At 70.3% G+C, this 55,879-nt stretch carries 51 protein-coding genes (1 of these 51 cut by a window edge); 24 read left to right on the top strand and 27 right to left on the bottom strand.

Translation table 11 applies throughout. The annotated features are described in order from the left end of the window. The 4 genes in view from H7F53_RS11865 to H7F53_RS11850 are tightly spaced (at most 15 nt apart) and all read left to right on the top strand, a layout consistent with a single transcriptional unit that may run on beyond the window. A protein-coding gene (locus tag H7F53_RS11865) for a VOC family protein (protein WP_185679705.1) crosses the window boundary here: on the top strand, positions 1–715 show its 3' portion. It extends 176 nt beyond the left edge of the window; the window shows 715 of its 891 coding nt (coding positions 177–891); its start codon lies beyond the left edge, outside the window; the stop codon is at positions 713–715. Position 716: 1 nt separating this feature from the next. Continuing rightward, positions 717–1,559 (top strand): alpha/beta fold hydrolase, encoded by an 843-nt coding sequence (locus H7F53_RS11860; protein WP_185679704.1) that lies wholly within the window; start codon positions 717–719, stop codon positions 1,557–1,559. 3 nt (positions 1,560–1,562) lie between these two features. Next, a complete protein-coding gene (locus tag H7F53_RS11855) occupies positions 1,563–2,228 on the top strand; it encodes a hypothetical protein (protein ID WP_185679703.1) in 666 nt (221 codons plus the stop codon). A gap of 15 nt (positions 2,229–2,243) precedes the next feature. Then, positions 2,244–2,972, top strand: a complete 729-nt coding sequence (locus H7F53_RS11850; protein ID WP_185679702.1) for a DUF3108 domain-containing protein — start codon at positions 2,244–2,246, stop codon at positions 2,970–2,972. A 71-nt stretch (positions 2,973–3,043) separates the two neighbouring features. Here the strand turns inward: H7F53_RS11850 and H7F53_RS11845 are convergent, their stop codons facing one another. Next, a complete protein-coding gene (locus tag H7F53_RS11845) occupies positions 3,044–4,405 on the bottom strand; it encodes an MFS transporter (protein ID WP_185679701.1) in 1,362 nt (453 codons plus the stop codon). Next, a complete protein-coding gene (locus H7F53_RS11840) occupies positions 4,402–4,680 on the bottom strand; it encodes a hypothetical protein (protein WP_185679700.1) in 279 nt (92 codons plus the stop codon). The genes H7F53_RS11845 and H7F53_RS11840 overlap by 4 nt, the downstream gene beginning before the upstream one ends. 103 nt (positions 4,681–4,783) lie before the next feature. On the opposite strand from H7F53_RS11840, the gene H7F53_RS11835 reads away from it, so the two are divergent. Together H7F53_RS11835 and H7F53_RS11830 are read left to right on the top strand one after the other, a co-directional pair. Then, complete coding sequence (locus H7F53_RS11835) at positions 4,784–6,124, top strand: MFS transporter (protein ID WP_185679699.1); 1,341 nt, start codon at positions 4,784–4,786, stop codon at positions 6,122–6,124. 20 nt (positions 6,125–6,144) lie between these two features. Then, on the top strand, positions 6,145–6,933 hold the full coding sequence (locus H7F53_RS11830) for a GntR family transcriptional regulator (RefSeq protein ID WP_246438862.1): 789 nt from the start codon (positions 6,145–6,147) through the stop codon (positions 6,931–6,933). Positions 6,934–6,963: 30 nt separating this feature from the next. On the opposite strand, the gene H7F53_RS11825 is transcribed toward H7F53_RS11830, so the two are convergent. The 5 genes from H7F53_RS11825 to H7F53_RS11805 all read right to left on the bottom strand — a co-directional run bounded on the left by H7F53_RS11825 (position 6,964) and on the right by H7F53_RS11805 (position 12,352). Beyond that, entirely contained in the window at positions 6,964–7,737 is a 774-nt protein-coding gene (locus tag H7F53_RS11825; protein WP_185679698.1) for an SDR family oxidoreductase, read from the bottom strand. Between the two features lie 82 nt (positions 7,738–7,819). Beyond that, positions 7,820–8,692, bottom strand: a complete 873-nt coding sequence (mmsB, locus tag H7F53_RS11820; RefSeq protein WP_185679697.1) for a 3-hydroxyisobutyrate dehydrogenase — start codon at positions 8,690–8,692, stop codon at positions 7,820–7,822. 25 nt (positions 8,693–8,717) lie between these two features. Continuing rightward, positions 8,718–9,860 (bottom strand): acyl-CoA dehydrogenase family protein, encoded by a 1,143-nt coding sequence (locus tag H7F53_RS11815; protein WP_185679696.1) that lies wholly within the window; start codon positions 9,858–9,860, stop codon positions 8,718–8,720. Positions 9,861–9,876: 16 nt separating this feature from the next. Further along, complete coding sequence (locus H7F53_RS11810; RefSeq protein WP_185679695.1) at positions 9,877–10,758, bottom strand: 3-hydroxyacyl-CoA dehydrogenase family protein; 882 nt, start codon at positions 10,756–10,758, stop codon at positions 9,877–9,879. A gap of 97 nt (positions 10,759–10,855) precedes the next feature. After that, complete coding sequence (locus H7F53_RS11805; protein WP_185679694.1) at positions 10,856–12,352, bottom strand: CoA-acylating methylmalonate-semialdehyde dehydrogenase; 1,497 nt, start codon at positions 12,350–12,352, stop codon at positions 10,856–10,858. A gap of 133 nt (positions 12,353–12,485) precedes the next feature. Between H7F53_RS11805 and H7F53_RS11800 the strand changes: the two genes are divergently transcribed. Together H7F53_RS11800 and H7F53_RS11795 are read left to right on the top strand one after the other, a co-directional pair. Then, positions 12,486–13,403, top strand: coding sequence for a LysR family transcriptional regulator (locus tag H7F53_RS11800; RefSeq protein ID WP_379542755.1), 918 nt, complete (start codon positions 12,486–12,488; stop codon positions 13,401–13,403). Positions 13,404–13,470: 67 nt separating this feature from the next. After that, positions 13,471–14,373 carry a homocysteine S-methyltransferase family protein gene (locus H7F53_RS11795; protein ID WP_185679692.1) on the top strand — a complete coding sequence of 301 codons (903 nt, stop codon included), beginning with the start codon at positions 13,471–13,473 and terminating at the stop codon, positions 14,371–14,373. Here H7F53_RS11795 and H7F53_RS11790 read toward each other — a convergent pair. The 3 genes from H7F53_RS11790 to H7F53_RS11780 form a co-directional block, all read right to left on the bottom strand. Beyond that, positions 14,356–15,735: a cation:proton antiporter gene (locus tag H7F53_RS11790; RefSeq protein ID WP_185679691.1), complete on the bottom strand. Its 1,380-nt coding sequence runs from the start codon at positions 15,733–15,735 to the stop codon at positions 14,356–14,358. The two genes, H7F53_RS11795 and H7F53_RS11790, sit on opposite strands and share 18 nt — an antisense overlap. A 175-nt stretch (positions 15,736–15,910) precedes the next feature. Next, positions 15,911–18,631 (bottom strand): TonB-dependent receptor domain-containing protein, encoded by a 2,721-nt coding sequence (locus tag H7F53_RS11785; RefSeq protein WP_221773711.1) that lies wholly within the window; start codon positions 18,629–18,631, stop codon positions 15,911–15,913. A 305-nt stretch (positions 18,632–18,936) separates the two neighbouring features. Further along, the gene (locus H7F53_RS11780) at positions 18,937–20,058 is read right to left on the bottom strand and encodes a CapA family protein (RefSeq protein ID WP_185679689.1); all 1,122 of its coding nucleotides are present in this window, start codon (positions 20,056–20,058) and stop codon (positions 18,937–18,939) included. Positions 20,059–20,270: 212 nt separating this feature from the next. Between H7F53_RS11780 and H7F53_RS11775 the strand changes: the two genes are divergently transcribed. Next, positions 20,271–21,239 (top strand): poly(ethylene terephthalate) hydrolase family protein, encoded by a 969-nt coding sequence (locus tag H7F53_RS11775; protein WP_185679688.1) that lies wholly within the window; start codon positions 20,271–20,273, stop codon positions 21,237–21,239. Positions 21,240–21,344: 105 nt separating this feature from the next. On the opposite strand, the gene H7F53_RS11770 is transcribed toward H7F53_RS11775, so the two are convergent. Genes H7F53_RS11770 through H7F53_RS11755 form a run of 4 tightly spaced genes read right to left on the bottom strand, consistent with a single transcriptional unit; the run spans position 21,345 to position 26,114 of the window. Beyond that, positions 21,345–22,115: a hypothetical protein gene (locus tag H7F53_RS11770; protein ID WP_185679687.1), complete on the bottom strand. Its 771-nt coding sequence runs from the start codon at positions 22,113–22,115 to the stop codon at positions 21,345–21,347. Continuing rightward, complete coding sequence (locus tag H7F53_RS11765) at positions 22,112–23,620, bottom strand: hypothetical protein (RefSeq protein WP_185679686.1); 1,509 nt, start codon at positions 23,618–23,620, stop codon at positions 22,112–22,114. The genes H7F53_RS11770 and H7F53_RS11765 overlap by 4 nt, the downstream gene beginning before the upstream one ends. Further along, positions 23,617–24,810, bottom strand: a complete 1,194-nt coding sequence (locus tag H7F53_RS11760) for a Bcr/CflA family efflux MFS transporter (RefSeq protein ID WP_185679685.1) — start codon at positions 24,808–24,810, stop codon at positions 23,617–23,619. The genes H7F53_RS11765 and H7F53_RS11760 overlap by 4 nt, the downstream gene beginning before the upstream one ends. Next, entirely contained in the window at positions 24,807–26,114 is a 1,308-nt protein-coding gene (locus H7F53_RS11755; RefSeq protein WP_185679684.1) for an MFS transporter, read from the bottom strand. Before H7F53_RS11755 ends, H7F53_RS11760 begins: the two co-directional genes overlap by 4 nt. A 208-nt stretch (positions 26,115–26,322) precedes the next feature. Here H7F53_RS11755 and H7F53_RS11750 point away from each other — a divergent pair, with 208 nt between their 5' ends. Then, on the top strand, positions 26,323–27,504 hold the full coding sequence (locus tag H7F53_RS11750; protein ID WP_185679683.1) for a cytochrome P450: 1,182 nt from the start codon (positions 26,323–26,325) through the stop codon (positions 27,502–27,504). A 20-nt stretch (positions 27,505–27,524) separates the two neighbouring features. Continuing rightward, positions 27,525–28,526 carry a LacI family DNA-binding transcriptional regulator gene (locus tag H7F53_RS11745; RefSeq protein WP_185679682.1) on the top strand — a complete coding sequence of 334 codons (1,002 nt, stop codon included), beginning with the start codon at positions 27,525–27,527 and terminating at the stop codon, positions 28,524–28,526. A 51-nt stretch (positions 28,527–28,577) separates the two neighbouring features. On the opposite strand, the gene H7F53_RS11740 is transcribed toward H7F53_RS11745, so the two are convergent. Together H7F53_RS11740 and H7F53_RS11735 are read right to left on the bottom strand one after the other, a co-directional pair. Continuing rightward, entirely contained in the window at positions 28,578–29,540 is a 963-nt protein-coding gene (locus H7F53_RS11740; RefSeq protein WP_185679681.1) for an alpha/beta hydrolase, read from the bottom strand. 95 nt (positions 29,541–29,635) lie between these two features. Beyond that, positions 29,636–30,256: a TetR/AcrR family transcriptional regulator gene (locus H7F53_RS11735; protein ID WP_185679680.1), complete on the bottom strand. Its 621-nt coding sequence runs from the start codon at positions 30,254–30,256 to the stop codon at positions 29,636–29,638. Positions 30,257–30,423: 167 nt separating this feature from the next. Here H7F53_RS11735 and H7F53_RS11730 point away from each other — a divergent pair, with 167 nt between their 5' ends. The 4 genes from H7F53_RS11730 to H7F53_RS11715 all read left to right on the top strand — a co-directional run bounded on the left by H7F53_RS11730 (position 30,424) and on the right by H7F53_RS11715 (position 34,160). Beyond that, the gene (locus H7F53_RS11730; RefSeq protein WP_185679679.1) at positions 30,424–31,326 is read left to right on the top strand and encodes a TIM barrel protein; all 903 of its coding nucleotides are present in this window, start codon (positions 30,424–30,426) and stop codon (positions 31,324–31,326) included. Beyond that, positions 31,319–31,723 (top strand): C-glycoside deglycosidase beta subunit domain-containing protein, encoded by a 405-nt coding sequence (locus H7F53_RS11725; protein WP_185679678.1) that lies wholly within the window; start codon positions 31,319–31,321, stop codon positions 31,721–31,723. Before H7F53_RS11730 ends, H7F53_RS11725 begins: the two co-directional genes overlap by 8 nt. 26 nt (positions 31,724–31,749) lie before the next feature. Next, on the top strand, positions 31,750–32,760 hold the full coding sequence (locus H7F53_RS11720) for a TonB-dependent receptor plug domain-containing protein (RefSeq protein ID WP_221773710.1): 1,011 nt from the start codon (positions 31,750–31,752) through the stop codon (positions 32,758–32,760). Positions 32,761–32,846: 86 nt separating this feature from the next. Next, on the top strand, positions 32,847–34,160 hold the full coding sequence (locus H7F53_RS11715; RefSeq protein ID WP_185679676.1) for a family 1 glycosylhydrolase: 1,314 nt from the start codon (positions 32,847–32,849) through the stop codon (positions 34,158–34,160). Between the two features lie 70 nt (positions 34,161–34,230). Here H7F53_RS11715 and H7F53_RS11710 read toward each other — a convergent pair whose 3' ends face one another. The 4 genes from H7F53_RS11710 to H7F53_RS11695 are packed head-to-tail and all read right to left on the bottom strand — an operon-like array spanning position 34,231 to position 37,401. Beyond that, complete coding sequence (locus H7F53_RS11710; RefSeq protein ID WP_246438861.1) at positions 34,231–36,171, bottom strand: outer membrane protein assembly factor BamB family protein; 1,941 nt, start codon at positions 36,169–36,171, stop codon at positions 34,231–34,233. A 15-nt stretch (positions 36,172–36,186) separates the two neighbouring features. Then, complete coding sequence (locus H7F53_RS11705) at positions 36,187–36,483, bottom strand: putative quinol monooxygenase (RefSeq protein WP_185679675.1); 297 nt, start codon at positions 36,481–36,483, stop codon at positions 36,187–36,189. A 23-nt stretch (positions 36,484–36,506) separates the two neighbouring features. Beyond that, the gene (locus H7F53_RS11700) at positions 36,507–36,809 is read right to left on the bottom strand and encodes a putative quinol monooxygenase (protein ID WP_185679674.1); all 303 of its coding nucleotides are present in this window, start codon (positions 36,807–36,809) and stop codon (positions 36,507–36,509) included. Positions 36,810–36,828: 19 nt separating this feature from the next. Continuing rightward, positions 36,829–37,401: a nuclear transport factor 2 family protein gene (locus H7F53_RS11695; RefSeq protein WP_185679673.1), complete on the bottom strand. Its 573-nt coding sequence runs from the start codon at positions 37,399–37,401 to the stop codon at positions 36,829–36,831. Between the two features lie 250 nt (positions 37,402–37,651). Between H7F53_RS11695 and H7F53_RS11690 the strand changes: the two genes are divergently transcribed. Both H7F53_RS11690 and H7F53_RS11685 read left to right on the top strand, forming a co-directional pair. Continuing rightward, on the top strand, positions 37,652–40,147 hold the full coding sequence (locus H7F53_RS11690) for a TonB-dependent receptor (protein WP_246438860.1): 2,496 nt from the start codon (positions 37,652–37,654) through the stop codon (positions 40,145–40,147). A gap of 77 nt (positions 40,148–40,224) precedes the next feature. Then, positions 40,225–41,574: an aromatic ring-hydroxylating oxygenase subunit alpha gene (locus H7F53_RS11685; protein WP_185679671.1), complete on the top strand. Its 1,350-nt coding sequence runs from the start codon at positions 40,225–40,227 to the stop codon at positions 41,572–41,574. Between the two features lie 118 nt (positions 41,575–41,692). Here H7F53_RS11685 and H7F53_RS11680 read toward each other — a convergent pair whose 3' ends face one another. Further along, positions 41,693–42,463: an SDR family oxidoreductase gene (locus tag H7F53_RS11680; protein ID WP_221773709.1), complete on the bottom strand. Its 771-nt coding sequence runs from the start codon at positions 42,461–42,463 to the stop codon at positions 41,693–41,695. A gap of 32 nt (positions 42,464–42,495) precedes the next feature. Further along, positions 42,496–43,401, bottom strand: a complete 906-nt coding sequence (locus H7F53_RS11675; protein WP_185679670.1) for an SDR family oxidoreductase — start codon at positions 43,399–43,401, stop codon at positions 42,496–42,498. 152 nt (positions 43,402–43,553) lie between these two features. Here H7F53_RS11675 and H7F53_RS11670 point away from each other — a divergent pair, with 152 nt between their 5' ends. Continuing rightward, on the top strand, positions 43,554–44,282 hold the full coding sequence (locus H7F53_RS11670; protein WP_185679669.1) for a ThuA domain-containing protein: 729 nt from the start codon (positions 43,554–43,556) through the stop codon (positions 44,280–44,282). Here H7F53_RS11670 and H7F53_RS11665 read toward each other — a convergent pair. Further along, positions 44,234–44,944, bottom strand: a complete 711-nt coding sequence (locus tag H7F53_RS11665) for a TetR/AcrR family transcriptional regulator (RefSeq protein ID WP_185679668.1) — start codon at positions 44,942–44,944, stop codon at positions 44,234–44,236. The two genes, H7F53_RS11670 and H7F53_RS11665, sit on opposite strands and share 49 nt — an antisense overlap. 247 nt (positions 44,945–45,191) lie before the next feature. On the opposite strand from H7F53_RS11665, the gene H7F53_RS11660 reads away from it, so the two are divergent. Beyond that, the gene (locus H7F53_RS11660) at positions 45,192–46,829 is read left to right on the top strand and encodes a class I adenylate-forming enzyme family protein (protein ID WP_185679667.1); all 1,638 of its coding nucleotides are present in this window, start codon (positions 45,192–45,194) and stop codon (positions 46,827–46,829) included. Positions 46,830–47,343: 514 nt separating this feature from the next. Here H7F53_RS11660 and H7F53_RS11655 read toward each other — a convergent pair. From H7F53_RS11655 to H7F53_RS11640, 4 genes are read right to left on the bottom strand one after another with little or no spacing between them, the layout of a single operon-like run. Beyond that, the gene (locus H7F53_RS11655; protein WP_185679666.1) at positions 47,344–48,495 is read right to left on the bottom strand and encodes a thiolase; all 1,152 of its coding nucleotides are present in this window, start codon (positions 48,493–48,495) and stop codon (positions 47,344–47,346) included. Continuing rightward, complete coding sequence (locus tag H7F53_RS11650; RefSeq protein ID WP_185679665.1) at positions 48,495–48,857, bottom strand: Zn-ribbon domain-containing OB-fold protein; 363 nt, start codon at positions 48,855–48,857, stop codon at positions 48,495–48,497. The genes H7F53_RS11655 and H7F53_RS11650 overlap by 1 nt, the downstream gene beginning before the upstream one ends. Then, the gene (locus H7F53_RS11645; protein WP_185679664.1) at positions 48,854–50,056 is read right to left on the bottom strand and encodes a CaiB/BaiF CoA transferase family protein; all 1,203 of its coding nucleotides are present in this window, start codon (positions 50,054–50,056) and stop codon (positions 48,854–48,856) included. The genes H7F53_RS11650 and H7F53_RS11645 overlap by 4 nt, the downstream gene beginning before the upstream one ends. Then, entirely contained in the window at positions 50,053–50,724 is a 672-nt protein-coding gene (locus H7F53_RS11640; RefSeq protein ID WP_185679663.1) for a TetR/AcrR family transcriptional regulator, read from the bottom strand. Before H7F53_RS11640 ends, H7F53_RS11645 begins: the two co-directional genes overlap by 4 nt. 264 nt (positions 50,725–50,988) lie before the next feature. Between H7F53_RS11640 and H7F53_RS11635 the strand changes: the two genes are divergently transcribed. The 5 genes from H7F53_RS11635 to H7F53_RS11615 all read left to right on the top strand — a co-directional run. After that, the gene (locus tag H7F53_RS11635; protein ID WP_185679662.1) at positions 50,989–51,750 is read left to right on the top strand and encodes an SDR family NAD(P)-dependent oxidoreductase; all 762 of its coding nucleotides are present in this window, start codon (positions 50,989–50,991) and stop codon (positions 51,748–51,750) included. Next, positions 51,750–53,099 carry an aromatic ring-hydroxylating oxygenase subunit alpha gene (locus H7F53_RS11630; protein ID WP_246438859.1) on the top strand — a complete coding sequence of 450 codons (1,350 nt, stop codon included), beginning with the start codon at positions 51,750–51,752 and terminating at the stop codon, positions 53,097–53,099. The genes H7F53_RS11635 and H7F53_RS11630 overlap by 1 nt, the downstream gene beginning before the upstream one ends. A gap of 14 nt (positions 53,100–53,113) precedes the next feature. After that, positions 53,114–54,088 (top strand): thiamine pyrophosphate-dependent dehydrogenase E1 component subunit alpha, encoded by a 975-nt coding sequence (locus H7F53_RS11625; RefSeq protein WP_185679757.1) that lies wholly within the window; start codon positions 53,114–53,116, stop codon positions 54,086–54,088. 13 nt (positions 54,089–54,101) lie between these two features. Further along, a complete protein-coding gene (locus tag H7F53_RS11620; protein WP_185679661.1) occupies positions 54,102–55,112 on the top strand; it encodes an alpha-ketoacid dehydrogenase subunit beta in 1,011 nt (336 codons plus the stop codon). 17 nt (positions 55,113–55,129) lie between these two features. Further along, positions 55,130–55,879: E3 binding domain-containing protein (locus H7F53_RS11615; RefSeq protein WP_185679660.1), on the top strand; the 750-nt coding region annotated here is incomplete at its 3' end.

The following is a 55,879-nucleotide window of genomic DNA, read 5'->3' as shown; positions in this document are numbered from 1 at the left end:
CTCGGGCGAGCCGGTCTACCTGCGCTTCGTCGCCGGCGATCCGGTGCCCAACTATCGGCCGATCCGCACCTGGGGCTGGGCCGCGATCGAACTGTGCGTCAGCGATGTCCACGCCGTGCACGAACGGATGCTGGCCAGCCCGTTCGAGGTGATCGGGCCGCCGAAGGTGCTCGACGGTTTCGCCACGGTCACGCCGATGCAGGTGCGCGGCGCCGATCTGGAGACGGTCTACCTCACCCAGATCAACCAGCCCGGCCCGGACACCGGCCTGCCGCAACCGCGCTCGCTGATCGACCGGCCGTTCATCATGGTGCTGGCCTGCCCCGACCTGCCGGCGGCGATGGCCTGGTGGCGCGCGTTGTTCGGGCTCGAGATGATCGATCCGGTGGCGATCAACTATTCGATGATCTCGCTCGCCTTCGGCCTGCCCGAGGGGGAGAAGGTCGCCCTGACCACGGTCCGCGGCGCCGATCAGGTGTTCATCGAGCTGGACCAGTATCCCGCCGCGGCCACGGCCCGTCCGGCGCATCCCGGGGCGCTGCCGCCGGGCGTGGCGATCACGACGATGCTCTATCCCGATTTCGCCCGGCTGGACCCGCACTGGGCCAGCCCGCCGGTCGTGCGCGAGGGTCCGCTCTATGGCGGGCGGCGCACCGGCGTGCTGCGCACCCCGGAAGGGGCGCTGCTCGAGGTGATCGAGGGGGGCACGCTCTGACATGACCGCCGCACCGATCCGCCGCGGCTTCGTCGACCTGTCCCACGGCCAGACCCACTACCGCATGGCCGGGACCACCGGCGATCCGCTGGTGATCGTCCACGCCTCGCCGGGATCGTCGCGCCAGCAGGTCCGCCTGATCGAGGATTTCGCCGGCGAGGCGCGGGTCTTCGCCCCGGATACGCCCGGCAATGGCGACAGCGAGCCGATCGCGCTGGCCGAACCGGAGATGCCGCGGCTGGCCGCGGCGGTGCTGGAGTTCCTTGACGCGCTGGGGCTCGAGCGGGTCCGGCTCTACGGTTCGCACACCGGCGCCTCGCTCGCCGCCGAGCTCGCGATCCTCGCCCCCGAGCGGGTCAGCCACCTGGTGCTCGACGGGCTTTCGGCGATGGGCGCCGCGGAGCTCGACGATGTCCTGACCCACTATGCCCACCCGTTCGTGCCCGATCTCGACGGCGCCTACCTGATCCGGCTGTTCCAGTTCTGCCGCGACCAGTACCTGTTCTTTCCCTGGTACAAGCGCACCCGCGCCGGGCGCCGCGACGGCGGGCTGGGCAGTGCCGAGGACCTGCATGCCTGGGTCACCGAGGTGATGAAGGGGGCGCAGACCTACCACTTCAACTATCGCGCCGCGTTCAAGTGGCAGCCCGCGCCGCGCCTGCCGCTGGTGCGCTGCCCGACCCTGGTGATGGCGGCGAGCAACGATCCGCTGTTCGATCACTCGCGCGATGCCGCGCCGTTCCTCGCGAACGGGCGCTTCCTCGCGCTGCCCCGGCTGGATGCGCCCGAGTTCCGCGCCGTGCGCCATGACGCCATGGCCGCCTTCTTCGCGGCGGAGGGCTGAGCCTTGTCCGCCACCGCGCTGGCCCTGCTGACCCTGCTTCACCTGCTGGTGCCGATCTACTGGCTCGGCGGCGATCTGGGCGCGTTCTACAGCGCGCGCTTCCTGGTCGACCCGAACCGCAGCGTGGCGGAACGGCTGATGGCGCTGACCATCCTCAACACCATCGACATGGCGCCGCGCACCACGCTGATCCTCGCCTTCCCGACCGGCTTCAGCCTGGCGGTGGCGAAGGGCTGGGTGGACAGCCCGCCCGCCGTGCTCGGCCTGGTCTGGGCGGGGTTCCTTGCCTGGCTGGCGCTCGCCTGGGCGGTGCACCTGCATCACGGCCCGGCCAGCGCCGGGCTGCGCCGGCTCGACATCGCGGTGCGCTATGGGGTTCTCGCGGCGCTAACCGGGGCGGGCGTCGCGGGACTCGCGGGGGCGATCGCCCTGCCGCTGTTCCTGTCGCTCAAGCTGCTGGTGCTGGCCGGCTGCGTGACCATCGGCCTGCTGGTGCGGCGCCAGCTGGTGCCGCTGTTCCCGGCGATCGTCGCGCTGCGCCGGGATGGTGCCACCCCGGCGGGCGATGCGGTGATCCGCGGGGTGATCGCCGTGACCCAGCCCACCGTCATCACCCTCTGGGTGCTAGTCCTCATCGCGTGCCTGCTCGGCCTCGCGACACCAGTCTGAACAGGGAGAACCACCGTGCAGCAACACCGGACGATCAGCGGCAAGATCCTCTACACCTCGCGCAAACCGGGCCGCGAAGGGCAGGAGCGGGGCCGCGAATGGTTCACCTTCACCCACCACACCGATGGCAAGAAGAGCCTGCGCGCGCGCTGCGAGATCGACGAGCCGGCGCCGACCGTGCACCGCGACATCGTCTACAGCCTCGACGAGAACGACCGGCCGATGGACTGCTTCGTCCGGCTGACCGTGGGCGACCGGTTCATGGGGGCGGGGCTGTTCATCATCGGCGCCGACACGGTGGAATGCGAAAGCTACGGCCCCTCGATCGGGCGGATCTCGCAGCGCATGCCGATCGGCGGGGATTTCGACGGCTTCGGCACCCATCCGATCGCCGGCGATGCCTACATCACCCGCAAGATCGACCGTTCGCTGGGGGTGCACAAGCGCAAGTTTCGCTGTTTTCTGCCCTCTCCCGACCACCGCGGCGCGACCCCGCCGCTGATTGCCGAAACGAGCCTCGATCTGGGCTATGTCGGGCAGGAAACCGTGACCGTGCCGGCCGGGACCTTCGACTGCTACCACTACCAGTTCACGGACGATGCCGGCGACATGATCTCGGTCGATGGCAAGGCGCACCCGCCCTACGACGTCTGGGTGACCGCCGACGACGACGCGATCTTCGTCCAGGGCGGCGTCGGCGGTTACATGCAGACCTGGTACGAGCTGGTCGAACTGACCCGCTGAGCGATCAGCAGGCGGCGGCCCCGACCGGCCGCCGCCATGCTTCCGCGCCGAGCCGCACGCGCAGCGCGGCCTCAGGCGCGGGCCGGGTGGGCGTCAGCGCCGGGCTCCCCGGAGGTGTGGTCGGCCAGGGCCCGGAAGGCGGGGCGGCACACCGCCAGCACCAGCGTGGCGAGCAGGCCGCAGCCGAAGAACACCGTGCCGAGCGACCAGGCGATCCCGTTGGGCGCTGTGAAGACCTGGTCCGACAGGACGCCGACGATGAAGTTGCCCGCACTGAGGGCGACAAGGGCGGAGGCGATGGTCTGCAGCGCCATGACCTGCGCGCGCAGGGCGTTGGGCGTGACCTGGGCCAGCCCGGTGTAGGTCGCCGAGGTGTTCCAGTTCACGAACAGGGCGTTGATCAGGTAGAACCCCAGGGCCCATTCGGCGCTGGGCGCGAGGCAGGCGGCCGTGCCGAACACCACCATCGACAGCGCGCAGCCCATCGTCACCAGCACCGGCGCGTCGGCATGGCCGCGCCGCGCCAGCCAGGTGATCACCCAGCCGCTGTTGACCGCCGCGAAGATCGACAACGGCAGACTGGACAGGCCCAGCACCTTGCCGGTGTGGGCCGCGGTCCAGCCATGGGCGCGGATGAACAGTGCCGGAAACCAGCCGACGATGGCATAGACGCAGACCAGGTTGAGCACCGAGCCCAGCATCAGCAGCCCCAGGGCGCGCCGCCGCTCGCGGAACAGCGCCAACAGCGGGCGCAGGCTGAGCGCCTCGGTCAGCGGGCCGCCCCCCTGCCGCGCCGGTTCGCGCAGGGTCAGCGCCAGCACCGCGGCCAGCACCACGCCGGGCGCACCGCACAGCAGGAACACGATCTGCCATGGCTGCATCCCCCCGAACAGCGCCGGCACCCCGGTGATCAGGGCATCGGACCAGCTCAGGAAGGCTCCGCCCAGCGTCAGCGCGGCGGCCGTGCCGAGCGTGCTGCCGGTGACGAAGATGCCATAGGCTTTCGGCCTGACGCCGGGGGGAAAGAAGTCGGCGATCAGCGAGGTCGCCACCGGGGTCAGCGCGGCCTCGCCCACCCCGACCAGCATCCGCGCCGCGAACAGTTCGGGGAACGACCGCGCCAGCGAGCAGCCCATCGTCGCCAGGCTCCACAGCGCCAGCCCGGCGATCAGCACCGGCGCGCGCTTGCGCCGGTCGACCAGCAGTCCCAGCGGCAGCCCGAGCACCGAGTAGACCACGCTGAAGGCGAAGCCCTGCAGCAGGCCGAATTCGGTGTCGCTGACATGCAGCGCCTGCTCCAGCGGGACGATCAGCAGCGCGATCGAGACACGGTCGAGGATCGCCAGGGCATAGGCCAGCGTCAGCAGGGCCAGGACGAACCAGGCATAGCCCCGCGCTGGCCACGGCCGGGCTCCGGCGGTGTCATCGATCATCGGCGTTCCCCCGTTCGGGCCACCAGCCGGGCGGTGGCGGCAAGATCATCGGGCCGGTCGAGCCGCCGCGCCCCGGCCAGGCCCGCCGCCAGCGGCGCGGCCAGCCTTTGGGCGAGCGCTGAGGCGAAGTCGGGAATTGTCACCGCCTCGGGACCGAGCGGCGCCGGATCGCCATATCCCGGGGTGTCGAGCCCATAGACCGTGAAGGTGCCGCCCAGGGCCGCCATGGTCGCCAGATGGCGGCGCGAGGAGCGCGGCGATCCGTGCAGGCTCATTTGATATAGGCATATAACCATTACTGTGGCATCACGGCGGCCTTGTCCAGTCCCTTGCGCCGGCCGTGCCGGCGATGCCGCGGTGGCGGCAGAAGGAGCAGCGATGCCATCATCCACGGCCGGCGGAGCGACCGGGGACGAGCAGCAGGACCATGCCGGTCCCGCGCACCTGCCCCTGCGCGACAGCCGCGCCGGCTGGGTCGTGGTGGTCGCCGCGATGATCGGGTTGGGCCTGGGGCTGAGCCCGATGCCGTTCTACACGATCGGGATGTTCGCTCCCGAGCTGCAGAAGGAGTTCGGCTGGTCCTTCGCCGCGCTGATGGGCTCGATCACGGTCCAGTCGCTGGTGGTGATGGTGACCGGGCCGCTCGCCGGTCTGGCGGTCGACCGATACGGGGCGCGGCCGGTGGCGCTGGTTTCCACCGTGCTGTTCGGGCTGTGCTACATGAGCCTGGCGCTGTCGGGCGGCAACCTGTGGCTCTACTATGCCCAGTGGGTGGTGATGTCGACGCTGGGCGCGGGGACGCTGACCGCGACCTGGACCTATACGGTCAACGGCTGGTTCGAGAAGCACCGCGGGCTGGCCCTGGGCGTGGCGAGTACCGGCACCGGCATCACCGGCTTCCTGATCAAGCCCTTCGCCGCCTGGCTGATCGGGGCCTACGGCTGGCGGACCGCCTTTGCCGTGATCGGGGCGCTGCCGATCGTCATCGGCCTGCCGGTGCTGGTGCTGCTGTTCCGGGAGCGCGCCCAGCGCCGCCGGGCCGGGCCCCGTCCGGGCGGAGCGCAGCCCGGGCCGGCCGCGGCCGAGGAGGCCGGCTTGACCCTGCGCGAGGCGCTGCGCCACCGCTCTTTCCGGGTGATGGCCCTGGCCTTCCTGCTGATGGCCTTCGCGCTCACTGCGCCGACCCCCAATCTCGAGAACATCCTGCGCACGCAGCACTTCGCGCTGCCCCAGATCGGTGCGATCACCGCCGGCTTCGGGCTGTCGGTGATCGCCGGCCGGGTGATCGGCGGCTGGTTGCTCGACCGCTTCTGGGCGCCGGGCTGCGGTGTGGTCGTGCTGATCGCGCCGTTGATCGGCAACTGGCTGCTGGCGCGCCCCACGATCGACGCGAGCACGGCCACGGCCGCGGTCGTCACCCTCGGGCTGGGCGCCGGGTTCGAGTTCGACCTGCTGGCCTATCTGATCGCCCGCTACTTCGGCCGCCGCGCCTACGGCACGATCTATGGCTGCTTCTACACGGTGATCGCCTTCGGAGGCGGGATCGGCCCCGTGGTCTACGGCCGCGTGTTCGACGTGACCGGGCGCTACGATCTGGCGCTGCAGGCCGGGATGGTCTGCCTCGTCGCCGGCAGTCTCGTGCTGCTGCTGATGGGCCCCTATCCCGACTGGCGGGAACCGGCGGCCGCCCCGGCTGATCGCTTGACTCGGGGCGTGTAGCGTTCAACAGAACGGCCAGCTTGCGCGGCCTCTACGGCGCCAGCCAGCAAGGGATACCAGGGGTGCTCGATCGGGATGCGGCGATGCCGCTCTATCACCAGATCTTCCTGCAGTTGCGGGACGAGATCCTCAGCGGTGAGCGCCCCTACGGCTCGACCCTGCCGACCGAGCAGGAGCTCTCGGCCCTCTACGGGGTCTCGCGCATCACGGCGCGCCGCGTCCTCAACGAGCTGGCCCAGCAGCACTTCGTCGAACGCAAGCGCCGGCTCGGCACCCGGGTCACCTTCCAGTCGCCGGCCAAGCCGATCGAGGCCGACATCGACCAGGCGGTCGATTCGCTGCTGGCGCTGGGCCACGGCACCGTGGTCAATGTCATCGACGTAGCGCTCGAGCCGGCGAGCCCGACCGTCGCGGGGATGCTGCATCTCGAGCCCGGCGCCGAGGTGCTGCGCGCGGTGCGCGTGCGCTGCCTCGATGGCGAGCCTCTGGGCTATGTCGTGTCCTACGTTCCCGCCAAGCTGGCCGATGCCGTAACCCAGACCACGCTGGTCAAGGGCCCGATCCTGCGCCTGCTCGACGAGGCCGGCTACCATGCCGAGCATGCCGACCAGACCATCGCCGCCACGCTTGCCGATCCGCAGCTGGCCGAGGCGCTGGGGGTGGAGCCGCGCTCGGCGCTGCTCAAGATCAGCCGGACGGTCTACGACCGCGATGACGTGCCCTTTCTCGTCACCTTCGCGCACTATCGCTCGGACCGCTTCCACATCCGCCTTGACCTGCATCACCCGGGCATGACGGTCGCCCGCTGAAGCCTGTGCGGCCCGGCGGCCGGACCCCGCTCACATCGCCGACATGCCCCCGTCGAGCTTGAGTTCGGCCCCGGTCATCATCCGGCTCTCGTCACTGGCGAGGTAGAGCACGGCATAGGCCACGTCGTCAGGCTCGCCGAGGCGGCCGAGCGGGATCTGCCGCGCCAGTTTGGCCTCGCGCTCTTCCGGCGTGCCGCGGCCGAGCTCCTCGATCAGCGGGGTGCGCACGAAGGTGGGATGGACCGAGTTGCAGCGGATGTCATAGCCTTCGCGGGCACAGTGCAGCGCGATCGACTTGGTCAGCATCCACACTGCCGCCTTCGAGGTGTTGTAGGCGGCAAAGGCCGGGCTGGCGATCAGCCCGGCAATCGACGAGATGTTGACGATCGAACCCGGGCCGCAGTCCCGCATGACCGGCAGCGCCGCCCGGCAGCCATGGAACACGCTGTCGACATTGACCGCCATGGTCCGGTCCCAGACCAGGGGATCGACCGACTCGATCGTGCCGAGCGAGGCGATCCCGGCATTGTTGACCAGCACCGACAGCCCGCCCATCGCCTCGGCCGCGGTGGCGATCGCGGCGGGCCAGGCGGCCGCGTCGGTCACGTCCAGCGTCAGCGCCACCGCGGTGCCGGGGCCTTGGGCCGCGTTCAGCCGGGCGGCCAGGTCCTCGACCCCCGCGCGGTTGATGTCGGCCAGCGCGACGCGGGCCCCTTCGCGCGCGAGCATGGCGGCGATCGCCGCGCCCAGCCCCTGCGCCGCCCCGGTGATCAACGCGCGCTTGCCCGCAACCCGCCCCGTCATCGCCCGCTCTCCCCTGTGCCGTGGTGGGCCGTGATGGGCCCGGGGCGATCCTGGCACGGCCAGGCTCACCCGCCCAGCGGGCTCAGCGCATGGTCTCGATGATTCCGCTGAAGTCGGTGTTGCCGTGGCCCTGTTCGGCGAAGGCGGCGAACAGCTCGGCGGCGCGGCCGCCGATGGCCAGCGGCACGCCGGTGGCGGCCCCGGCCTCGAGCGCCAGCCTGAGGTCCTTGAGCATCAGCCCGGCGGCGAAACCGCCCTGGTAGCCGTTGTCGGCCGGGCTCTGCGGACCCACCCCCGGGACCGGGCAGTAGCTGGTCATCGACCACGACTGGCCCGAGGAGACCGAGGAGATGTCGTAGAAGGTCTGGAGGTCGAGCCCGAGCTTCTCGGCCAGGGCAAAGGCCTCGCAGGTGACGATCATGGTCCCGCCGAGGATCATGTTGTTGCAGATCTTGGCGGCCTGTCCGGCGCCCGGCGCGCCGGCGTGGATCACCGCCTTGCCCATCGCCTTGAGGATCGGTTCGGCCCGCACGAAGCCGTCGTCGGTGCCGCCGACCATGAAGGTCAGCGTCCCGGCATTGGCCCCGCCGATCCCGCCCGAGACCGGGGCGTCGAGCATGGTGTAGCCCTGCGCCGCGGCCGCCTCGGCCACCTCGCGCGCCGTGGCGACGTCGATCGTCGAGCAGTCGAGCAGCAGCGCCCCGGCGGGCACCTGGCCGAACACGTCGGCGGTGTAGACCGCGCGGACGATCGCCCCGTTCGGCAGCATCGAGACCACCGCCTCGGCCCCGGCCACCGCCTCGCGTGCGGCCGTGAAGGGGGTGCAGCCGTGCGCCGCCGCCCGCTCCAGCGCAGCTTCGGACAGGTCGAAGGCGCGGACCGTGTGGCCGGCCTTGACGAGGTTGGCAGCCATGCCGCCGCCCATGTTGCCGAGGCCGATGAAGGCGATGATCATGGCAGTCTCTCTCCGGAAAAGCGGGTTACTTCAGCAGGTCGCGCCCGACGATCATCCGCATGACCTCGTTGGTGCCCTCGAGGATCCGGTGCACGCGCAGGTCGCGCCAGAACCGCTCGATCGGGTAGTCCCTGAGGTAGCCGTAGCCGCCGAACAGCTGGAGCGCCCGGTCGACCACGGCCGAGCCGGTGTCGGTCGCCAGCTTCTTGGCCATGGCCGAGAAGCGGGTCTTGTCGGGCGCGCCGTCGCTCACCTTGGCCGCGGCGAGATAGAGCAGCGCGCGCGCCGCCTCGAGATCGGTCGCCATGTCGGCCAGGGTGAACTGGGTGTTCTGGAACTCGGCCACGGCCTTGCCGAACTGGCGGCGGTCCTTGACGTAGGCCACCGCCTCGTCGAGGCAGCGCTGCGCCCCGCCGAGCGAGCAGGCGCCGATATTGAGCCGCCCGCCGTCGAGCCCGGCCATGGCGAAGCGGAAGCCGTCGCCCTCGGCGCCGACGCGGTTGGCCACCGGCACCCGGGCATTGTCGAAGATCACCTGCGCCGTGGGCGAGGCGTTCCACCCCAGCTTGCGCTCGGGCGCGCCGAAGCTGACCCCGGGGGTGTCCTTGTCGACCACCACGCACGAGATTCCCTTGGGGCCGTCCTCGCCGGTGCGGACCATCACCACGTAGACGTCGTTGACCCCGCCGCCCGAGATGAACTGCTTGGTGCCGTTCAGCACATAGTCGTCGCCGTCGCGCCGCGCGGTGGTGCGCAGCGCCGCGGCATCCGAACCCGAGCCCGGCTCGGTCAGGCAATAGGAGGCGAAGCGCTCCATGGTGACCAGATCGGGGAGATAGCGCGCCTTCAGCTCATCGCCGCCGAAGGTGTCGATCATCCAGGCGGCCATGTTGTGAATCGAGATGAAGGCGCTGGTCGTGGGGCAGCCGTAGGCCATGGCCTCCATGATCAGCGCCGCCTCGAGCCGGCCAAGCCCGATGCCGCCCGACGCCTCGCTGACGTAGATCGCCGCGAAGCCGAGCTCGGCCGCGGTCTTGATCGTCTCGCGCGGGAAATGGTGATCCTCGTCCCACTGCGCGGCGAAGGGGGTGATGGCATCGGCGGTGAAGCGCCGCGCCATGTCCTGGATCGCGAGCTGGTCCTCGGTGAGGGCGAACTGGCCGGTCATGCGCGTGCCCCCCCGCTCACAGGTTGCCCAGCGAGAGCGGCACCGGCACCTCGCCCGAATAGTCGTAGAAGCCGCGGCCCGACTTGCGGCCCAGCCAGCCGGCCTCGACCAGCTTGCGCAGGATCGGGGCGGGGCGGTACTTGGGGTCGCCGAAGTCGGCCTGGAACACCAGCAGAACTTCGAGCAGGGTGTCGAGCCCGACCATGTCGGCGAGGGTCAGCGGACCCATCGGATGACCCAGCCCCAGCTTGATCCCGGCGTCGATGTCGGGGATCGAGGCGAGCCGCTCCTCGACCGCGAAGCAGGCCTCGTTGATCAGCGGCAAGAGGATGCGGTTGACCACGAAGCCGGGGCGGTCGGCGGCGACGATGGCGACCTTGCCCGTCGCCTCGCCGAAGGCCCGCGCCGCGGCGACGGTGGCATCGCTGGTGGCGATGCCGCGGATGATCTCGAGCAGCGCCATGCGCGGCACCGGATTGAAGAAGTGCATGCCGATGAAGCGCTCGGGCGCCGGGGTGGTCTGGGCCAGCCGGGTGATCGAGATCGACGAGGTGTTGGTGGCGAGGATCGCCTCCGGACGCAGCACATCGGCCAGGCCGGCGAAGATCGCGCGCTTGATCTCCTCGCGCTCGGTCGCCGCCTCGATCACCAGCCCGGCCTCGGCCATGGCCTCGACCCCGGTGACCGGGGTGATCAGCCCGACCGTCCGCTCGCGCGCCTCGATGGTCAGGTCACCCTTGGCCACGGCGCGGTCGAGCCCGCTGGCGATCTTGTCCAGGCCCTTGCGCGCCTGGGCCTCCGACACGTCGGACAGGATCACCCGCATCCCGGCCTGGGCCGCGATCTGGGCGATTCCCGCGCCCATCAGTCCTGCTCCGATAACCCCAACCGTGTTCATGCCTGTTGCTCCATCTGTGCCCACGTCGCGCGATTATCGCCCACCCGGCCGGCACCCGACCGGCCCGCGCCCGACCCGCTCGCCACGAGCAGGCTGGTCAACCCATCGTCGGAATGACGAAGGCGTTGGAGCCGTCGGGCGAACCGTCCGGCCAGCGCTGGGTCACGGTCTTGACCTTGGTCCAGAACTTCACGCCTTCCATACCGTGCTGGTTGGTGTCCCCGAAGGCCGACCGCTTCCACCCCCCGAAGGTGTGATAGGCGACCGGCACGGGGATCGGCACGTTGATCCCGACCATGCCCACGTTGACCCGGGCGGCAAACTCGCGCCCGGCATGGCCGTTGCGCGTGAAGATCGCCACGCCGTTGCCATAGTGGTGCTTGCTGGGCAGCGCCAGCGCCTCGTCGAAATCCTTCGCCCGGACGATTTGCAGCACCGGGCCGAAGATCTCGTTGTGGTAGCTGTCCATCGTCGGGGTGACGTGGTCGATCAGCGTCGGGCCGACGAAGAAGCCGTTCTCGTGGCCCTGCAGGGTGAAGCCGCGGCCGTCGATCACCAGCTCGCCACCCTCCTCGGCGCAGCGTGCGATCCAGCCCTCGATCTTCTCCTTGTGGGCCTGGGTGACGACCGGGCCGTAGTGCGCCTCGGGATCGGTCGACACGCCGACCTTGAGGGCATGGATCGCCGGGATCAGCTTGGCGCGCAGCCGCTCGGCGGTGTCCTCGCCGACCGGGACCACCACCGGCAGGGCCATGCAGCGCTCCCCGGCCGAGCCGAAGGCCGCGCCGGCCAGGTCGTTGACCACCTGGTCAAGATCGGCATCGGGCATGACGATGCCGTGGTTCTTGGCACCGCCCATTGCCTGGACGCGCTTGCCCGCCGCGACGCCGCGGTTGTAGACATAGTGCGCGATGTCGCTCGAGCCGACGAAGCTGACCGCGCCGATCGCCGGGTGGTCGAGGATCGCGTCGACCATCTCCTTGTCGCCCTGGACCACCTGGCAGATCCCGGCGGGCAGGCCGGCCTCGAGGAACAGCTCGGCCAGCCGCACCGGGACCGAAGGATCGCGTTCGCTGGGCTTGATGATGAAGGCGTTGCCGCAGGCGATCGCCACCGCGCTCATCCACAGCGGGATCATGGCCGGAAAGTTGAACGGGGTGATGCCGGCGCCGATCCCGATCGGCTGGCGCATCGAATAGACGTCGATGCCCGGTCCGGCGCCCTGGGTATATTCGCCCTTGAGCGCGTGCGGGATGCCGCAGGCGAACTCGACCACCTCGAGCCCGCGCTGGATGTCCCCCTTCGAATCGGCGATCACCTTGCCGTGCTCGGACGAGAGCAGGTGCGCCAGCTCGTCCATGTGCGCCTCGACCAGTTCCTTGAAGCGGAACATCACGCGGGCGCGGCGCTGCGGGTTGGTCGCCGCCCAGGCCGGCTGGGCCGCCTGCGCCGCGGCAATGGCGCGCTCGAGCGTGGCGGCGGTCCCCAGGGCCACCTCGGCCTGGATCGCGCCGCTGTTCGGATCGAACACCGGCGCCTTGCGGGCGGCCGGCTCGGGGGCTCCGCTGGCCAGGACATGATCGATGAACCGCATGGCGCTCTCCACTGTTGGGCCCCGGCCAGCGACCGTCGCTGGTCCCGGGATGATGCGAGGGCCATGCCATGGGACGCAAATATTTCGCAGACAACACGCAAAAATTCGATCATGGGTTGCAAATATGCAGGGCATGAACTGGACCGATCTGCAGGTGTTCCTGGCCATCGCCCAGGCCGGGCAACTCGCGCGCGCGGGCAGCCAGCTCGGCGTCAACGGGACTACTGCGGCGCGGCGCCTGCGCCGGCTCGAGGCCCAGCTGGGGGCCAGCCTGTTCGAGCAGACCCCGCGCGGCCAGGTTCTGACCGAGGCCGGCGAGGCGCTGCTGGCCAAGGTCGAGGCGATGGCCAGCGCGGCTGCGGCGATCGAGCCGCCCGGCGGCCGCCAGCCCGGCAGCCCAATCGCCGGGTCCTTGCGGATCAGCGTGTCCGAGGGGTTCGGCAGCTGGTTCCTGGCCGAACGGCTCGCCGCCTTTGTCGCGGCCTATCCCGGGCTCACGCTCGATCTGGTGGCGAACAGTGGCTTCCTCAGCCTGTCAAAGCGCGAAGCCGATGTCGCGATCACCCTGTCGCGGCCCAAAAGCGGCCCGCTGGTGGCCCGCAAGCTGAGCGACTACGCGCTGCGGCTCTATGCCACCCCGGCCTACCTTGCCCAGGCCGGGATCCCGGCGGTTCCGGCCGATCTGGGTGGGCGCCACCGCCTGATCGGCTACATCCCCGACCTGATCTATGCGCCGGAACTGCGCTATCTCGACGAGATCCGCGCCGGGCTGACCACCCGGCTGCGCTCGTCGAGCATCAATGCCCAGCATCGCCTGATCGCGGGTGGCGCCGGGCTCGGCGTGCTGCCCTGCTTCATCGGCGATGCCGATCCGGGGCTGGTACCGGTGCTGCCGCAGAGCCGGATCGTCCGTACCTTCTGGATCGTCACGCACCAGGACACGCGCAATCTGGCCCGGATCCGCGCCCTGACCGACTGGCTGGCCCAGATCGTCCATGAGGGCCGCAGCGTGCTGCTGCCCCCGGCCGAGCGCGCCGCCGACGGCACTTGAGGCTCGACAGCCGCCTGCCCTTCGTGGGATCGGCGTGGCTCGACCGACTCTGGGCCCCGAACCGACCATGACCGCACCCCTGCTGATTCTCGATGGCGGCACCGGCCGCGAGCTGGCGCGTCGCGGCGCCCCGTTCCGCCAGCCCGAATGGTCGGCGCTGGCCCTGCTGGAAGGGCCGGACTATGTCACCGCGGTCCACCGCGCCTATGTCGCGGCCGGGGCCGACGTGATCACCACCAATTCCTATGCCTTGGTGCCCTTCCATCTCGGCCCGGCGCGCTTCGCCGCGCGCGGGGCCGAACTGGCCGCGCTGGCCGGGCAGCTCGCCCGGGCCGTGGCCGATGACGCCGGGCGCCCGGTGCGGGTCGCCGGATCGCTGCCCCCGGTCGGCGGCTCCTACCGGCCAGACCTGATCGATCTGGCCCAGGCCCGCGCCGTGCTGCCCGTGCTGATTGCCGGGCTCGCCCCGCATGTCGATCACTGGCAGGCCGAAACCCTCTCGGCCCTCGCCGAGGCGCGGCTGGTGGCCGAGCTGGTTGCCCCGACCGGACGCCCGCTGTGGCTCAGCTTCACGCTCGAGGATGGGCTCCACGCCGGGGCGGCGCGGCTGCGTTCGGGCGAGAGCGTGACCGCCGCGGCGACTGAAGTCCGCGCGCTCGGCGCCGCCGCCCTGCTGTTCAACTGCAGCCAGCCCGAGGTGATGGGCGCGGCGGTCGCAGCGGCGCGGGCCGTGCTGGGCGATGCCCTGCCGATCGGGGTCTACGCCAATGCCTTCCCGCCGATGGCCGCCGATGCCGAGGCCAATGCCGGGCTCGACCCGATCCGCACCGATCTGACCCCGGCCGGTTACCGCGCCTTCGCCGCCGCCTGGCGCAGCGCCGGGGCGACGATCATCGGCGGGTGCTGCGGCATCGGGCCCGAGCACATCGCCGCGCTGGCCGGCACCGACGGCTCAGACCGGCTCGGCTGACAGCCTGCCCGCTGCGTCGTCGCGTCCGCCCAGTTCGCCCTCGGCGCGGGCGCGCCGGCCATAGACCCGTTCGAACAGGGGGCCGGCCATCATCGTCGTGACGATCGCCATCAGCACCAGCATGGCGAACAGGGTGGGGCCGATGATCCCCTTCTGCAGGCCGATGTTGATGATGATCAGCTCCATCAGCCCGCGCGCGTTCATCAGCGCGCCGATCCCCAGCGCGGTGCGGTTGTCCTCGCCCGAGAGCCGCGCTGCAGCCCAGCAGGCGCCGAACTTGGCCAGGATCGAGATGGCCAGGATGGCCAGCGCCATCACCAGCAGCGCGGGCGAATTGACCATGTCGAGCCGGGTGTTGAGCCCCGAATAGGTGAAGAACATCGGCAGCAGCAGGACCACGGTGAGCGGTTCGGCCTTGCGCTGGAGCTCGGTCACGAACAGCCCGCGCGGCATGCAGGCGCCGAGCAGGAAGCCGCCGAAGATCGCGTGGATCCCGACCGCGTCCATGATGAAGGCCGAGGCGCAGAACAGCGCGAGGGTGATCGCCAGCACGCTCTGGCTCATCTCGCCGCGCGCCTCGACCAGCCGGCCGAGCGGGGCGAGCAGGCGCCGCCCGGCCGTCAGCATGAAGCCGGCATAGAGCAGCGCGCCGCCGATCGCCACGACCGCGACCCCCGGGCCGCCGCCGAAGGTCGCCAGCACCAGCGCGAGCACGCACCACGAGGCGGCATCGTCGAAGGCCCCGGCGGTGAGCGAGAGCGTCCCCAGCGACGAGTGCGCCAGCCCCCGCTCGTTGATGATCCGCGCCAGCATGGGAAAGGCGGTGAGCGCCACGCAGGCGCCGAAGAACAGCGTCGCGTCGGTCCGGCTGATCCCGGCAGCAAACAGCCCCGGCATGGTCAGCAGCCAGGGCGTGACGAGAAAGGCGAGCAGGAAGGGCACGGCGATTCCCGCCGCCGAGACCGCTGCGGCGTGGCGCGCCTTGCTGCGGACATGGTCGAGCCGCAGCGTCAGCCCGACGATGAACATGTAGAGCCCCACGCCCAGCTGGGCGCCGGCGTAAAGCACATTGCGGGTTTCCCTGGGAAACAGCGCGAGCTGGAACTCGGGGAAGACCAGGCCGAGCAGCGAGGGGCCGAGCAGGACTCCGGCGATCATTTCGCCCACCACCTGCGGCTGGCCGAGCAGCCGGCGCCCGAGCCAGCCGACCACCCGGCAGGTGGCGAGGATGATCGCCAGCTGCAGGAAGAAGTGCACGCTGAAGTCGCCCGGGGTATAGCTGTGATCCGCCTGGACCGCCGGTCCGTGCGCCGACAGGACATCGCCCAGGGTCGCCAGGGTGCTGTCGATGATCGCGGACATCCTCGTTCTCCCGGCCGCGCGGTGCCGCCGCGCTGGCGCCGGCAGCCAAAGCACGCCGGACCCCGGTTCGGCAAGATGCCGCGAGGGCCGTGGGCGGGCTGTGCCGGGGCGTTGCGGTCCGCAAGCGGCGCCGCCTGCGCGCCGGTCCCGGGCTGGCCCGGGACCGCGCCGGGCCTCAGAACTTCTTGCGCAGCTCGAGCGAGACCATCCGTCCGAGCACGCTGGCGTTGGCCGAATCGAAGATCTGGTTCTGCGAAACGCGGGCGAAGGGCGGATCCTTGTCGAACACGTTCTGCGCGGCCAGCGACAGCGACAGGTCGCGGAGCGGCCCGCTGTCCTGCGCGAAGGTATAGGTGATCGTCGCATCGACCGTCATGTTCGCCGCCACCCGCTCGTTCTGCGTGGCCGGTGCCACGATCGCCGGGTTGAACAGGTTGTTGCCGAGCAGGGACACGACCCGGTAGGCGTTGGTGTAGTTGTAGAAGGAGTTGACCGACCAGCCCCCGGCCTGGAAGCCGATCTGGCCCCGCGCCCTGAACTTGAGCGGGAAGTTCACGTTGTTGACCCGATCCACCAGGGCCGCGCCGGGCACCGCCTGGAGCTTGTAGCTGAATACGCGGGTGCCGGTCACGCCGAGGGTCCAGTCGAGATCACCGGTGGGGAACTGGTAGGCCAGCGAGAAATCGAGCCCGTTCATCTTGATCCGCCCGACGTTGCGCTTCCGTCCATCGACAATCGCGTAGACGTTCGGCGTGGTCCCGCCGTTGGTGTAGAGGGCAAACTGCGTCGGCGGCTGGTAGAAGCCGACATTGATCTTGCTTTGGATGTCGGCCAGCCGGGCGGCGAAGGTCGGGTCGGTGCTCAGCGTTACGAAACTGGCCAGCGCCGGGTCCGAGAACACCGAGGCACTGTTGCCCAGCGTGTCGATCACGTTCTTGTAGTCGATCCCGAAATAGTTGAACGAGGCGGTGAAGCCCCGGATCAGGCTGGGTTTCAGTTCGATCCCGAACGACCAGGTGCTGGCGGTTTCCGGGCCGACGTCGGCATTGCCGCCCAGCAGGGTCAGCACGTTGCGCCCGGCGCCGGCCGCGGTGTTGCTCGCGCCCAGCGACGGGGTCGAGCGGGGATCGTTGTCCGACAGGGTCGGCGCGCGGAACGAGGTGCCATAGCTGCCGCGCAGCGCCAGCCCGTCGATCGGCTCCCACTTCAGGCCGAACTTGGGATTGGTGGTCTGGCCGAAGTCCGAATAGTCGTCGTGGCGTACGGCAAGATTGGCCTCAAGCGCCTGGACCCCGCGCATGGCATTGCCTGCGCCCACCAGCGGCACGATCACCTCGGCGAAGGCGGACTTGATCTTGCGGCTCTGGCCGAACTCGGCCGTCGGGATGATCTGCTGCAGGTCGACCGGACGGGCGCCGGCATTGGTGGTGTTGAAGGCGTAGAGGGTTTCCTTCATGTACTGCCCGCCGACCGCGAGCTTGATGTCGCCGCCGCCGATGCTCGCCAGGGTCCCGCCGATCTGGGCATTGGCGATCGTGGCGTCGTACCAGATGCGGAAGTTGGTGAAGCCCATGATCCGGTCGAGCGCGGACCGGTTCGCCGTGGTACCGCCCGAGCCATAAGGATTGAGACAGAACCCGGCGACGGTGCAGCGCACCGCGAGGGCATACTGCTGGGTGTTGATCTCGCCCGTGCGGAACACCTGGGCATAGTTGTTGTTGTAGGTGATCGAGGCGCTGGCGGTCCAGTTTTCGCCGAGCTTGAGATCAAGGCCGCCGGCCGCCTGGACACCCCGTTCGGTGGTAAAGGCAAGCCGCCCGTCGTTCCAGTCGTTGTAGACCGAGTATTCGACCGTCTGGGCCGTGGCACTTTGCCCGGCAACGGTCACGAAGCCCGGGTTGGTATTCGGCACGGAGACCGCGTTGACCGCAGGCGAGCCGGTGTAGAACTGGCCCTTGCGCTGATACAGGAAGCCCTCGGCCCAGGCGGTCAGTTGCTCGCTCACGTCCTGCCGCAGCGAGGCGACGATGTTGAGCCGCTTGTTCTGCGGGATGACTGTCTGGAACAGCGAGGTCTGGAGCCGGTTGGGCGTGGTCGAAAGCTGCGCTTGGGTGACGCCGACCCCGCTGCCCGCGGGCAGGCCGAAGCGGGTCGTGCCGTAGACGATGTTGCCCGGTGCGCCGCCGAACACGCAGTTGTTGATCCCGCCGACCCCGGTCTGGTCGCACAGGAAGAACGGCGCGCGGTCGGATTGCAGCAGTTGGTCGTTCCAGCCGTACTCGGCGGCGATCATCGCCCGGCCCGTGCTCCACTTGCGGCCGAACACGCCGCTCAGCGTCGTGTTGCTGAAATCGTCCGCCGCGCCATAGCGGGCGCGCACCTCGAGCCTGTCGACATCGGTGCGCAGCACGAGGTTGGCGACCCCGGCGACCGCGTCCGACCCGTAGGTGGCCGAGGCGCCGTCGGCCACCACGTCGATCCGGGCGAGGGCGATGGCCGGGATCGAGTTGGGGTCGAAGAGCTGTCCGCCGAACCCGCCCACCGGCAGACGGCGGCCGTTGAGCAGGGTCAGCGTGGCCTGGATCCCCAGCCCGCGGATGTTGAGCGCGTTGGCGCGGCTGATGTTGAGGTTGGCATTGTTGGCCGAGGTGTTGGTCGCCGCCTCGCCCAGGCCGATGCCCGAGACCTGCGGGATCGAGCGCAGGATGTCATTGGTGGTCAGCAGGCCGGTCTTCTCGATGTCGGTGGCGGTGACCGAGATGATCGACGAGCCCACCGGGGCCGCGCCGCGGATGATCGTTCCGGTCACGACGATCTCGCTCTCGTCCTCGGCCGGAGCGGCGGGGCCGGGGGGAGCCGGGGGGGCGGCCTCCTGCGCCGCGGCGGCCTGGGCCAACCCGCAGACAGCCAGCACGAAAGCGCTTGCAGAAACGCGGTGACGACGAACGGCGCGATGGGGCATCATCTCAGGTCTCTCCTCCCGTATTTTGCCGCCATGCTAGCATTTCAGTGGAAGTATGCAACTATCTGCCAGAAAATAGTTGTACGCCATAGCAAATCTCGCGGTCACGACCGGGCATGGGCCGCGGCAGGGCCACTTGCAGGGGCTTTGCAGGGCCGTCGCCATGGCCTTGTGCAGCCGATGCGAGCCCTTTCAAGCAGGGCTCCTGCGCCTGCGGGCGCAGTGCGCCCGGGGCGCGCCTAACCGGCTGTCAGGGCCGCGGCGCAGGTCACCAGGCCATCCGGCTGCTCGGCATAGACGGCATTGAGCCCCGCCTCGGCGGTGATCGCGCGCAGATAGGCCAGCCATTCGGCGTGAGCGGGATCGTCCCGCGCCAGCCGCCGCGGCACCGAATCGTCGTCGATCCGGCAGGGTTGCAGCACGACCCGCAGCGCCCCGCCCGTCAGGTCGAGATGGGCGATTACCGTGTGCCGCGTTTCGGGCGGGGCCTGATAGCGGCCGCGCGGCTGCCACCCGGCGGCAAGGGTCTGCAGATGGCGGAACGAGTCGTGCTCGGCGATCGCCGCATCGAAAGCGGCCGGCTGCTCGATCGCGAAATTCCCGAGGCTGTAGAACACCGGGGCGCCGGCGATGAACTCGACGCCCTTGAGCAGGTGGGGATGGTGCCCGACCACCGCCGTGGCCCCGGCGCGGATCGCGGCGGCCGCCACCTCGCGCTGGTAGTCGGCCACGCTCGCGCGGACGAAATGGAGACCCCAGTGCAGCGACACGAGCACCGTATCGGCCCGGGCCCGGGCCGCACGCACATCCGCCTCGAGCGCGGCCAGGTCGGCGCGGTCGGCGAAGGTATGGATCCGCGGGAGCATGCCCGGCTGGTCCGGTTCGACCTGCTCGTAGACGGTGTGTGCCCGCATCGGGGCGCAGCCAGGGCGGGCCGCGTCGGCGGCATAGCCGGCGGGCAGGATCGAACTGTAGGCCAGCACGGCCACGCGCCGGCCGTGGTGCTCCAGCCAGGCCGGCTGGCGCGCTGCGGCCAGGTTGGGCCCGGCCCCGCAGGTCGCGATCCCCGCCGCCGGGAGCAGGCGCAAGGTATCCTCGAGCGCGGGCACGCCGAAGTCGAGCACATGATTGCCCGCCACCGACATCACGTCGAACCCCGCCGCGCGCAGCACCGCCGGCACCCCCGGATCGGTGCGCATGGCGAGCCGCGCCTGGGGCGCCTGGGTGCCGCGGCTGGAGACCGGGCATTCCATTTGCCCGAAGCACAGGTCGGCCGCGCGCAGCACGGCGCCGGTATCGGCGAACAGGCTTGCCGGATCGGCGCGCCGCGGGGCCACGTCCCCGACCAGACTGATGCGCATGTCGCCCTTCTCCCCGAGCCCGGAAATAGCCATTGCCTGTCGATGTAAGCTCTTGCATGAAGCTCTGGAGAATCGCAATCATGCGGACCAGGGGATGAGGAGCGGACCATGCGTGCAGGCCCTGCGCGGCGCGTGGCGAGGCCTGTCGCAACCACCCCGCGTCCCGGTCTTGCCTGCCCCTGCGCGTTCTTGCCCGACAAGGAGACCATGCCATGACCCGCACGCTGCCGATCGCCCTGCTCGGGCTTGCCCTTTGCGCCGCTGCCGCGGGGGTTGGCGCGCAGGACGCCAAGGTGCCGCCGCGCCCCTTCGGCATCATCGGCGAGGCGTCGGGCACGGGGCCGATGCCGGCCGTCGCCGAATATCTTCCGGCCATGCCCGATCATGCCTTCTACCACCCGGCCAAGCTGCCGGCCAAGCCGCTGCCGATCGTGCTGTGGGGCAATGGCGGTTGCCGCGACAACAGCCTCTCGGCGGCCCAGTTCCTGCGCGAGGTGGCCAGCCACGGCTACTTCATCGTCGTTCCTGGCCCCCCGCGTGACGAGCCGACGCTGGTGCCGCCGGTGCGGATGACCGAGCCGCCGCCGGTCGACGCCGACCGCACCGCCCAGCTCGCCCGGCGCGGCCCCGACGCGACCAGCCCGGCGCAGATCCTGGCCGGGCTGGACTGGCTCGAGCGGCAGAACGCCGATCCCGCCAGCCCGTGGTACCGCCGGGTCGATCCCACCCGCGTGGCGGTGATGGGCCATTCGTGCGGCGGGCTCCAGGCGATCCGGATCTCGGCCGACCCGCGGATCAAGGCCACCGCGCTGTTCAACTCCGGCGTGTTCAACAACAGCGCCGACGGGCTCTCTGCGCTGTCGGTCAGCAAGAAGGAGCTGGCCCGGCTCCACGCCCCGATCGCCTACATCATCGGCGGTCCCGGCGACATCGCCTGGCCGCAGGCGATCGACGACGTGGCGCGGATCGTCCATGTCCCGCTGTTCTTCGCCCACGCCCCGACCGGCCATGGCGGCACGTTCCGCACCGCACCGAACGGGGGTTTCTATGGCGTGATCGCCCGGCGCTGGCTCGACTATACGCTGAAAGGCGATGCCCGTGCCGGGCAGTTCTTCAAGGGGCCGGACTGCGGGCTGTGCAAGGTGCCTGACTGGTCGGTGCCGCGCCCGCTTTTGAAATGAGGCCGGGCAGCCGGAAAGTTTCCTCGAGGAAACCTTGACCGGCCCCGTGCCGTGCCGCCCGGCGGGGCGCGGGCGGCTGCCGTTTCCCCGTAAGGGGAAACGAGCCTAGAACTCGGCGCGGATCTCGACCCGGCGCTGCGATTGGCCCGGCAGGCCATCGGCATCGGGCAGGTCGGTCGGGGTGGCCGCGGTTTCGGTGCGGGTTTCGATCACCAGCTCGGGCAGCAGGCGGTGCAGCGATTCGGCGGTGATCGCGGCGCGCTCCTGCGCCACCTCGGGCCGCTCGGCCAGCAGGCGGCCCGAAACCGTCTCGGGCGCGGTCGCGGCGAAGCCGGTGACCACCACGCGTTTCGGCCGCGCCGCGGCCAGCCAGGCGGCCGCCTGGTCGAGCAGGAAATCGCTGTACTGGTAGACCACGAAGGCGCGGTCGAATTCGAAAAACAGCGCGAAGGTACGGGGACCGAACGGGCCCTCGACCGGCTTGCGCGGCACCGACAGCGGGGCAAGGTTGCGCGGCGGCAGGACGAACCGCCGCCCCGGAAAGCCCTCGGCCGGGAGCATGTGGCGCTGGCATGGCTCGTCCAGCACCGAGGTCCGCACCGGGTCGAGCACCGGGCTGCCGCAGGGTGTCGCCGGTTGCCCGGTGGTGCGCCCTTCGACCAGTACGGCGCGGTTCCAGTCGGGCTTGTAGGGTGACAGGCTCACGTCGAAGCGCTCGCCGCTGTCGCGTGCGTCGGCCAGCCAGCAGCCGCTCTTCTTGCCGCTGTCGGCATCGCGGTAGACCGGGCACGAGACGAAGCGCACCAGCCGGCCGGTCTCGGCCGCCTCGGCTGAGAGGGGGGCCAGCAGGGCGAGGGCAAGGGTCAGGCTCTTCACAGCACGCTCATCAGGTTGACCAGGTCCTGCTTCTCCTGTTCGGTATAGCCGATGGAGTAGCGCCGCTCGTAGTAATCGACGATGCCGCGCAGGTCGCTGGCGAGGCCGTTGGAGAAATAGGGCGCGCGGGCGGCGAGCCCGCGCATCGACTGGAGGGTGATCTTGCCGGCATCGGCGCAGCGCCCGGTGGTCAGCGCGAAGCCCGGATCATAGGTGTAGAACACCCGGCCGTAGAACGGGTGGGGCTTGCCGCGGCAGGTGATGCGGAACAGCGGCAGGTCTGGCCAGGGATCGGCGAAAGGCAGCGTGGTCGTACCGAGATCGACCTGGCCCGGGGCGACATCGTTCCCCATCTGGCTCATGTTGTGGCAGAACACGCAGGAGTTGCGCACCGGGTTGCCGAAACCGACCGGGGCATTGATCCCCGAACTGTCGGTGATCAGGAAGGTCTTGTTGCGGAACACCTGCGCGCCGCGCGCCACCGATTGGCGGAACGCGAGCTGCTCGGGCGACAGCTTCGCCGCCTCGGCCGCGGGGATCTTCTCCCAGGCGGCGAACTCGCTCCACACCGGCGTACCGATCGAGCCGAGCGCGCCGGGCTGGCTGTCGCGCAGCTTGGCCGGGCCCCCTTCGGCGCCCAGCGTGTCGAGCGGACCGCCGGCATGGCTGATCTGCTGGGCCGTGTGCAGGCGCATTTCGAAATCGAGAATTCGCGCCTCCTGCTGCGGGGTCAGCCGGCCCATCAACTGCAGATGCGATGTGGCGGCGTCGGCCATCTGCTCGAACAGGCTGCCGGCGCGGTTGTCGGCCATCAGGTTGCCCGACTGCATCTGGCCGCTGCGCGGATCGCGCGGCAGGGCGATGCCCTGCTTGGGATCGTAGGCGAAGCCCACCGCCAGCAGGTACTTGAAGTTCGAGACCGGGCGCGGGCGGCGATAGACCGAGACGTTGCCGGCTGCCGGACCGTAGCGCGGCCCCGAATTGCAGCCGTTGGGATCGCGCACCACCTCGAGCGTGAAGTCCGGCGTGACCGGACGGCCCTGCCATTCCCGGACCGGCCAGGGCCGCTGGATGCGGAACAGTCCGCGCTCGAGCAGCAGCGAATGCGAGGCCCGCTCGCCCTGCGGCAGGGTCGGGCAGTTCGAACCGTCGATCGCGGCGAACAGCGGGTCGCGGCCGCCGGTCAGCTCCCAGCGCGCGGCGGCGGTGCTGGCCGCCAGGCTCATCCCGTCGGCCGGCTGGTGACAGGTGACGCAGGCGCGGCCGTTGGTCCCGATCGGCTCGAAGAAGGGATGGCCGCGGGTCGGCAGCGGGCCGCCGCTGAGCAGGGTGCGCATCACCCCGTGGGCATTGGGATAGTCGAGCGTGGCGGGAAACACCCGGCCCTCGCCCGGCGACCACCAGGGATCATCCGCAGCGGGACGGGACGCGGCACCGAGCACCAGCGCGGCGGCGCCCAGCGCGGGCCAGGCGAGACGGAGGGGGAGGCGGCGGGGCAGGGTCATGCGGGTCGGCGTCCATAGGCGGCGAAGACAAGGGCGAGGGCGGCAAGGCTCAGCACCACGGTGCCGAGGTGCAGGGTGTCGGCCGCGCCGATCAGGCTGCTGGCGAGGGCACTGGCGAGCATCTGCCCTGCGCCGGCGAGGCTCGAGGCGGTGCCCTCCAGCCCCGGGCGGGCGACGATCACCTGCGCGATTCCGGTCGGGCCGAGGACCCCGGTGCCGAAGCCGATCAGCACCATCGGTCCGACGAAGGCGGCCAGCTGGTGCCACCCGGCGACAGCGAAGACGACCAGCAGCATGGCGCCCCCGGCCGCCCAGGCCGCGCCGCGCACCGCGCCGCGGCCGGTGCGGTTGAGGCGGCGGACGCAGCGCGTGCCGACGATGCTGCTGGCCGCGATCAGCAGCAGCAGCAGGCCGGTGTCGCGCGGGCCGAGCCCGTGGTCGCGCGCCAGCAGGAACGGCGCCGCGGCGAGGAAGGTATAGAGCGCCGCGCTGCCGCAGGCGATCGCCAGGGCATGGCCGGTGAAGCGGGGCAGCCCGGCCAGCTCGCGCCAGGCCGCCAGCAGCCCGGGGCCGGGCGCGGCGGGGGTGCGGCGGGTCTCGCCGAGGCGGCCCAGCGCCGCGAGCGCGACCAGCGCGCCGGTCAGGGTGAGCAGCCCGAAGACCGCGCGCCAGCCGGCCGCCTCGGCGATCAGCCCGCCGATCACCGGGGCGACGGCGGGGGAGATGAGGACCACCGACATCAGCGTGGCCTGCCGGGCGGCGACCTCGTCTGGTGGGAACAGGTCGCCCACCATGACCCGCGCGACGACGATCCCGCAGGCCCCGCCCAGCGCCTGTACCAGCCGCGCCGCGAGCAGCAGCGGCAGGGCCGGGGCCAGTGCTGCGGCGAGGCTGCCGCAGACGAACAGGGCCAGGCCACCGAGCAGCACCGGACGACGCCCGGCGCGGTCGCTGAGCGGGCCGGCGACGAACTGGCCGATCGCCAACCCCAGCAGATAGACCCCGATCACCTTTTGCACCGCGGCCGGGCTGGCGGCGAAGGCGTGGGCGATCGGCGGCAGGGCCGGGACGACCAGCTGGGTCGCCAGCGAACCGAGCGCGGCCAGCCCGGCAAGCGCCAGCACCACGCCGCTGCCCGGGCGGCGGGCGGGCGTGGCAGCGCGGGGGAGGAGGAGGCCGCGCAGGGTCATGGGGTTGCCCCGCTGCGGGCGATCTGTGCCCGGGTGATCAGACACAGCGTCGCCAGCAGGCAGGCGATCCCGGTGATGAGCAGGGTGGGCGGCAGGTAAGACCCGCTGGCCTCGCGCAGCGCACCCATCGCCGGCGGGATCAGCGCCCCGGCGAAGGAGCCGAGCATGTTGATCATGACCACGCCCATCGCCAGCGCCTCGGGGCGCAGGATCCGGGTCGGGACCGCCCAGAACGCGGCGACGGTGCAGCCGGTGCAGGCGCCGCCGAGGATCAGCAGGGCCAACCCGCCCGGCCCCGGGCCGAGCAGCAGCGCGCCGAGCAGGCCGAAGCCGCCGACCAGCGCGGGCAGGGCAATGTGCAGGAAGCGCTCGCCGGTCCGGTCCGAATGGCGTGCGTTGATCAGCAGCCCTACCGCAGCCGCGGCATTGGGCAATGCGACGATCAGGCCGGTCTGGGTCGCGGTCAGGCCAGACAGACCCTTCACGATCGTCGGCAGCCAGAACATGACGCCGTAGTTGCTGGCCAGGATGCAGAACCAGATCAGCGCGCAGAGCCATCCGCTGCGGCTGCGCAGCGCCTCCCACCGGCCCGACCCGTCCCCGCCGGGCGCCTTGCGCCGTTCGGCATGGACATGATCGCGCAGCCATTGCCGCTCGGCCGCGTCGAGCCAGGCGGCATCGGCCGGGCGGTCGGGGAAGTAGCACCAGGCGAAGACCGCCAGCGCCACCGCGGGCAGGGCCTCGACCAGGAACATGAAGCGCCAGCCGGCGATGCCGAGCGGGTTGTCCATGTCGAGCAGCAGGCCCGAGAGCGGCCCGCCGATCACTTGCGAGACGTTGATCGACATGATCGGCACGGCCAGGATCGTGGCCCGCCAGCGCTCCGGCGCCCAGTGCCCGAGATAGAGCATCAGCCCGGACGACAGCCCGCCCTCGGCGAAGCCGATCAGCACCCGCAGCAGGTAAAGCTGGCCCTGGGTCTGGATCAGCGCCAGCAGGCAGGCGGCCAGCCCCCAGGCAAGGGTGATCGTCGCCAGCCAGCGGCGAAACCCGATCGTCTCGTAGAGCCGCACGCTGGGATACTTGGCCAGCACATAGCCGACGAACAGGATCCCCGCGCCGAACCCGTAAGCCGTGGCCGAGAGCCCGAGATCGGTGTTCATCTGCAGCGCCGCGAAGCCCACGTTGGTGCGGTCGATCGAGCCCATCAGGGTGAACAGGATGCAGGGCAGCACCAGCCGCCGTATGACCTTTCGGCCGATGACTTGCTCGATGGTCTGCTGCACGCCCTGATTCGGCTCCATCCCGGTCCCGGCCCTGTGTTAGCGCTTGCATAAGGCGGCGTCGACCGATTTCCCCGCAGCGGTTCCGATTGATCCGGGGGGGTGGGCGGTTATCCCGCTGTCTGTGGAGCTACCGGCCGCCGGGACGGCCGTCACGGGCCCGAACCGCCCCGGCGCCATCGTGAGCAAGCGCTTGCATGACGGCCCGTGCGGTTCTATCCCGGCCGGCATGTCCGCGCCGACCCAAGACTTCGATCCGGAAACCCCGGAGGATTTCGACAGCGCCCACCGCGAGTTCAGCCGCCTGCGGGCGGAATGCCCGGTGGCGCACACCGGGGCGCTCGGCGGGTTCTGGGCCCTGGCGCGCTACGAGGACGTCAAGCGCGCGGCGACCGATTCGGCCACCTTTCTCACCTCGCGCCAGAACGTCGTGCCCAAGGTGGCTTTCACCGGCCGCCGTCCTCCGCTGCATCTCGATCCGCCCGAGCACACCCCCTATCGCAAGGCGCTCAATCCACTGCTGTCGCAGGAGCGCTCGGAAAGCTTCGCCCCGGCCGCGCGCCGGCTGGCGCAGCGCCTGCTCGCGCCGCTGGTCGCGCGCGGCGGGGGCGACATCTGCCGCGAGTTTTCGAGCCATCTGCCGGTCCACATCTTCGGCGAATGGATGCGCATGCCGGGCCACCTGCTCGATCCGCTGCACGATGCGGGCCGGGCTTTCGTCCTGGCGGTGCACATGAACCATCCCGAACGGATGAAGGAAACCAGCCTGCGGCTCTACGAGATGGCCCGCGAGCTGATCCGGATGCGGCGCGAGGCGCCCCAGGATCCCGCGCTCGACCCGACCAGCGCGCTGCTGGCCGCGCGGCACGAGGGCGCCCCGCTGCCCGAGGAGATGGTGGTCGGCACGGTGCGGCAGGTCCTGCTGGTCGGCATTGTCGCCCCGCTGGTGATGATCGGCTCGATCTGCGTGCACCTGTGCCGCCACCCTGCGCTGCAGCAGCAGCTGCGCGACGATCCCGCGCTGTGGCCCGCCGCGATCGAGGAGTTCCTGCGGCTCTATTCGCCTTACCGCGGCTTTGCCCGCACTCCCGCGCGCGACGTCACGCTGGGCGGGCGCACGATCCTCGAGGGCGAGCCGATCGCCTTGCTCTACTGTTCGGCCAACCGCGACGAGAGCGTCTTTCCCGAGGGCGACCGGTTCATCCTCAACCGCCCCAACATCGCCGAGAGCCTGGCCTTCGGCCGCGGCCCCCACAATTGTCCGGGGCTGCACCTCGGGCGGATGCAGCTGCGCGTGGCGATGGAAGAGCTGATGCGCGCGACGCCGGACGGCTTCTCGCTGGCCGGCGAAATCACCATGAGCCGCTGGCCCGAGATCGGTCCGTTGCAGGTGCCGTTGCGCTTCGGCTGAGCGGCGCTAGTGTTGCCGCGATGAGCCAGGCTCCCGCCCGCAACACCACGCTCGACGATGTCGCCGCCCATGCCGAGGTCTCCTCGGCCACGGTCAGCCGCTACATCAACAACCCCGACGTGGTCGCGCCGCGGACGGCCGAGCGGATCAAGGCCGCGATCGAGGCGACCGGCTATATCCCCAACCTGATGGCCGGGGGGCTCGCCTCGTCGAAGTCGCGCATGGTCGCCGTGCTGATCCCCCACCTGGTCGATTCGATCTTCAACGACACGATCGAGGCGATGGTCAACGAGCTCGCCGCCTCGGGACTGAACGTGATGATGGGGCTGACCGGGCTGTTGCCGCGCCGCGAGGCCGAGATGATCCGCGCCGCGCTGAGCCGGCGGGTCGACGCGATCATCTCGACCGGTCCGCTCGACGAGGAGACCAAGGCCCTGGTGCGGCGCAGTCCGGTGCTGTTCATCCAGGTCTGGGACCTGCCCGAGCACCCGCCCGGGCTGGCGATCGGCTTCCACCACCGCGACGTCGGCCGGGACATCGCGCGGTTCCTTGCCGCGCGCGGCTATCGCCGGCCGCACATCGTCACGGCGCCGGGATCGCGCGCGATGCAGCGCCGGGACGGGTTCGTCGCCGAATGGGCCGTGCAGGTAGGCGGGCCGGTGACCGAGGCCACGGTCTCGATCCCCACGCGCTTCGGCCACGCGCGCAAGGTCTTCGCCGACCTGCGCCACATGGATCCGGCGCCGGACGTGGTGGTTTGCGGTTCGGATTACCTCGCGCAGGGCCTGATCATCGAGGCCCAGGCCGCCGGGCTGCGCGTGCCTGACCAGCTCGCCGTGGTCGGCTTCGGCAATTCGTCGATCGCCGGCGACATGCGTCCGACGATCACCACGGTGGACATCGACGGCGCGCGCATCGCCCGCGAGGCGATCGCCGCGATCCGCCAGCGCGACGCCGGCGAGACCGTCCCGGCCAGCGTGATCGACGTGGGCTTCCGCCTGATCGCGCGCGAGAGCGCCTGACCCCGAGCGGCGCGGCCGGCCTGCCGCGCCCGGCTGTCATCGTCCGGATCCTTATCGCCTAGGCCGGGGGGCGAAACCGCGCAGCGCAAGCCATTCGAGCAGGCGGTCCTTCCAGCCGTCGATCGGGGTGCCGGTCGGGGCCATGCCGATCTGCCCGTTGGCCATGTCGTAGACGTGCAGCTCGGCCGGCTTGCGCGCCGCGCGCCAGGTGCTGAACAGCGCGACGAGCCCCGGGGTGACGTTCCAGTGGTCCTGCCGCACCGCCATGAACAGCGGTGGCGCCGCGGCGGGCACGGTCACGTCGGCGAGGGCCGGACCGAACAGTGTGGCGACGAAGGCGGGGTAGCCCGGACCGGGCTCGGCCAGCGCCGTGCCCACGGCCACGCCGCCCCCGGCCGAGAAGCCGAGAATGCCGACCCGGGCCGGATCGATGCGCCAGTCCCGCGCATGGCCGCGCACCAGCCGGATCGCCTGGGCCGCATCGGCCACGGCCATCCGGTAGACCGAGGCCATCGCCGGATCGTCCTGCGCCGGATCGGCATTGGCGCGGACGATGGTCAGCTCGGGCGCGTCGGGGGAGGGGCGGGGCACCGCCGCGGCGCGGGCGGGGTCCTGCTGGCGGATGCGGTACTTCAGCAGCACGGCGGTGAAGCCCCGCGCGCTGAGCCATTCGGCCACGCGGGTGCCGCCCGAGTCGATCGCCAGCACGCGCATGCCGCCGCCCGGGGCGACGATGATCGCGGTGCCGTTGCCGCGGCCGCGCGCCGGGCGATAGACCGTCATGGTCGGGACCGAGACGTTGATCACGCGGCGCCCGTTGGCCCCGTCGGCCAGGACCTGCTCGGGCTGGGTCCAGTCTTCGCTGCCCGGCGCCACGCCGGGCCACAGCGGCAGCTCCGGGCCCGGCGCGGCCACGGCGGCCGCGGCGGGCAGGGCGAGGAGGGCGAAAACCGACAGGGACAGGCGCGCCAGGGGGCGCAGGCGTGGGCGCGGACAATGGGCGTGGCGTGGCATGGACTCTCCCTGACCGGCCCGACCGGAGCGATTCCGGCGGCTCGGCGCCACTGTAGCTGAAAGCGCTTGCAAGAAAAGCCCGCGACAGCGCGCGGTCAGGCCAGCAGGCGCAGCGCCTGCTGGACCACCTGGGGCGCAAGCTCGTCCGGGGGCGGCTCGGCGGGATAGGCGCGCAGCATCGAGCGGTTGCATTGCAAGGCATAGCCGAAGATCGCGCTCCAGATCGTGGCGATCCGCACCGCCCGTTCGGTATCGCTGATCCCGGTGGCGATCCGGCCGATCAGCCGGCGCATCAGCTGATAGCCTTCCGCCTGGGCCTCGGCGAGTTCCGGGGCCAGCACCGGCCGGACCAGTTCGCTCTCGTACATCAGCGTGAACAGGGTGGGGTTGGCCGCCGCGAAGCGGATGAAGTTGAGAAAGGCGCTGGTCAGCGCGGCACGCGGGTCGTCGTCCGCGTCCGCACCGGCGCTGTTCTGCGCGAACATCGCCCGGTAGCCTTCGAGCGCCACGGCCACCAGCAGCGCGCGGCGATCGGGAAAGTGGTGGTAGGGCGCCCCGGGCGAGACCCCGACCTCCTCGGCCAGGCGGCGCATCGACAGGCTCTCATGCCCCTCGCGCAGGACATAGCGGACCGCCGCGGCGAGCAGCTCGCCGCGCAGATCCTCGCGGTGCGAGGGTTGCCCGCGGCGTTCCCGGACGGTGGCCTTGGTGGTCATGCCAAGGGCTTAGCCCCGGTTCTTGGCGGCTGACAAGCCCGCCCCGGCGGATCCGCGCGGAGCCGGGCCGCCCCGCCGCAGAAATCTATTGATCGTCGATTAATACGAGTCTAATGAGCAACGATCAATAGGCGCCCGGCGACGGCAAGCCAGCAAGGAGAGGGCCAGTGACCGGCTTTCGGTACGGCGTTTCGCTGTACAGCTATACCGACGACCTCGGCACGGTGATGACGCTTGACGACGCGTTCGATCACGTCGCCGACACCGGTGCGACCGGGCTCGAGATCCTCGGCGAAACCAGCGTGCCGCTCTATCCCGAGCCGCCGGCGGCCTGGCTCGACCACTGGTTCGCCCAGCTCGAGCGCTACCAGCTTGAGCCGACCAACTTTGCCTGCTGGGTCGACACCCGGATCCAGCTCGACCGCAAGCTGACCGTCGCCGAAGGGGCCGAGCAGATCGCGCTCGACCTCAGGCTGGCGCACCGGCTGGGCTTCAAGTTCATCCGTCCCAAGTTCGGCGTGATCGACTACAATCTGACGCCCGACCCCATCTGGGAAGGGGCGGTCGAGCGCAACCTCGACCTCGCGCAGGCGCTCGGCATCATCATCCTGCCCGAGATCCACGCCCCGACCCCGATCCACCATCCGGTGACCGAGGGGTACATCGCTTTCATCGAGCGGACCGGCACCAGGAACTTCGGGCTGATGCTCGATACCGGCATCTTCCAGGACCGCCCGCTGACGGCCTGGGGCGGCGGCGACATCGAGGCGATCCGCAAGGATGCCCCCGACATGGTCAACGGCATCAAGGTGCCGGTCGAGCATCTCGACGACATCATCCGCTATGTCCCGTTCATCCAGGCCAAGTTCCATCACGTCGATGAGGACCTGCACGATCACCAGATCCCATGGGAGCGGATTGTGCCCCGGCTCAAGGCGCTCGGCTACGCCGGTTACCTGTCGAGCGAATACGAGGGCGTTCGCGATCCGTGGGTGGCGATCGAGCAGGTGCGCCGCCAGCACGCGCTGATCCGTCGGCTCGAGGCCGAGTGGGAGGCCCAGCATGCTTGAGCGCAGCCATATCCAGAGCACCGGCTTCCGCAACGTCGGGCCGGTCGGGGAGCGCACCGGGTTCGAACTGCGCCTGCGCCAGGCCAATTACCGCGGCACCCGGCTCAGCCTGATCGAGGGGGTCACCATCACCGTCGACGGGGTGCTCTATCCCGCGGCGCACAACCTCGTCCGCATCGGCAGCCGGGTCTATACCCCGGCCGAGCTCGACGCCGCCACCGAGACCCGGCTGGCCGTGGGCGAATACATGACGGTGATCGTGCCCCGGCCCGGTGGCCTCGCCCCCGGGGTCCACTGGGTCGAAAGCGCGATCGGCTACCGCCACCCCTACTTCCCGCCAGCCCATCAGTCGGCGGTGGCCCGCGACGCGCGCCACGCCACCATCGTCATGGCCTGACCGGACCCGCGCCGGCCTGCCGCGTGGTGGCCGCTGCCCCGGCGCTCGCGCAGAGCGCCCCCGCGGCCCCGAGCCTGCAGGTCAGCGGCGAGAACAACTTCACGATCCGCGGCGTGGGCACGCTGGCCTTCCAGCAGACGCTGGAATCGAGCGTGGCCATCCAGCAGGACGAGGTGAACCTCGCCAACTCGATCCTCGGCGGTGCGGTCGGCCAGTTCTACGACGTCGCCCGGGTCGAGGTGCTGAGCGGCCCGCAGGGCATGCTGTTCGGCAAGAACGCCTCGGCAGGCCTGCTCAACATCGTCACCAACCGGCCGCGCATCGGCGCCTTCGAGGGCAACCTGCAGGTCGAGGGCGTGCATCGTCCGACCACGCCGAACAATGGCCTCGGACTGGTCGGCCAGGCCACGCTCAACATTCCCGTCTCGGAAGACTCGGCGCTGCGGCTCAACGCGGTCAATTCGACCCAGGACCCGGTGGTGAAGTTCATCGGCAGCGGCTCGGGCGATTTCGGCCAGGAGCAGTGGGGTCTGCGCGCCAAGTACCTGGTCAACCTGAGCGAGGCCCTCTCGCTCTACGTGATCGGTGACTACAACCGCGAGAAGGGCATCGCCACCTACTTCGACCGTCCCTATTCGAGCCTCTCCCCGCTGGCCGGGGCCAGGCCGCTCAACGATGCGCTGGGCATCGTTCCCAGCGCCACCAACCTGCTGATCGCCGGCAACGGCCAGTTCTTCCGCGACGTCTCGCGCGGGGGTGTCCAGGCGACCCTGGCCTATGTCACCGGTTCGGGGGTCGAGATCAGCAATACCGCCGCCTGGAAGGCTGCCGACCGCGAGCAGAACTTCGATACCGACTACACCAACAGCAATGGCGCCGACCGCAACTATTCGGACACGCGCTACCGCCAGTTCACCAACGAACTGCGGATTGCGCTGCCAGCGAGCAACCGTCTGACCGGCCAGGTCGGCCTGGGCCAGCTCTACGGCTTCAACTCGGTCCGCCAGATCGGGGTGAACTTTGGATTGGACTTCTGATTCCAATAAGGCAGGGTGGGCGGCTCACGGGGGCCGCCCACCGCACCCCGCGCGACACGATCAGCCCCAACGGGAGACCACGCCTGATGCCTGACCGCCGTACAACCCTGGCCGCGCTGGCCGCCACGGCGGTTCTGGGGCCCGCCGCGCGGGCCCTTGGTGCCGCGCCCGATCCGCACTTTCCCGAGGGTTTCCTGTGGGGCGCCGCGACCGCCGCGCACCAGGTCGAAGGCAACAATCTCAACGCCGACCTGTGGGTGATCGAGAACCTGCCGGGCACGCTCTTTGCCGACCGCTCGGGCGATGCCGCCAACAGCTTCGCGCTCTGGCCGGTCGATCTTGATCTGGTCAAGGCGCTGGGGCTCAACACCTATCGCTTCAGCCTCGAGTGGGCCCGGATCGAGCCCGACCCGGGCCACTTCTCGCTGGCCATGCTCGATCACTACAGGGCGATGATCGCCGGCTGCCGCGCGCGCGGGCTGCAGCCGATCGTCACCTTCAACCACTTCACCACGCCGCGCTGGTTCGCCGCCCAGGGGGGCTGGAGCCATCCCGAGGCCCCCCGGCTGTTCGCGCGCTTCTGCGATCGGGCCGCCCGCCACCTCGCCGAGGGGATCGCGCTGGCGCTCACGCTCAACGAGCCCAACCTGGCCGGCGTGATCGGCGAGATCCTCCCGGCGGAGCTCGTCGCCGGGGACAAGGCGATGCAGGAGGCCGCGGCGCGCCAGCTGGGCGTGGCGCGCTATGCCCCGGGGGTGGCGCTCTACGTCGAGAACGTGCCGGTCTACCGCGCCGGCATGATGGAAGGCCATCGCCGCGGTCTGGCCGCGATCAAGGCGGTCCGCCCCGACCTGCCGGTGGGGGTGAGCCTCGCGATCCTCGACGACCAGGCGGTCGGCCGGGGCTCGCTGCGCGACCGCGTGCGGGAGCGCTACTACGGCGAGTGGCTGCGTCTGGCTGCACAGACCTGCGACTTCGTCGGAGTGCAGAACTACGAGCGCAAGCGCTGGGACGCCCGCGGCGAGGTGCCGCCCCCGGCCGACGCCCGGCGCAACACCGCGGGGGCCGAGGTCTGGCCGGGTTCGCTGGCCGGCGCGGTGCGCTATGCCTGGGAGGCGACGCGGCTGCCGGTCTATGTCACCGAGCACGGCGTCAACAGCGATGACGACAGCCTGCGACAGTGGCTGATCCCCGCCGCGCTGGCCGAGCTCAAGCGCGCGATCGACGATGGCGTACCGGTGCGCGGCTATTGCCATTGGTCGCTGGTCGACAACTTCGAATGGGGCTTCGGCTACAAGTATCGCTTCGGGCTGCACAGCTTCGACCCGATCACCTTCGCCCGCACCGCCAAGCCGAGCGCGGCCGTGCTCGGCGCGATCGCCCGGCGCAACGCGGTCTAGGGGCGATCTAGGGGCGGTCTCGGGAGCCCCTGCTCCCGGCGGATCACCGATCCGCCGGGAGGCGTGCCGCTCAGCGCGCCGGCTCGAACACCATCAGCGCGTTGCCCGCCATGTGGCTGTACATGCCGTAGCCCGAGTTGACGACGACCTTGCCCTTCCACACCGCGGCGCCGGGGCCGCTCATGCTGCCGCCCTTGGTGGTGCGCCCGTCGATCGTGGTCATTGGCCGCTTGGTATCGACCTGCCACAACACCCGGCCGGAGCGGCTGTCGTAGGCGCGCAGCATGCCGTCGAGGTGGCCGGCGAAGACCGCGCCGGGGATCGCCGTCACGGCCGCCGAGATCCCGGGATCGCAGAACTTGATCCCGCGGCACGCGTCGGGCGCGCGGGCGAACCACTTGACCTTGCCGGTCGCGGCGTCGAGCGCGTGGAGCCCGGCACCGCGTTGCTTGACGTCGTAGACGCGCGCGTCGCCGGTGTCGGCCATGTCGTTGATCGGGACGAACACCGTCCCGCCCTCGGCGGCCATCCCGAAGTGCACGCCGCCCTGGGTGCCGCCATGGCCAAGCCGCGTGCGCCAGCGGATCTGCCCGGTCGCGGGATCGAGCCCCCAGGCCTGTCCCGACTTCTGCCCGGCGACCAGCACCGGCTGGCCGTTGTCGCCGGTGATCAGCAGCGGGCTGGCGGCGACGTCGTAGTCCGGCCCGTTCTCGACCGGGCAGGAATCGTTGCCGACCATGCAGCCCACGTTCCACGCATCGCGCGAGGTCAGCTGGGTCCGCCAAAGCAGCCGTCCGGTCTTGGCCTCGAGCGCGAAGATCGCGTCCGAGCTGCCATCGGCCGGGCTCGAATAGTTCTCGCCGCTGCCGAAATAGAGCCGGCCCGAGGCGGCGTCGAAGGTCGGGCTGTTCCAGACCGGCGAGCCGGACGGTCCGAGGATCGCGGTTCCGGCTGCGGTCTTGCCCTGGGGCCGCGGCTCGCCCGCGGTCCAGGCCCGCCAGACTTCACGGCCGGTGGCCGGATCGAGCGCGACGACCGAGCCGCGGAAGGTGCAGCAGGCATAGGCGGGGTCCGCGGCCTGGACCACCTCGAGCGAGGAGACCGGAACATAGAGCAGCCCGCCGCCCAGCGTGGGGGTGCCGGTGATCGTGGCATCGGGATGATCGCTCATCCGCTCGGCCCACAGCTCCCTGCCGGTCAATGCGTCGAGCGCGTGGACCTTGCCGAGCAGATCCCCGAAATAGAGCCGCTTGGTCGCCGCGTCGGCCACGATCGCGGTGCGCACCTCGGCGCTGATCCGGGTGGTCCAGCGGGTGCAGCCGCTGTCCGGATCGAACGCGTAGACCGTGCCATCCTGGCTGCCGACGAACAGGGTGCCCCAGGCCAGCGTCGGCTGTGACCGCGCGCGGTTGGCTGCCGGGTAGGCGAAGGCCCACTTGAGCTTGAGCTTCGGCACGGCTGCCACCGGCAGCTGCGCGGTGGCGGCCGGGACGAAGCGGCGGTTGTCGAGCCCCCAGCCGATCGCCGCGGGCGGGTCGGTCAGATCCAGCGCGGCGCGATCCGCGCTGCACTGCGCCGGCGGCGCCGGGCGGCGGTAGGCGGCATAGGGCGTGCGGGTGATGTACTCGGCCACCTGGATCTTTTCGGCCGGGCTGAGCATCGCGGCCTGGTTGCGCATCACCCCGTCGGTGAGCGCGGCGACGATCGAATCCGGCGCCACCATGGCGAGGAACGCGGGCGAGGGCGCCTTGGCCACGCCGCCCATGTGGCACATCGCGCAGTGCTGCTCGAACAGCGGCCGGCCCGGCGCGGTGGCGGGATCGATCCGCGGGGTGTCGAAGCTCTGCAGATCGTCGGTCGAGGCGATGCGCTTGGCCGGGGCGGCGCCGAGCAGCGAGGCGGTGGCCAGCCCGCCGGCAGCCAGGGCGGGCAGGCACAGCGCTAGCAGGCGGCGGGCCAGCGGGAGGCGGGCTTCGCTGAGCCGGGCGGGGATGAGGGAAGGCATGGTCATGCGGCGGGTCCCGGGTCAGTCGAGCGAACGGTAGAAGGCGATCGACATGTCCTCGGCGAGGCATTCGAGGATCGGCGGTACCAGCCGGTCGTGGAAGTCGATCGTCATGTGCTTGTCGAAGGCCGCGGCATCGCGGAAGGTCGCGACGCATTCGAACAGGTCGGGGTCCTCCTCCGACTGGAACAGCTCATAGACCAGCGCGTCGGGTTCGTGCTCGAACACCAGCGCCTTGAGCTCGGTCTGCAGGGCGATCAGGCGCTCGCGCGTCTCGGGGCGGGTGCGCAGGCGGGCGATGAAACTCTTCTTGCTCATTGTGCTCCTCTCCATCGGTCCGGTCAGGCCGCGCCCGGCTCGGGCAGGTCGTAGAGCAGCTCGCGTTCGTAGCTGCCGTCCATGCAGGCGATCATCCGTTCGATCAGCGGCTGGTTGTGGGGATAGGCCATGTGCGCCTGGTCCGCCGCCTCGTCGACGAAACGCTCGTAGACCGCGAACATGCCCGGCTCGGCCAGGCGGTAGAACTGGTAGCCGAGCGTGCCCGGCTCGTCGGCGGCCAGCGCCTCCATCTGCCGGGCGAGGGCGACGAACTCCTCCTCCTTGCCGGCGGCGATGCGGAAGCGCGACAGGAAACTGTAGGCCATGGGGTCTCTCCTGGGGGGCTCAGACGTGTGCCGCGCGCGGCCGGCGCGCCTGGTGGTAGGCGATCCAGTCCGGCAGCGGCTCGGGGAAGTCGGCGGGCAGTGGCGCGGCATAGGCGTGGTTGCGGTCGGCCCGGCCAAGGATCCCCGGATAGGCCTTGACCGGGACGTAATAGAGGAAGCCGATGCTGCGCGCCGCAAACTTCCACCCCGCGGCGGTGCGGACATAGCGATCGGCATAGCGCAGCGCGGCGACCATCATCGCGCCGTTGCGCCACAGCTCGGCATGGCCGGCGACACGGCCGCGGGCGTGATCGCTCCCGTCGAAATCGATCTGCACGTCATGCATCACATGATGGCCGGGCCCGAGCGCGGCGAAGCGTCCCTCGAACTGGGCCATGATCGCGTCGACCCCGTGGGCCTCCATGACCCCGTCGTCCGAGCGCAGCATGGCGTCCGCGGCGAACAGGTCGCGCACCTCGGCGATGCGGCGATCATCGATGCAGAAGCTGTAGCGCGCGATCAGCTGCCGGATCTGTGATTCGGCCTCGAGACGCTCGATTCGCGCCAGCAACCCGGCCTGTGCCTCCGCCATCCGTTCCGCTCTCCCGCTCGCGGCCTCTGCGGGCCCCGCCGCCCGGATGATACGCACAGGCTGTCCAAAAACAATCATGAATGTATGGGCAGGCGCCGATTTCCGGGGGCCGCAAGCACCCGCACGGACAGGGTGTGCCGGGGCGGCCGGGGTGCCACGAAAAAACATACATGTCTGCTTGCAAAATGTCTGCGCGCAGGTAATCTTAAGGCAACTCGCAATGATGGCGGGGAATGAGGAGAGACGGATGATGAGCAGTTATCTGCGGCGGTCGACCGCTGCTTGCGCCCTGGTTGCATCGGCCCTTGCCCCCGCCTTTCTGCCGACCTCCGCACTCGCTGCCACAGTGGCCGATGCCCAGGACGCGGCGGCTCAGGATGGCGCTGCGGCTGACGATCAGGATCGCCTCAACGACATCGTCGTGACCGCGACGCGGCGCGACTCCAATCTCCAGTCGACCCCGATCGCGGTTTCCGCCGTCGACAGCCGGCTGATCCGCCAGGCCAGCCCGCGCGATCTGGGCGATCTGGCGGCCTTCGTGCCGAACTTCTCGGCCAACACCATCACCAACTTCAACGCCGCCTCGTTCGCCATGCGCGGCGTCGGCCAGACCTCGATCATCGTCTATTTCGAGCCCCCGGTTGCGGTGCTGGTCGACGATTTCGTGGTCCCCTCGGTGCAGACCCAGCTGCTTGACGTGTTCGACGTCTCGCAGGTCGAAGTGCTGCGCGGCCCGCAGGGCACCCTGTTCGGCAAGAACACCACCGGCGGCGCGGTCACCGTGCGGACCAAGCGCCCCGAGCTCGGCGTGGTCGGGGTCGATGGCCGGGTCGAGGTCGGCAGCTTCGGCACGCAGCGCTACCAGAGCGCGCTCAACGTGCCGCTGGGCGACACCCTGGCCCTGCGCTTCGTCGGCGGGCTCGAGAAGTCCAATGGCTTCTACCGCAACGGCGCCTGCTATGGCCCGGTGACCGGGTTCGTGCCCAACAAGTTCAACGGCCGCTCCGGCTGCCTCGACGGCAACAGTGCCGGGGGCAAGGACGTCGCCAACTTCCGCGCCAAGCTGCTGTGGGAGCCGAACGACCGGATCCAGCTGCTGGCCCAGTACGAATGGCTCCGCGATCGCTCGCAGACCGTCCCCTCGGTCAACGAGAATTCGCTCTACACCGGCAGCAACCCGTTCCTCACCAACCTGGTCGGGGCGATCCGGCCCAATCCCAACAGCAGCGATCCGCTTGACAATGCGGCCGTGACCTATCGCCAGGACGGCCTCATCCGGATGGCCGATGGCCAGCGCATCTCGGTCGACGGGTTCTACCTCAACGGCGATATCGACTTCGACTTCGGCCGGCTGACCTCGGTCACCGGCTGGCGCAAGCAGCGCTCGCGCATCCCCAACTCCTATGCCGGCGCGGCGCCGATCGCCGCCGATGGCCAGCCGCTGTCGTTCTTCGACGCCACGCGTGACGACAACCGCAACACCTTCCAGCAGGAACTGCGCTTCGCCACCAACTTCAACGGTCCGTTCGATGCCGTGGTCGGGGCCTTTTACCAGCGCGAGACCGTGGACTTCTGCGTGGCGCAGATCCTCGGCTTCCTTGACCTGACCTCCGGCCCGCTGCCCTTCGGCAACTGGAACGACACCCCCTACATCCTCTGCAACGCCCAGAAATCCCGCTCGCGCGCGGTCTTCGCCGAAGGCACCTACAAGATCACGCCCGAGCTGACGCTCACCCTCGGCAGCCGCTACACCTGGGAAAACAAGGAGTGGTTCGGTCGCCAGCAGGTGTTCATCCCCGCGCTGCGCGGCGGCTTCGATCCGTCGATCCGGATCAACGAGGCGCTCGATGCCAGCGTGTTCAAGTTCCCGGCCGGCGTGGTCCAGGTCGATGACCGGGCCCGGCGGGCGACCTGGCGCGCCAGCCTCGGCTGGCAGGCGACGCCCGACCTCTTCGCCTATGCGACCTATTCGCGCGGTTTCAAGAGCGGCGGGTTCAACGACCAGATCGGCGGCTTCGCAGCCTTCGGCAGCGATCTCAACGCCTTCCGCGCCGCGGCGCGGGCCACCCGACCGGAGACTGCCGACAGCTTCGAGGCGGGCATCAAGACCGAGCTGCTCGACCGCCGCCTGCGCTTCAACCTCACCGGCTTCTACGTGAAGTACAAGGATCTCCAGAAGCAGCTGAACGTGCCGCTGGTGGTCAACGGCCAGCCCAACCAGGTGACGATCTTCGTCAACGCGGCGAGCGCCACGGTGAAGGGCATCGAGGGCGAGGCCACGGCGCGGCTGTTCAAGGGCTTCACCCTGCGCGGCGTGCTGGGCTTCCAGGACTCGGGCTACGACAGCTACACCGCACCGACCGCGGGCTACAACCTTGCCACCGCGCCGCTCGACCGCGCGCCGCGCTGGCAGTGGACGATCGACGGCACCTACGAGACCCCGATCACCGCGAACTACAAGTTCGTCGCCAACGCCTCGGCGGCGCACACCAGCCGCAACCTCAACACCCAGGCGATCGACGATCCGCTGGGCAACACCTTCCTCAACGCGCGGACCCTGGTCAACGCCTCGCTCACCATCGCCCAGGCGGACGACCAGTACTACCTCCGCGTGCTCGGCCGGAACCTGACCGACCAGCGCTATCGCATCGCCTCGCAGAACGTCGCGGGCCTCTGGCTCAACTCGAACTTCGGGGCGCCGCGCTACTACGGGCTGGAACTGGGTGTGCGCTTCCGCGGACCCTGAGCCCGTTCCGGGGGGGACATTGCCACATGCCGACGGCCGCGCCTCCGGGTGCGGCCGTCCCTGACAGCGGAGTTGCGATGAAAACCGAGTTCGACCTGTGGAACATCCACACCGGAGCCCCCCACCCCTTCAACGCCCGCGCCCCGCGCATCGACAACGGCACCGGCCGGCCCGACCCTGACCGCTACACCGATCCTGCCTATGCCCGGGCCGAGTGGGACCGCGTGTTCGCGCGGAGCTGGCTGCTGGCCGGCCCGCTGTCGGACATTCCCGAACCGGGCGACTTCATGACCTTCGACATCGGCCCGGAAAGCTTCATCGTCGTCCGCGGCGAAGACGGGACGATCCACGCCCACTACAACGTCTGCCCGCATCGCGGCAGCCAGCTGGTCACGACCGATTTCGGCTCGCTCGACCGTTTCACCTGCCCGTTCCACAGCTGGAAGTTCGGGCTCGACGGCCGCAACCAGGAGGTGACCGACCGGGACACCTTCCGGCCCGAGGTGCTGTGCCATGGCACCGATCTCAGCTCGGTGCGCTGCGAGGTGGCGGCTGGTCTGGTCTTCGTGGCGATGGACCCGGCGATCAAGCCGCTGCGCGAATTTCTGGCGCCGATCCTGCCGCAGCTCGAGCTCTACGAGATCGACCAGATGTACGTCGTCCAGCACCGGCGGTCGGACTGGGGGGCGAACTGGAAGGGCGGAGTCGATGCCTTCGCCGAGATCTACCACCTCCACGCGGTCCATCCGCAGACCCAGGGGCTGATGGACGATCGCACCCAGATCGACCTCTGGCCCGGCGGGCTGAGCCGCCAGTTCGTGCCCTTCGCCCAGCCGAGCCCGCGCTTCCCCGACCAGGAATCGGTCAACCCCGGGATCCAGTTCATGCTGCGCGATGCGGGGATCGACCCGGCCACCTTCACCGGCACCGCGCGGGACACCCGCGCCGCGCTGCAGCAGGCCAAGCGCCAGCGCGGGGTGGAGCTCGGACTGCGCTACGAGCGCTTCAGCGACAGCCAGCTTTCGGATTCGGTCGTCTATTCGATCTTTCCCAACGTCCAGATCGGCTGCCATCCCGAGGCGGTGTTCCTGCACCGCTTCCTGCCGCACCCGACCGATCCGAACCAGTTCACCTACGATACCTGCATCCTCTACCGCCACGTCGACGCGCCCGGCTATTCGGCCCCGGCCTGGATGGGCCTGGCCGAGGATGTCGATCTTTCGGGCCGCACCCGGCCCGAGGTGATCCATACCCGCCTGGGCGAGCCGCCTTGCCTGGGCGAGGTGCTCGACCAGGACAGCGAACTGCTGCCAGTGGTCCAGAAGGGCGCCCACTCGCGCGGCTTCAAGGGACCGCTGTGGAGCGAGCAGGAAGGGCGCCTGCGTCACTTCCACGCCGAGCTCGACCGCCTGATGGCGTCCGGCTGAGCGCACCACCCGGCGCTTTCGTGCTGATGGGTCCAGGGGAGGCGGACCGGCTGGTCCACCTCCCCTTTCCCGTTCCGGCGGCGCCGTGGTGCGACCCGAGCGGCTCGGAACAATGGGGTCAGAACGGGCGGATGGTCACTCCGTTGTCGATCACCAGTTCGGCGCCGGTGATGAAGCGGGATTCGTCCGAGGCGAGGAACACGACCAGCGCCGCCACGTCGTCGGGGTGGCCGGGCGTGCCATAGGGCAGGACCCCGGCGGGGATCTCCTTCGGCTGGCCGATACGGCCTTCGGCCTCCTGTACCATCGGCGTCTCGATCGCCCCGGGATGCACCGAGTTGCAGCGGATCTTGTAGCCCTTGACCTGGGCCATCACCGCAACCGACTTTGTCATCGAGCGGACCGCGCCCTTCGCCGCGGAATAGGCGAAGAAGATCGGATAGCCGAGCAGCGCGCCGACCGACGACATGTTGATGATCGAGCCGCCATCGCCCTTGTTCATCAGCGGGATGGCATGCTTCATGCCCAGGAACACGCCATCGATCATGATGCCGTTGACCCAGCGGAACCGGTCGAGCGACGTGTCCTCGACGTCGGCGCTGAGCACCACGCCGGCATTGTTGACCAGCACGTCGAGACGGCCGAACCGCGCTTCCACTTCGGCCAGGACGGCGATCCACTGGTCCTCGCTGGCGACATCGTGGGCCAGCGCGATCGCACCGCCGCCGATCCGCTCGGCCACGGCCTGGGCTGCCGCAAGGTTGACGTCGGTGACGACCACGGTCGCGCCCTCGCGGGCGAGCGCGGCGCAGTCGGCCGCACCGAGCCCCGATCCGCCGCCTGTGACCAGCGCCACCTTGCCCGATACCCGGCCCATATCCGTCTCCATCCTCGTTGGTGTGGTTGGTTCTGCGCGCCCGTTCAACCGGCGCCGTCGTCGGCAAAGTAGTCCGGCATCCCGGCGGGCCAGACCACGCCCCACTGGGCCTGCCCGCCGTCGATGATCATCAGGTCGCCATTGACGAACCGCGCCGCGGGCGAAGCGAGGTAGGCGATGGCCTCCGCCACGTCCCAGGCATTGCCGCGCATCTTCATCGGGTTGGCCTGGTGGAACCGGGCGAGGGCTTCTTCCGGATACATCCGGAAGCCTTCGGTCTCGATGACCCCGGGGCCGATGCAGTTGACCCGGATGTTGTAGGGTGCCCACTCGGTGGCGACCGTCTTCGACAGGTAGATCACCCCGGCCCGGGCCGCGCAGGTGTGCGCCGCCTGCGGCATGCCGCGCTCGACGTTGGCGACGATGTTGATGATGTGTCCCGGCTTGCCCGTGTCGCGCCAGCGCCGGGCGGCCTCCTGCATCATCCACCAGGTGCCGTTGAGGTTGGTGTCGATCACCGCCAGCCAGCCCTTGCGGGTGAAGTCGATCGCGTCCTGCGGGAACTGGCCGCCGGCATTGTTGACCAGCGTGTCGAGCCCCCCGAAGCGGTCGTGGACCCGCGCGATCAGCGTCTCGACCGCGTCGGCGTCGCGGATGTTGGTCGATTGGCAGAACACCTCGCGCCCGCAGTGCTCGTGGATGAGCGTGGCGGTGGCGTCGAGCTTGGCGCTGTCGCGCCCGCAGATCGCGACATTGGCACCCAGCCGGGCGGCCAGGAAGGCGGCGGCCTTGCCCATGCCGCTGCCCGCGCCCGAGATGAGGATCGTGTGCCCGGCGAGCAGGTCGTCACGGAACACGGTGGTCTGCCGCGCCAGGGCCTCGTCGCTCAGCCCGCGGGCGGGGCGGCCCGGATCGCCCGGCTCGGGACGGAAGATCCGCGGTGCTTTCATCTCCGGCGCGTTCAAAGGCACTCCCCTTGCGGTTCGATCGGCGTCTCGATCCGTCGAATCCAGTTGCCTCACCGGGGAGCCCGATGCAATAAAAAAGACAAACAGGTTTGATTGTGTTCGTCGGGTCCGCCCGGCCTTGCGGGACGGAAACGATGCGCGCCCATCTGGTTGCCTCGGGCAAGTACCACGATATCGACTTCGCGCGGCTCGAACTGCTCAAGCTGCTGGCCGAGGATGCGCGGATCCGCACCACGGTGTCCACCGACTATGCCGACCTTGCGGCGATCGCCGCCGCCGATCTGCTCATCACCTACACCTGCGACGTGATCCCCGATCCGGCGCAGACCGCGGCGCTCGAGGCCTTCCTGCGGCGCGGCGGGCGCTGGTTTGCGCTGCACGGCACCAATGCCCTGCTGCGCTTCGCCGCTGATGGCCTGTGCGACACGCCCGACGAGGCGCCGGCCTTCATGGACCTGCTGGGCAGCCAGTTCGCCGGCCACCCGCCGATCGCGCCGTTCAAGGTCGAGGTGACCCGCGCCGATCACCCGCTGACCGCTGGTCTGCGCAGCTTCCGGGTCGAGGACGAGCTTTACCTCGTGCACCGCCGGGCCGATCTCGAGGTGCTGCTGCACACCGCCTTCTCCGGCGCCTGCCCGGAGTTCCGCGACGGCCACTGGGACGAGGCCGAGGTCCCGGTGCTGTACCAGCGCCGGGTCGGGGCCGGGGCCGTTCTCTACCTCACCCTCGGCCACTGCCGCGGCCATTATGACCTGCAGCCGCTGGCGCCCTTCTGGCCGCACCCGCAGCGCGGCGCCTGGGCCTACCCGGTGTTCTACGAGCTCTTGCGGCGCGGCATCCGCTGGGGCTTCGCCGCGGCCTGAACCGCCGCGGGCGCCGCCGGAGCGAGTGCGGCGATCTGCCCCTCGAGATGGCGCAGCATCGGCTCGACCTTGCCCTCGTCCATCGCCCCGGTCTGGAGGCTGATCGCCATGCCCTCGAGGATCGTCTGCGAGAGGGTCATCGCCAGGGCGAAATTGGCCGGCGCGGCGGCCCATTCGGGAAAGAGCTGCTCGGCCTGGGCGTTGAACTTCTCGGAGAACTCGTCCTGCAGCGGCTTGAGGATGCTGGCGAGCTCGGTGTCGGTGCGCGCCGCCACGGCCAGCTCGTGGAAGGCGATGAAGGCCGGCTTCTGCAGCTGGCGCCAGTAGGTCTCGACCAGATCGGTGACCTCGTGAACCGGCTTGTCGGCCGCCCGGCGGAAGGCCCGCAAGCGCTTCTCGTGGAGCTCGGCGATGGTCGACTTGATCAGCGAGGTGCCGTTCTCGAAGTGGTGCATCATCGCCCCGCGCGACAGTCCGGCCTCCTCGGCCACCTTCGGCGTGGTGGTGTTGGCATAGCCGTACTTGACCAGGCAGCGGACCGTCGCCTCGATCAGCCGGGCGCGGGTCTGCGCGGCCTTCGCGGCCTGGAGCTGCGGACCCTTCTCGCCGGCCGGGCGCGGGGGCCGGACGGGGCGGGCAATCCGGGTACGGGACAGAGCCATAAGCGTTCGCCTGATCGAGTGGACGGGCAGCGGCGCCGCGGGCTGGCGCCCGGGACCGTCGGCGCGCCATAGCGCGGAGGCGGGCGCCAGGGCAAGAATGCGGCGCCCGCCGCCGCGGCATGGTCCGCGTCTGACAAAAAGACAGATATGATTGTTTTTTGCAACAGCTCGGGCTAGATTCGCGTCAACAATCACGGTGCCGGCTGCGGCCAGGCTGACCGCAAGCGCCCGCCGGGCAAGGGGATGAATGGAACAGGCCGCACAGAGCTATACCATCGGAGCCATGATTCGGGCCTCGGCCCAGCGCTTTGCCACGCGCGAGGCGATCCTGTTCCCCGATCGCCGGCTGACCTATCGCGACCTTGACGAAGCGGCGCGCCGCTGGGCCCGCGCGCTGATCGCGCTGGGGGTCCAACCCGGCGAACATGTCGGCCTGCTGATGCCGACCTGCCCCGAATTCATCGAGGCGTTCTGCGGCATCGCCATGGCCGGGGCGGTCGCCGTGCCGATCAATGCCCGCTACCAGGTACACGAACTGGCCTACGTGGTGCGCGACGCCGATCTGGTCGTGCTGCTCACCGCCGGCCGGATGACCGATTCGCTCGACTACGGCGAGCGGGTCGCGGCCGCCCTTCCGACGCTATCCGGGTCGGCGCCGGGAGGGCGGTTGGTCTTGGCCGAGGCGCCGATGCTGCGCAGCATTGTCTCGCTCGATCCGGCCTGCCCGTCCGCCATGCTGCAGCATGAGGCGGTGCTGGCCGCGGGCGCGGCGGTGCCCGAGGCGACGCTCGACGCGCGCATCGCCGCGGTCGATCCGCAGGACACGGCGATGATCCTCTACACCTCGGGGACCACCTCGAACCCCAAGGGTGCGCTGATCTCGCACCGCGGCCAGGTGGGCAACAGCCGCAACCTTGGCATCCGCTATGCCTGCACCAGCGCGGACAAGGTCTGGTCGCCGCTGCCGATCTTCCACATTGCCGGCATCCTGCCGATGATCATGATCCTCGACCTGGGCGGCTGCTACATGACCGTGCCGCACTTCGATCCGGGCGTGGCGCTCGAGATGCTGGGGCGCGAGGGCGCCACCGTGGCCTATCCCAGCTTCGTCACGATCATGCAGGACCTGATCAATCACCCCAGCTTCCGCCAGACCGACCTGTCCAAGCTGCGCGTGATGAACTCGAACTTCGCGGTCCAGCCCGAGTGGATCAAGCATGCCGTGGCCGAGGCGATGCCGCACACCATCCAGGTCGGCACCTATGGCATGACCGAGGCGGCGGGCACGGTCTCGACCAGCCGGCTGACCGACAGCTATGCGGTGCGGACCGAACGCTGCGGCTTCCCGCTGGACGAGTGGGAGGTGCGGATCGTCGATCCCGAGACCGGGCGGGACCTGTCCACCGGCGAACGCGGGGAAATCCTGCTGCGCGGTCCCAACATGCTCAAGGGCTACCACAACGCCCCCGAGAAGACCGCCGAGGCGCTGCGCGACGGCTGGTTCCACACCGGCGACATCGGCTCGATCGACGAGGGTGGCAACATCATGTTCCATGGCCGGACCAAGGACATGCTCAAGGTCGGCGGCGAGAACGTTGCCGCGGCCGAGATCGAGGCCATGCTGCAGAGCCATCCCGCGGTAAAGCTGGCCCAGGTGGTCGGCCTGCCGGATCCGCGTTACGCCGAGGTGCCGGCCGCCTTCGTCGAGCTGGCCGAGGGCGCCGTGGTGAGCGAGGCCGAGCTGATCGCGCACTGCAAGGGCAAGCTCGCCAGCTTCAAGGTTCCGCGCCACGTCCGCATGGTCACGGAGTGGCCGATGTCGACCTCGAAGATCCAGAAATTCCGCCTGCGCGACAGCCTGATCGCCGAGCTGCAGGGGGTGTGATCCCGGCGAACTTCGCCAAGGTCACGCGTATCGCGACCGCAAAGAAGTTCGCGGCGCGTCCGGAAATCTCACGATGGAAAAGAGCCGGGCGGAGCATGGCAGCGCGGGGCGGTGTAGGAAAGGGCGGGGCTGCCTCGGGCGGACCTGTGCTCGGTCTCTTTGAGGGGGGCGATGCTCAGGGCCGTTGCCCGACGTCAGGGCAGGCACGACCGGGATGACAGGAAAGAGGCGGGGTGGATCAGGCTCAATGATCATTTCCGCTTGGGATCGGACGTGAGACGAAAAAAGGTCAAATCGCACAAGACCCGCTCAGCCTGAGCCTGTCGAAGGCCACGCGCTGACATCGGCCCCACACGCGCGCAACCGTGCATCACGAGGGAAAGGCTGCGAACACCAAGCTCATCCACCGCGCGTGGGCTTCGACAAGCTCAGCCTGAGCGACGTTTGGGTATGTCTGACCATATTGCCTTGCGGCCCTAGCCCAACGTCCTCACCCGCTCCCGCCATCCACCTCCTACACCGTCCCCGCACCCCCGAAGATTACCGTCGCCTGCGCCGACAGCGTCCCGCCGTTGCCGTGCGCCAGGGCCAGCTCCGCCCCGGCAATCTGGTTCGCCGCCTCGCCGCGCAGCTGGCGCACCGCCTCGACCATGGCGAACAGGCCGTACATGCCCGGGTGGCAGCACGAGAGGCCGCCGCCGTTGGTGTTCACCGGCAGCGCCCCGCCCGGGGCGATGCGGCCGCCGCTGACGAAGGCGCCGCCTTCGCCCTTGGCGCAGAAGCCGAGGTCCTCGAGGAACAGGACGGTGTTGATGGTGAAGGCATCGTAGAGCTGGACCACGTCGATCTCGCCGGGGGTGACCCCGGCCATGGCCATGGCGCGCGGGCCGCTTTCGGCGGCGGCGGTCACGGTCACATCGCCGGCCTGGGTCAGCGAGTTGTACCAGGTGGCGGCTGCTGCGCCGAGCACCGGAACCGGCGGCCGCGGGCAATCGCGCGCGCGGTCGGTGCGGACCAGCACCAGCGCGGCGGCGCCGTCGGTGACGAGGCAGCAGTCGCGCGCCGCGATGGGCGTGGAGATCATCCGTGAGGCCAGCACGTCCTCGACCGTCAGCGGCCCCTTGGCGAAGGCTTCCGGGTTGGTATCGGCCCAGCGCCGCGCGGCCACGGCCACCTCGGCCAGCTGTTCGCGCGTGGTGCCGAACTGGTGCATGTGGCGCGCGGCGGCAAGGGCATAGTAGGACAGCGGATAGAGCGGCGCATAGGGCGCGTCCCAGCGGTCCGCCCGCGCCGGGGTGACCAGCCTGCCGCCGCTTGAGCGCTGGTTGGAGCCATAGGCGATCACCGCGCAGTCGAGATAGCCGGCGTCGAGCATCAGCACCGCGGTGACCAGATGGCTCATGAACGAGGCCCCACCGGTCCGGTTGTTGTCGGTGAAGCGCGGATGGATGCCGAGGTGCTGCGCCAGCGACAGCCCGGCGAAGAGATCGTCGGGCAGGGCGATGAACAGCCCGTCGACCTCGGGCAGCGCGATCCCGGCGTCGGCCAGCGCGCCCTGCACCGCGCGCGCGGCCAGTTCGATGGTGGAAAAGCCGGGCGCCTCGCCCACGCCGAAGGTGGCCGCGCCGGCCACGGCGGTGCGCCCGCGGGGAAACCGGTCACCCATCACACGGTCCCTTCGCCCGCGGGGTCGAACACGATCACCGGCCCTTCGGCGATCCGCGCGCGCACCGCCATGCCGATCTGCAGGCTGGTCTCGGTCACCCCCTCGACCCGGCCCATCAGCCGCGCGCCCTCGGCCAGATCGACCAGCACGACGTTGTAGGGCTCCTCGGGCGGGCGGCGCTGGACCCAGGTGACGCTATAGACCGTGCCGCGGCCCGAGGCCTCGAACCATTCGAGCGCGGCGCCGTTGCCGGGGGCGCACTCGCGCGGGGGGAACACTGCCGCCCCGCCGCCCACCGGGCGCTGCAGCAACAGCCGGCCCGCGACCAGGGCCTCGTCCCAGTGCTGCGCCGCGCCGCTCATCCCAGCACCGCTCCGCTGGCGGTCAGCGCGGCGATCTCGTCGGCGCCGAACCCGGCCTCGGCCAGCACCGCCGCATTGTCGGCCCCGTGCCGCGGGCCGGGATCGCCGATCGCGCCCGGCGTGTCGGAAAAGCGGGTGGGGATGCCGGGGAAGCGTAGCGTGCCCAGCTCGGTCTCGCGCTCCGCCCAGAACCCGGTCTGCTCGAGGTGCGGATCGTGCAGCAATTGCTGCAGCGAGGCGATCGGGGTGGCGGGGATCTCGGCGCGACGGAACAGCTCCATCCACTCGGCCGTGCCGCGCGTCTCGAGCACCTGCGCCACTTGCGACAGCACGGCCGAGATGTTCTCGGTGCGGCTGCGCAGCGAGGCGAACATCGGATCGCGCGACCAGTCAGGATCGCCCAGCTCGCGGAAGAAGGCCTGCCATTGCTTGTCGTTGTAGATCATCACCCCGACATGGCCGTCGGCGGTGCGATAGGGCCGGCGCGCCGGCGAGGTCGCGCGCGGGTACTCCGGCGGGCCGAGCGGCGGGCTGAACAGCGATCCGCACAGGTGTTCCACCGCGGCGAAGGACACCATCGTCTCGAACATCGGCACCTCCACCTCCTGCCCGCGCCCGCTGCGCTCGCGCGCGAACAGCGCGGCGATCACCGCATAGGCGCCGGTCAGCCCGCTGACCTTGTCGGCGATGACATTGGCGACATAGGTCGGCTCGCCGCCGGACAGGCGGGCCTGCAGATCGACCACCCCCGAGGCGGCCTGGACGATATCGTCATAGGCCGGATAGTCGCGGTAGGGCCCCTCGCGGCCATAGCCATAGAGATTGGCATAGACGATCCGTGGATTGGCCTGCTGCAGCGCGGGATAGTCGAGCCCGAGCCGGGCGATCGCCTGGGCGCGCATCGAATGGATGAACACGTCGGCCTGTTCGGCCAGCCGCAGCACCACGGCCCGCGCCTCGGGCCGCTTGAGGTCGAGCGCGAGGCTGCGCTTGCCGCGGTTGACGTTGAGGAACATCGCCCCGCGGGTGGGGTCCGGGCCGGGCGGGATGGCCCGGGTGGTATCGCCCCCCGGTCCCTCGATCTTGATCACGTCGGCGCCGAGGTCGGCGAAGATCTGGGTGGCATAGGGGCCCATCAGCACGCTCGTCAGGTCGAGCACGCGCACCCCCGCCAGCGGGCCCTGGCCCTGGCCGCTCATGCCGGCTCTCCCGCCGGGCGCAGGGCGATCACGCTGGCCTCGAGACAGTCGAGCAGCGGCTCGATCTGGGCGGGATCGACCGCGCCGGTCAGGTCGGCGATGCGCATGCCCTCCATCAGCGTCTGCGACAGCGCCATGGCCAGATCGAGCCGCGCGGGCTGGCGGCTCCAGTCGGGATAGAGCTGGCCGGCCAGCGCCTTGAACCGGTCGCTGAACTCGGCCTGCAGCGGCAGCAGGATCGCGGCCAGGCCGGCATCGGTGCGCGCGGCCATGGCCAGTTCCTGGAAGGCGATGAAGCCGGGCTTCTGCAACTGCTGCCAATAGCCGCGGACCATCGCGCGGACATCGCCGGGATGGGCCTCGGAGGCGCGGCGGAAGGCGTTGAGCCGGCGTTCGTGGAGCGCGACGATGGTCGCCCGGATCAGCGCATCGCCATTGGCGAAATGGTGCAGCATGGCGCCGCGCGACAGCCCCGCCTCGGCCGCGACCAGCGGGGTCACGGTCTTGGCATAGCCGTACTTGACCAGGCAGGCGATCGTCGCCTCGATCAGCCGGGCGCGGGTGGCGGCGCTCTTGCGGGTCTGCAGCCCCGGCACTGCGGAGGGCGGTGCGGGAGCCGTGTCGCGGGCCGTGTCGGGCACCGGGGCCCGCCGGGTCGTGAGCGCCATGTCTGTCCTTTCGGCGTCTGTCCGTGCGGCCGTGTCCGGCCTCTCCCCTGCGGGACGGCCGGGCCGCCCCGCCAGCAGCATGCGCGAGTGAAAAAAAGCATGCAAGCATGTTTTTTGTTTGCAACCCTCGGGCCGTGCAATAGATTGGCGGGCAGGGAGAAAGGATCAGGCGCCGGGCCGGACCCACAGGGCCGGGCCGGGCGGCGCGGCCGACGCGCCGGGCCCCTTTGTCCGATCAGGCGTGAACGAACGGAAGGGCGTGGCATGGATCTCGGGCTGCAGGGCAAGAAGGCGATCGTGATCGGCGGCGCGCGGGGCATCGGCTATGCCGTGGCCGAGATCCTGGCGCGCGAGGGCTGCGACATCGCGCTGAGCGCGCGCGGCGAGGATTCGGTCAAGGACGCGGTCGCAGCGCTGTCGCGCTATGGCACCACGGTTGTCGGCAAGGCGGTCAACGTCAAGCGGGCCGACGAGTACAGGGACTGGCTGGCCTGGGCGATCGAGGCGCTCGAGGGGGTCGACGTGCTGATCCCGCTCAGCTCGGCGGCCGGCGGGATCGGCAGCGAGCGGTACTGGACCAATTCCTTCGAGACCGGCGTGCTGGGGGTGGTGCGCGCGATCGAGGCGGTGATCCCGACGATGACCGAGCAGCAGCGCGGCGCGATCGTGCTGGTGGCGAGCACCTCGGCGCTCGAGGCGATGGGTGGGCCGCAGGCCTACAACGCGATGAAGGCCTCGCTGATCACCTACGGCAAGCAGCTGGCGCTGGCCCACGGCAAGGACGGGATCCGCGTCAACGTCGTCTCGCCCGGGCCGATCGAGTTCGAGGGCGGCAACTGGGACATGATCAAGGGCACGATGGAGAAGTTCTACCTTGCCCAGCTGCGCCAGCAGCCCTCCGGCCGGCTCGGCCGTCCCGAGGAGGTGGCGCGGGCGATCGTGTTTCTCGCCAGCGAGGCTGCCAGCTGGTGCAACGGCTCGCACCTCGTGGTCGATGGCGGCTTCACCAACCGGACGCACTTCTGATGTGGGATACCGCGCGGATGGATGTGAAGCGCGTCGTCGACGTGATCCGCGTCGATCCCGCGCAGCCCGGCGGGCGCACCCCGGTCGAGAAGGCGCCCGATCCCGAGCTGGGCACCGCGGTGATCCCGGCCGAGCGCTACTATTCCGAAGCGTTCATGAAGCTGGAGTGGGAGCGGGTCTGGACCAAGGTCTGGCTGCTCGGCGGCCGGGCCGACGACATCCCCGAGCCGGGTGACTACATCTGCACCGAGATCGGCAAGGAATCGGTGCTGATCGTGCGCCAGGCCGATGGCTCGCTGCGCTGCTTCCCCAATGTCTGCCTGCACCGCGGCAACCGCCTGCGCCCCGAGGGGATCGGCAAGGCCACCGAATTCCGCTGCATGTACCACCACTGGACCTATGGCCTCGACGGCAAGATCGAGCGCCTGCCCGATCTCTGCACCTTCCCCCAGGGCGGGCCCCCGGGCATGACGCTGACCAGCCTGCCCTGCACCGAGTGGAACAGCTTCGTGTGGTTCTCGCTCAACCCCGCGGTCGAGCCGTTCGACGATTTCATCGCGCCGCTCAAGGACCACCTCGAACCCTACCACCCCGAGCGGATGGCCTGGGTGCGCGACGTGACCGTGGAGTGGGACTGCAACTGGAAGGCGTCGGTCGATGCCTTCAACGAGACCTACCACGTCCAGGGAATCCACCCCCAGCTGCTGTGGTACCTGGATGACGTCAACGTCCAGATCGACTGCTACGAGCGGCACAACCGCTACCTGATCCCCTTCGCCACGATCTCGCCGCGGGTTGCCATGCCCAGCCAGATTCCGCCGGCGATCGACGAGATCATGCGCAAGGCCGGGATGGACCCGGCCGACTACGAGGGCCGGGTCAGCGACATCCGGCGCGACGTGCAGCGCTTCAAGCGCGCGCACGGCCAGGCCCAGGGCAAGGACTATTCCGAGCTGAACGACGATCAGCTGACCGACGACTATCACTACATGATCTTCCCCAACGTCGCGCTCAACGTCCACGCCGACGACATCCTGATGTTCCGCCAGCGGCCCCACGCCACCGATCCCAACAAGATGCTCTACGATGTCTGGGTGTTCGAGCTGGTGCCCGAGGGCGAGCCCTGGCCCGAGCGGGTCAAGCACCGGCGCTTCAAGCACGGCGACCGCAGCATCGGCCAGGTGCTGGACCAGGACGCCTTCAACCTGCCCACCGTCCAGCTGGGGATGCGCTCCGACAGCTTCCCCGGCCTGTGGATCGGCGAGCAGGAGCTGCGCATCCGGCACTTCCACAAGGTGCTGGACGATTACCTCTATGGGCCCGGCGGCAAGGGTCCGGACGACATCTGAAAGGAACCGCGATGCTGCAACTGGGCCATGACCAGCTGCTCGGCGCCTACCGGCGCATGGCCACGATCCGCGCGTTCGAGGAACGCCTGCACGACGAGATCAAGACCGGCGAGATCGGCGGCTTCACCCATCTCTACGCCGGGCAGGAAGCCGTCGCCGTGGCGATCTGCGACCAGCTGACGGTCGAGGACAAGATCGTCTCGACGCACCGCGGGCACGGCCACTGCATCGCCAAGGGCTGCGATGTGACCGGCATGATGCTCGAGATCTACGGCCGCGCCGACGGGCTCTGCAAGGGCCGGGGCGGATCGATGCACATCGCCGATCTCGCGGTCGGCATGCTCGGCGCCAACGGCATCGTCGGCGGCGGTGCGCCGCAGGCGGTGGGGGCGGCGCTGGCCGCCAAGGTCGACGGCCGGGGCCGGGTCGGCGTGGCCTTCTCGGGCGACGGCGCCTGCAACCAGGGCACCACCTTCGAGGCGATGAACCTGGCGGTGGTGACGAAGGCCCCGGCGATCTTCGTCTTCGAGAACAACCACTATTCCGAGCACACCGGCGATGCCTATGCCGTGGGCACCGCGCGCGACATCGCCAGCCGCGCCGAGGCCTTCGGGATGAAGGTGTGGCGCGCCGATGGCTGCGACTTCTTCGCCACCTATGAAGCCTTCCGCGAACTGCTCGAGCATGTCCGCGGCGGGGGCGGGCCGGCCGCGATCGAGCTCGATACCGAGCGGTTCTACGGCCACTTCGAGGGCGACCCGCAGCGCTACCGCGGCCCGGGCGAGCTCGACCGCATCCGCGCGGAGCGCGACTGCCTGAAAGGCTTCCGCGCCAGGGTGACCGGGGCCGGGCTACTCACCGCAGCCGAGCTCGACGCGGTCGATGCCGAGGTTGCGGCGCTGATCGACGCGGCCGTCGCCACGGCGCGCGCCGCCGCCGATCCCGATCCGGCGACCGTCGCCGACGATGTCTACGTGGAATACTATTGAGGGACCCGCGACCATGGCGATCATGAACATCCGCGAGGCGATCCTCAGCACGCTCCACGCCGAGATGGAGCGGGACGGCGACATCATGCTGCTGGGCGAGGACGTGGTCGGCGGCAACGGCACGGCCGGCGGGCCCGAGGCGATCGGCGGGATCTGGGGGACTTCCACCGGGTTGTGGGCCAAGTTCGGCCCCGACCGGGTGATCGACACCCCGATCTCGGAAAGCGCGATCATCGGCGCCGCGGCGGGCGCGGCCCTGGCCGGCAAGCGCCCGGTGGCCGAGCTGATGTTCGCCGACTTTGTCGGGGTCAGCATGGACCAGCTGTGGAACCAGATGGCCAAGTTCCGCTACATGTTCGGCGGCAAGACCCGCTGCCCGGCGGTGGTCCGCATGGTCTACGGCGCGGGCATGCAGACCGCGGCGCAGCACAGCCAGTCGGTATATGCCCTGCTGACGGCGATCCCCGGCCTCAAGGTGGTGCTGCCGACCACCCCGGCCGACGCCAAGGGCCTGCTGACCGAGGCGCTGCGCGGCGACGATCCCGTGATGTTCTTCGAGCACAAGGCGCTCTACGGGGTGAAGGGCGAGGTCCCCGAGGGCGAGCACCGCGTGCCCTTCGGCCAGGCGCGGATGGTGCGCGAGGGCGGCGACGTCACCGTGGTGGCCTGCGGGCGCATGGTCAACTTCGCCGAGAAGGCCGCCGACAAGCTGGCCGCCGAAGGGATCGGGATCGACCTGCTCGACCTGCGCACCACCAGCCCGATGGACGAGGACGCGATCCTCGATTCGGTCGAACAGACCGGGCGGCTGGTGGTGGTCGACGAAAGCCCGCCGCGCTGCAGCCTGGCCGCCGACGTAGCCGCCCTGGTCGCGGCGCGCGCCTTCACCAGCCTCAAGGCGCCGCCCGCCATGCTGACCGGACCGCACGCGCCGATCCCGTTCTCGCGCGGGCTCGAACGGGCCTGGCTGCCCTCGCCGCAGACGATCGAGGGGGCCGTCCGCCGCACCCTCGCGTTCCGCTGACGCGGGGAGGACGGCACATGGCCAAGCTCAAGGCGTTCACCATGCCCAAGTGGGGCATCGAGATGGCCGAAGGCACGATCGCCGACTGGATGGTGGCCGAGAACGCGCCCTTCAGCCGCGGCACCGTGCTGACCCTGATCGAGACCGACAAGATCACCAACGAGGTCGAGGCCGAGGCCGATGGGCGCTTCGTGCGCATCCTGGCCAAGCCCGGCGAGACCTATCCGGTCGGAGCGCTGCTGGCCGTGCTGTCGGATGGCGGCGAGGCCAGCCCGGCCGAGATCGACGCGCTGATCGCGGGCTTCCGGCCTTCGGACAGCAGCTTCGATCCCGATGCCGGGACCGCGCCCCCGGCCGCACCGGCCCCGCCGAGCGCAGCGCCGGCTGCCCCGCCGCCGGTCCCGGCCGGGCTGGCGATCAGCCCCGCAGCCCTCGCCGAGGCGCAGGCGCTGGGGGTCGATCTGGCCGGGATCGCGGGTTCGGGCCGCCATGGCCGCATTTCGGCGCAGGACGTGCACCAGGCGGCGCGCGCACCGGCTGCGCCGGTGCTGGCCGGCCCGCTGCCGCTCACGCCCGAAGGGCCGGTCAGGGCGACTCCGGTGGCGCGGCGCCTCGCCGCGCTGCATGAACTGGATCTGGCCAAGCTGACCGGCAGCGGGCCGCGCGGGCGGGTGCGCCGCGCCGACGTGCTGGCGGCCGTGGCCAATGCGGCGCCGGCGCCCGCCGCAGCGGTGCCGGTCGCGGCGTCGCTGGCCCCGTCCGGTGCC

The organism is Novosphingobium piscinae (assembly GCF_014230355.1).
Classification (GTDB): domain Bacteria; phylum Pseudomonadota; class Alphaproteobacteria; order Sphingomonadales; family Sphingomonadaceae; genus Novosphingobium; species Novosphingobium piscinae.
This window is presented reverse-complemented; position numbering and strand designations above follow the sequence as displayed.

What these genes read in the sequence shown, in the direction of transcription:
- H7F53_RS11655 (WP_185679666.1), bottom strand. Translation starts at nt 48,495, where the DNA reads ATGGGTGACCGGTTTCCCCGCGGGCGCACCGCCGTGGCCGGCGCGGCC.
- H7F53_RS11845 (WP_185679701.1), bottom strand. Translation starts at nt 4,405, where the DNA reads ATGATCGATGACACCGCCGGAGCCCGGCCGTGGCCAGCGCGGGGCTAT.
- H7F53_RS11670 (WP_185679669.1), top strand. Translation starts at nt 43,554, where the DNA reads ATGCGCGCCCATCTGGTTGCCTCGGGCAAGTACCACGATATCGACTTC.
- H7F53_RS11740 (WP_185679681.1), bottom strand. Translation starts at nt 29,540, where the DNA reads ATGCCACGCCACGCCCATTGTCCGCGCCCACGCCTGCGCCCCCTGGCG.
- mmsB (WP_185679697.1), bottom strand. Translation starts at nt 8,692, where the DNA reads ATGATCATCGCCTTCATCGGCCTCGGCAACATGGGCGGCGGCATGGCT.
- H7F53_RS11745 (WP_185679682.1), top strand. Translation starts at nt 27,525, where the DNA reads ATGAGCCAGGCTCCCGCCCGCAACACCACGCTCGACGATGTCGCCGCC.
- H7F53_RS11680 (WP_221773709.1), bottom strand. Translation starts at nt 42,463, where the DNA reads ATGGAGACGGATATGGGCCGGGTATCGGGCAAGGTGGCGCTGGTCACA.
- H7F53_RS11635 (WP_185679662.1), top strand. Translation starts at nt 50,989, where the DNA reads ATGGATCTCGGGCTGCAGGGCAAGAAGGCGATCGTGATCGGCGGCGCG.
- H7F53_RS11790 (WP_185679691.1), bottom strand. Translation starts at nt 15,735, where the DNA reads ATGTCCGCGATCATCGACAGCACCCTGGCGACCCTGGGCGATGTCCTG.
- H7F53_RS11700 (WP_185679674.1), bottom strand. Translation starts at nt 36,809, where the DNA reads ATGGCCTACAGTTTCCTGTCGCGCTTCCGCATCGCCGCCGGCAAGGAG.
- H7F53_RS11805 (WP_185679694.1), bottom strand. Translation starts at nt 12,352, where the DNA reads ATGCGGTTCATCGATCATGTCCTGGCCAGCGGAGCCCCCGAGCCGGCC.
- H7F53_RS11660 (WP_185679667.1), top strand. Translation starts at nt 45,192, where the DNA reads ATGGAACAGGCCGCACAGAGCTATACCATCGGAGCCATGATTCGGGCC.
- H7F53_RS11735 (WP_185679680.1), bottom strand. Translation starts at nt 30,256, where the DNA reads ATGACCACCAAGGCCACCGTCCGGGAACGCCGCGGGCAACCCTCGCAC.
- H7F53_RS11800 (WP_379542755.1), top strand. Translation starts at nt 12,486, where the DNA reads ATGAACTGGACCGATCTGCAGGTGTTCCTGGCCATCGCCCAGGCCGGG.
- H7F53_RS11725 (WP_185679678.1), top strand. Translation starts at nt 31,319, where the DNA reads ATGCTTGAGCGCAGCCATATCCAGAGCACCGGCTTCCGCAACGTCGGG.
- H7F53_RS11650 (WP_185679665.1), bottom strand. Translation starts at nt 48,857, where the DNA reads ATGAGCGGCGCGGCGCAGCACTGGGACGAGGCCCTGGTCGCGGGCCGG.
- H7F53_RS11640 (WP_185679663.1), bottom strand. Translation starts at nt 50,724, where the DNA reads ATGGCGCTCACGACCCGGCGGGCCCCGGTGCCCGACACGGCCCGCGAC.
- H7F53_RS11705 (WP_185679675.1), bottom strand. Translation starts at nt 36,483, where the DNA reads ATGAGCAAGAAGAGTTTCATCGCCCGCCTGCGCACCCGCCCCGAGACG.
- H7F53_RS11835 (WP_185679699.1), top strand. Translation starts at nt 4,784, where the DNA reads ATGCCATCATCCACGGCCGGCGGAGCGACCGGGGACGAGCAGCAGGAC.
- H7F53_RS11685 (WP_185679671.1), top strand. Translation starts at nt 40,225, where the DNA reads ATGAAAACCGAGTTCGACCTGTGGAACATCCACACCGGAGCCCCCCAC.
- H7F53_RS11665 (WP_185679668.1), bottom strand. Translation starts at nt 44,944, where the DNA reads ATGGCTCTGTCCCGTACCCGGATTGCCCGCCCCGTCCGGCCCCCGCGC.
- H7F53_RS11715 (WP_185679676.1), top strand. Translation starts at nt 32,847, where the DNA reads ATGCCTGACCGCCGTACAACCCTGGCCGCGCTGGCCGCCACGGCGGTT.
- H7F53_RS11620 (WP_185679661.1), top strand. Translation starts at nt 54,102, where the DNA reads ATGGCGATCATGAACATCCGCGAGGCGATCCTCAGCACGCTCCACGCC.
- H7F53_RS11780 (WP_185679689.1), bottom strand. Translation starts at nt 20,058, where the DNA reads ATGCGCATCAGTCTGGTCGGGGACGTGGCCCCGCGGCGCGCCGATCCG.
- H7F53_RS11690 (WP_246438860.1), top strand. Translation starts at nt 37,652, where the DNA reads ATGAGCAGTTATCTGCGGCGGTCGACCGCTGCTTGCGCCCTGGTTGCA.
- H7F53_RS11840 (WP_185679700.1), bottom strand. Translation starts at nt 4,680, where the DNA reads ATGAGCCTGCACGGATCGCCGCGCTCCTCGCGCCGCCATCTGGCGACC.
- H7F53_RS11760 (WP_185679685.1), bottom strand. Translation starts at nt 24,810, where the DNA reads ATGACCCTGCGCGGCCTCCTCCTCCCCCGCGCTGCCACGCCCGCCCGC.
- H7F53_RS11675 (WP_185679670.1), bottom strand. Translation starts at nt 43,401, where the DNA reads ATGAAAGCACCGCGGATCTTCCGTCCCGAGCCGGGCGATCCGGGCCGC.
- H7F53_RS11795 (WP_185679692.1), top strand. Translation starts at nt 13,471, where the DNA reads ATGACCGCACCCCTGCTGATTCTCGATGGCGGCACCGGCCGCGAGCTG.
- H7F53_RS11710 (WP_246438861.1), bottom strand. Translation starts at nt 36,171, where the DNA reads ATGACCATGCCTTCCCTCATCCCCGCCCGGCTCAGCGAAGCCCGCCTC.
- H7F53_RS11765 (WP_185679686.1), bottom strand. Translation starts at nt 23,620, where the DNA reads ATGACCCTGCCCCGCCGCCTCCCCCTCCGTCTCGCCTGGCCCGCGCTG.
- H7F53_RS11630 (WP_246438859.1), top strand. Translation starts at nt 51,750, where the DNA reads ATGTGGGATACCGCGCGGATGGATGTGAAGCGCGTCGTCGACGTGATC.
- H7F53_RS11750 (WP_185679683.1), top strand. Translation starts at nt 26,323, where the DNA reads ATGTCCGCGCCGACCCAAGACTTCGATCCGGAAACCCCGGAGGATTTC.
- H7F53_RS11825 (WP_185679698.1), bottom strand. Translation starts at nt 7,737, where the DNA reads ATGACGGGGCGGGTTGCGGGCAAGCGCGCGTTGATCACCGGGGCGGCG.
- H7F53_RS11645 (WP_185679664.1), bottom strand. Translation starts at nt 50,056, where the DNA reads ATGAGCGGCCAGGGCCAGGGCCCGCTGGCGGGGGTGCGCGTGCTCGAC.
- H7F53_RS11815 (WP_185679696.1), bottom strand. Translation starts at nt 9,860, where the DNA reads ATGACCGGCCAGTTCGCCCTCACCGAGGACCAGCTCGCGATCCAGGAC.
- H7F53_RS11810 (WP_185679695.1), bottom strand. Translation starts at nt 10,758, where the DNA reads ATGAACACGGTTGGGGTTATCGGAGCAGGACTGATGGGCGCGGGAATC.
- H7F53_RS11775 (WP_185679688.1), top strand. Translation starts at nt 20,271, where the DNA reads ATGACCCGCACGCTGCCGATCGCCCTGCTCGGGCTTGCCCTTTGCGCC.
- H7F53_RS11695 (WP_185679673.1), bottom strand. Translation starts at nt 37,401, where the DNA reads ATGGCGGAGGCACAGGCCGGGTTGCTGGCGCGAATCGAGCGTCTCGAG.
- H7F53_RS11860 (WP_185679704.1), top strand. Translation starts at nt 717, where the DNA reads ATGACCGCCGCACCGATCCGCCGCGGCTTCGTCGACCTGTCCCACGGC.
- H7F53_RS11755 (WP_185679684.1), bottom strand. Translation starts at nt 26,114, where the DNA reads ATGGAGCCGAATCAGGGCGTGCAGCAGACCATCGAGCAAGTCATCGGC.